Consider the following 49,121-nt stretch of genomic DNA (forward strand, 5'->3'; position numbering starts at 1 on the left):
GCTGGCCATGTGGAAGTGGCGGGATGGGAACCATGGCACGCTGCATCGGATACTCATGTTTTTATTCCCAATAGACACAAAAACGCGTGGATTCGCTTGATGGAATCCATGCGTTTTTCGACAGGCTGTAACTTAAAATTGTTCAAAACAATTTTAAGTTATTTTTTTATTTTTAACAGAAGTTTTTCTACCCAACCTTTTTTGTATTTCAAAGAAATATAACCGATTGCCGACATGACAAACGCGCCAATCATATCCACAATCAAATCTTTCATCGTGTCGGACAATGCCTCTCTGCCGACCAGAGGCTGACCGCTCTCCAGAGCAAATTTCTGCATGTTCGTTGCAAGCAAGCTGTCGGCTGTAAACTCATAGATTTCCCAGACAACACCCAGCATAACGGCAAAACAAAAAGCAAATGCGGCAACAAAAAGAGGGCTTAGATTCAACGGCACACGCTCTGTTTTATTCAGAAATGTCACAAAGGAGAATCCAAGAGCACCCAGCATAGCCCCGCTGAAGGTATGCAGAATGGTATCCCAGTGGGGAACCTGATAATAAAAACTTTTTACTTCTCCAAGATAAATTGCGCAGTAAAGAAAAATAGTGAAAAGAAGCATCATGTTGGAAGGGATCACTAAATTCATTCTTTTTTTCAATATACTAGGCAGCAGCATTGCGAAAATGCCAACAATACACTGAAGAAGCATCAATACATAATCACTTCTGAGTCTGGTATGAGGCTGAGCTGGATCCGGCTCACTGGGAGCAAAACTCATAATGATCACAGTGGACACGGCGGCGATAATCAGCGTGCACAGCACAAAAATGCTGATGCCTTTTTGCCAATTTATATTTCTTTTTTTCCTATTTTTCATAATGCCTCAATCTCCTATTTATCAGTGGATTTGTTTCTATCATCATTGTACTATACTTCTGCCGGATTCGTCAAGTTTTTCACAAAGCGGATCATTCGGCTGAGTTTCTGAAAGCCGGCGTGTATGCGGCAGGAGCGTTTTTTTATGCAAACTCCAGGATTGCCTGTCAATTTGAACGCTCCCTATCTTCAACGCTTTCTTTGCATTCTTTTTGGAATGCTTGGGGCGACAGGCCGCTTGCCTTCTTGAAGGCTTTGGAAAAACAAAACATATCGCCGTAGCCTGTCAGCAGGGCTGTTTCCGTGACAGAATGCCTGTTTTTTAAGAAGCGCTCCGCCTCGCTGAGTCTTTTTTCTGTCAAAACCTGTTTTATGGTCTTTCCGGTTCTTTCACGGAAAATACGGGAGAGATAATGGCGCTCCAGATTCACCATTTTTGCAATCTCTTCGACTTTTACCGGATTCATATAATTGTAGTCAATATAATTCAGAATTTGTTCGACAAAGTCATTCTTTTTTCCGGTTTCAAACAAAAGACTGAAATAGCACCATAGCTTTCCGGCAAGATACTCTTCACGGGTATTGCTGAAGTGTTCTGCTTCCATCATTTCTTCAAACAATCTTGTTTTCTTCTTTAGAATGCGATTTTCAATCGCCGAAAGCCGGTTTGCTGCCTCCCCTGTGAAACCGATCCAGATGTAATGCCATGGTTCCTTTTTGTCCGCTTCATAGCGGGTGACTTCTCCAGGCTTGATCAGAAAAGCCTGGTGTTGAGAAACCGGAAAGGTTTTCCCTCCGGCCTGCAGCGTTCCCTTTCCGGAAACAATATAATGGATTAGATAATATGTGCGGATATAGGGACCAAAAGCATGCCCCGGTTCACAGTGCTGATATCCAAAGGAAACCGGATTTAAATCTTTAAAATTTTTGTTGTTCAATGGCAGTTCAACCATCTGTATTCCCCCTGATCAAATCATGATAATATGGAATCCAATATCGGGTTATTTTTCAATGTTTAAGATAGTTACATTATGACATATTATTCTTCCATTTTGCAATAGCATAATTCAATATTTTATGCTATTTTTAAGGAGCGATGAATATTGTTTTCAGAAAGGAAGAGGTTTTATGCCTAAAATTACTTTTATAGGCGCAGGGAGTACTGTTTTCGCTAAAAATGTTCTTGGAGACTGCATGATGACCGAAGTGCTTTCCCGCAGTGAGATTGCACTTTATGACATTGATCCGAAGCGGTTGGAGGAATCGAAACTGCTTGTGGAAGCGATGAATAAAAACTGCAATGAGAACAAAGCGGTTATCAAGGCATATTGCGGCGTGGAACAGCGGGAAGAGGCGCTTCGGGGCGCGAATTTTGTGGTCAACGCGATTCAAGTGGGTGGCTATGAACCCTGTACCGTTATTGACTTTGAGATTCCGAAGAAATACGGTTTGCGGCAGACCATCGGAGATACGCTTGGCATTGGAGGAATTTTTCGGGGACTGCGCACCATTTACATACTCAAGGGAATTGCGGAGGATATCCAAGCGGTTTGTCCCAACGCATGGTTTCTGAACTATACGAATCCAATGGCCATTTTATCCGGTTTTATGCAGCGGTATACCGGTGTGAAAACCATTGGTCTTTGTCACAGTGTGCAGGTATGCACGCAGGATTTGCTGAAAAAATTGGAGATTGAAACGGCAGGACATTCGGAGCTGATTGCAGGAATAAACCATATGGCCTGGCTTTTAAAGATTAAGGATCAGGATGGAAAAGATCTGTACCCTTTGATCCGAGAGAAAGCATTGGCAAAAAATGCGGAAGGGAAGCACGATGATATGGTGCGTTTTGAATATATCCGCAGGCTGGGATACTACTGTACTGAGAGCAGCGAGCACAACGCGGAGTATAATCCTTTCTTTATCAAGGCAAAAGCTCCTGAACTGATTGAAAAATTCAATATTCCTCTGGATGAATATCCGAGGCGCTGTATCCGCCAGATTGAGAACTGGGAAAAACAACGCAATGAAATCTATCAGTCCGGAAAAATAGAACACACCAGGAGTAAGGAATATGCTTCACACATTATGGAAGCGATAGTGACTGACAAGCCGTATAAAATAGGAGGAAATGTGTTAAACCGTGGTTTGATTACCAATCTTCCGAAAGAGGCCTGTGTGGAGGTCCCGTGCCTGGTGGACGCGTCTGGCATCAATCCGGTTGTGATTGGCGATTTACCGGTTCAGCTTGCGGCGATGAATCAGACGAACATAAATCCTCAGCTTCTCACTATTGAGGCGGCTGTAACAGGCAGAAAGGAGCATGTCTATCAGGCGGCAATGCTGGAACCGCACACGGCGGCAGAACTTACTCTCGATGAAATCACCGCAATGTGCGACGAACTTCTGAAAGCGCATCAAGCAGCCGGACATCCGTGTTTGTAGTTTTTGTCATTTGTTTGGCTTCCTTTGCGTTTGCCTTGACAATTTGTTGATTTGGCCTAAAATAAAAGCAGATATGAAAAAAGGAAGGAGGCTGAACAATGATACGGGTTACCGTATGGAATGAGTTTATACATGAAAGAGAAAAGGAAGCGGTGAGGAAGGTCTATCCGGATGGGATTCATGCCTGCATAGCGTCCTTTTTGAATCAAGAGCAGGATATCAATGCGGCAACTGCTGTTTTGGAGCAGCCGGAGCATGGGCTCACAGAAGAGGTGCTTTCCAATACCGACGTGCTGATTTGGTGGGGACATTGCGCGCATGCTAAAGTCAGCGATGAGATTGTGAAAAGGGTACATGAGGCTGTTCTCAAGGGGATGGGATTGATTGTGCTTCACTCCGGTCATAAATCCAAGATCTTTCAGGCGGTTACCGGCACTTCTTGCTGTCTGAAATGGCGGGATGATGACTATGAAAGGGTTTGGACAGTAAATCCGTCCCATCCGATTGCGCAGGGAATTCCTGAAACGTTTGTGCTGGCTCAGGAGGAGATGTACGGGGAACCCTTTGATATCCCCACTCCGCAGGACGTTGTCTTTATGGGGTGGTTCAAAGGCGGAGAGGTATTCCGCAGCGGTGTAACCTATCAGAGAGGTTTGGGAAGAGTTTTCTATTTTCAGCCGGGACACGAGTCCTTTCCTACCTACCACAACGAAATCGTACAGACAATCATCATAAATGCCGTGCATTGGGCAAAACCGGCACAGAGAGCCAACGCTTTGAAATGCCCGAACGCAAAACCTTTGGAATCATAAGGCGGAAACCTTTTTTGAAAAGAATGGGACTGCATTGCAGCCGTAAGGCACGATGTGGTCCCATTTTTCATATGGGAAACTGTGCGCAAGCTGCTTGTCTCAAAAAACACGAATCTGTTTTTCAATTGGAGCCCTTTTTTTATTCGTACTTTAGAGTGCTTTTTCGGTAAGATGAAAACGTTCTTGTACGGAATAAAGTTTGTCTTACTGTAATTATGGCGGTATCCATTTTTTCATTCAATAAAAGCAAAATGAAATGCGCGGAAGTGTGGAGATACAAATCGGAAAATGATCCGCTGCAAAGGCGATGAAACCATTGGGGCAAGCAAATATGAATAAATTCTTAATTCGTAAAAAAAAGTAACATAATAGTTGAATTGAAGAGCGGATTATGGTATGATTGAAATAAGCAAAAGACTTCTTAAAATAATAATTTAATATCAAGGAGGTCCATCGTTATGATAAGGATTTTAATCGGCCCGAAAGGTACCGGCAAAACCAAAACTTTTATTAACATGGTCAATGAAGCGCTCTCTACGGAAAAAGGCAATGTGGTTTGTATAACAAAGGGCAGCAGACATACCTTCGATATATCCTCCGGCGTCAGGCTTGTGGATACCGACGAGTTTCATATAAAGAACATTGATGCGTTTTATGGTTTGATTAGCGGAATGATTTCTCAGGATTTTGACATCACTCATATTTTTATAGACAGTATTACAAAGCTTATCTCCTGTGACTTAAACGATATTAACAACATCATCAGCGATTTGGAAGTCTTGTCAGAAAAATTCAATGTGGACTTTACGCTTGCAATCAGTTCGGAAGCAACAGAGTTACCGACAAATATCAGCAAGTATAAATTTTAATCCAAGATATGAATTGAAGAAAATGATTGGGCAGGCCGTAACTTTTATGGTCTGCTCATTTTCGATATAAGGGAGGTTTACAATATGGAAAACCGGATGGTTATTGAGGTTGCCGGCAACGAGATAAATGTTGTCTCCGATCAGCCGCCGGAGGTGATATGCAAGACCGCAGACGCCGTTGCGGACAGGATGCTTCAAATGATGGGAGGTAACAAAATGACTTCCGTCGTTGCGGCCATTCTGACGGCGATGAATATGATGGAAGAACTGGAAAAGGAGGAAGCAGCATCCGATCAGCTGCGCCGGGAGCTTTCCTCCTATGCTCAGGAAAATGCAGAGTATAAAAAGAAGATGGAGAATCTGGAAGAAATCCAGAAACAGCTTAAAAAAGAACTTGAAAACCTGAAAGTTGACTATCAGATTCGGGAAACCGCTGTAAAAGCACTGGAAGAAAAGGATGAAGAATTATCTCGGACGTGCCGTGAACTGGAAAGCTTACGGGAAGGCCATCAGCGTTTCCGGCAGGAGACTCAGGGAAAACAGGAAAGTTTGAAAAAGGAGCTGGAGAATCTGCGTCTCCTTCTCACCGCGAAAGAACAGGAAAAACAGACTTTGATTCAGGAAAAAGAACAGCTGAAAAGCGATATTGCATTGAAACAGGCAGAAGCGGACGAAACGGCAGCTTTGAAAAGCCAGCTTCAGGAGTGGAAAAACAAATGGGAGTCAGCAGGCCGGGAACTGGCGGCATACCGTCAAAGGGAGGCAGCGGCCGGAGCGCTTGGAGAGGAGCTTAACGCGGTGCGGAAATCCTTTGAAGAGAACCGTTTAAAGTATGAGGAAACGGCCGCGGAATTGGAGTTGCTTCGCCAAAAAAATGAGGTGAGGGAAGAGGAATATCAAAGAGAGCGGGATGAATTGCAAAGCGAGCTCTCTCAGTATAAAATGATGTATGAAGAGTTGGCGGAGGAAGCGGAAGAATTCTATGAGGACGGCGAATCAAAAGCCGAACTGCTGGAGTACAAAGCGAAATATGAGGCTTTGACTGAAGAATTTGAGGCCTTTAAAATCAATTATGCGCTGAAATCGAATGAATTGGAACGGCTGAAAAAACAGATGAGAAGATAGAGAACAGATGGCGGAAAAGCTGTATCAGAATTTTGGAAAAGGATGAACAAGATGGAATTGCTGTCACCGGCAGGCTCTTTTGAAGCGCTGAAGGCCGCTGTAAAATGCGGGGCGGACGCGGTTTATATGGGACTAAAACAATTTAACGCCCGGGCTTCCGCTGTCAATTTTGATGAAAATGAGGTTTTCAAGGGGGTTACATACTGTAAGGAGCGGGGGAGAAAATGTTATATCACCCTCAATACCATACTAAAAGAAAAGGAAATTTCTGATTTGATTCTTGTTTTAAAGGAACTAAATGATTTGCAGGTGGACGGGGTCATTGTGCAGGATTTGGGAATTGTCCGCTTGCTTGGCAAGATGGCTCCCGAGCTTCGCGTCCATGGCTCTACCCAGATGAGTGTGCACAATTCAGCCGGTGTAAAGTTCCTTGAAAAAATGGGAATCCGGAGGGTGGTTCTTTCCAGAGAATTGCCTCTTTCGGAAATAGAAACAATCAAGCGGAAAACGGACGCCGAGCTGGAAGTATTCGGTCATGGAGCGCTTTGCGTTTGCTATTCCGGGCAATGTTATATGTCCAGTTTCATCGGGGAGAGGAGCGGTAATCGCGGAAGGTGCGCTCAACCCTGTCGTCTGAAATATCATTTTGACGGACAGAAAAAGGACAGACACCTGATGAGTCTAAGGGATCTGTCTCTTATCGAGCAGGTTGATGAACTGAAGCGTATCGGGGTGGATTCTTTAAAGATTGAAGGCCGTTTAAAGGGAGAATACTATGTTGCGGCAGTGACGGATATCTATCGCCGTGCGATTGACGGTGTTCCGATAACCCAAAAGGATTTGGAACTTCTGCACGGTGTATTTGATCGGGGAGGGTATACCAAGGGATATCTGATGGATGGTAAAGGGGCGGAAATGTTCTGCCATGAAAAAAAAGAAAATCCCTATTTGAATTTGGAAGCAAAGGCAGTGGAAACGTATCAGCCTGTTCTCCGGGAAGAAGACAGAACCTTGCTGACAAAGAAGAAAGTAGCGGCAAAAGTAAGCTTAAAGCTTGGACAGCCGCTGGAACTCACCTTTTTTCTGGGAGAACATACGATTTCCGTGAAAGGGGAAATGCCGGCTCAACAGGCGGGAAATGCTCCTCTGGACAAAGAAAAACTGAGAAACAGTATTGGAAAACTGGGGGATACGCCTTATGAACTCGACTCCTTTTCCGCGGATCTGGAAGAAAATCTTTTTCTTCCCGCAAAGGAGGTAAACCTTGTGCGGCGAAAGGCTGTGCTGGCATTAACAGAGCAGATAGCGCATAAGTATCAATGGAACCCTTATTTCCCACAACGCGGCGAGCGCCAAAAGGCAAACCCAGAATGGATTATCCAGGTGAGAAATGAAGAGCAGTATGCCTGGGCTTTGCGGCAGCAGGCGGCATATGTAATCGCCCCCTATCCGATTGTGCTTTCCTCCCAAAAACAGATTCCGGAACGTACTATCCTCTCGCTGCCGCGGATACTGTTTGACCGGGAAATGCCTGCTTTGAAGAAGGCGTTGCAAACGCTAAGGGAGAAGGGGTTCCGGAAAGCGATGGCTTCTAATCTTTCCCACATAGAACTGCTTCGGGAATTTCCTGAAATCTGCTGTGACATGTTTTTCAATTTGACAAACAGTGAAGCGGTGAAACAGCTGGAGTTCTATGCGGGAAATCTGCTGTTTGCGGGACTTTCCGCGGAACTGAATATCAGAGAACTCGCAGAGGTGGTTTCCACTGTGCCGGCGGCGGTTCCGGTTTATGGGTATCTGCCGGTCATGGTGACAGAAAACTGTCTGAAAAAAACAGCATTGGGACACTGTAAAAAGGTTCCTTTGCAGCTGATTGACCGCAAAGGGGAAGGCTTCTATGTGGATTGTCTGCCCGGATGCCGCAACGAGATTTTCAATTCTCACCCGCTGTTCATGGCGGGGCGGTTGAGGGAGATAAAAGGAATTGAATATTTTATTCTTTCTTTTACCTTTGAAACGGTGGAGCAATGTGAGAATATTATTTCCATGTATCGGCTGAACAAAGGAAACATGGAGACTTTTACAAGAGGGCATTTCTACAGAGGTGTATTATGAAGAAGGGGGATTGGATGATAGCATCTTGCATCCTTACGGTGATGCTTCTGTCTTTTGCGGCCTTCTGGGTTCCCGAGCGGGACGCACAAGAGCGTCAGGTTGTAATCATTGTGGATGGTACCGAGTATGCCAGATATAAACTTTCACCAAATTTTTCAGAAATCATTGAAATCAACACGCAGTTCGGGTATAATAAATTGGAAATTGACTGTGGAAAAATACGGATGCTTGACGCAAGCTGTGAAGATAAAATCGATGTGAAGATGGGCACTATCGAAAAGGTGAATGAAACCATCATCTGTCTGCCGAATCGGGTCCTGGTGACCATCAAAGGGCAGAGTGAAGTCGACATGGTATCCTATTGACAGAAAGCGGGGCGTTCCGATTGACGAAAGCCAAACAATTGACCATTCTGGCACTTTTCGCTGTAACGGCTACTGCGGTAAGCGGCTTGGAGCTTCTTATACCGATGGACTTTGTGATCCCCGGGATCAAACTGGGACTCTCCAACATTGTGATTCTTCTGGTGATTTACCGCTTCGGTGCGAAATGCGGTGTTGCGGTCACCTGCTTTAAGGCAATGCTTTCCTCTTTGCTGTTTGGAGGATTTACAACCTTTTTATACAGTTTCAGCGGAGCGGTTTTATCCGGGATTGCAATGGGGCTTGTCTACCGAAAAGAATCTGTCACACCTGTCGGGGCGAGTCTGCTGGGGGCTGCCGTACATATCACGGCGCAGGTACTGTGCGCATTGCTTCTGTTAAAATCGGTCTATGTACTTTGCTATTATCCCTTTGTGCTTTTTTCAGGAACACTGTGCGGTGCATTGAATGGGATTATTGTAAAGTTTATTCGTGATAAATATCGGCTAGGATAAAGGGGAGAACATTATTTTGAAAACAATGTCGAAAAACGGATGGATTCTTGTTTTGTTTTTACTGGGAGGAATTGTAATCGGCGGTCTTTTGGGAAATCTGGCACAGAATGTCCCATATTTGGACTGGCTGTCCTTTGGTTACTCTTTTGGAATGGAACAGCCTTTTGTGCTGAATCTGCAAATTTTGAAGCTTCAGCTGGGTGTAAGTGTCCATATTAATGTGGCAAGTATTCTCGGCGTAATTATCGCTATGCTGATATACAGGAAGGTATAGAGAATTGACTACAACACAAAAAAAGATTATTCTGGCCTCTAACTCAGCCAGAAGAAAAGAAATATTAACCAATTTGGGTATAAGTTTCATGGTTATGACCAATGCTAACTGTGAGGAAAAAACAGTACAGACAGAGCCTTTTGCCATTGTGAAGGCATTGGCTCAACGCAAAGCGGAAAGTGTTTTTGAAATGTTGAATGCACAGGACAAAGACAGTTTTATCATCAGTGCGGATACGTTGGTTTTCAAGGATGGAGCACCAATCGGGAAACCGCAGGACGAGGCGCATGCATTTGAAATTTTAAAAGCATTGTCCGGCACACATCATCACGTTTGTACCGGATACACGATTCTGGATGCCGCATCGGGAAAATTGGTGAATGGGTGTGAAGATACGTTGGTATATTTCAGGCATCTGTCAGATGATTTTATCCGGGCTTATATCGATACAGGCGAACCGATGGACAAAGCGGGTGCTTATGGGATTCAGGACAAAGGAAGCATGATGGTCAGCAGGATTGAAGGGGACTATTTCAATGTGGTGGGTCTTCCTGTCAGCCGGTTGTTATGGGATTTAAAAGAAAAATTTGGCTTTCATATATTTTAAGAAAAAGTGGAGAGGAGTTCCTATAAATGGCTTTTTTAGGTAAAGATATCGGGATTGATTTGGGGACGGCAAACACGCTGGTTTATGTCAAAGGAAAGGGTATTGTTTTGCGGGAGCCTTCCGTGGTGGCTGTTACGAAATACAACAAAGAGGTTCATGCCGTTGGATTTGAGGCCAAGGAAATGGTGGGTAGAACACCAGATAATATTGTGGCGGTTCGTCCGCTGCATGACGGCGTCATTTCAGACTTTAAAATGACCTATGAAATGATAAGAAGATTTTTGCAAAAGGTGATGAAAAGCAGTGCCTTTTCCAAGCCGCGGGTGGTTGCCTGTGTTCCTGCTGGTGTTACAGATGTGGAGAGACGCGCGGTAGAGGAAGCTGTTATTCAGTCAGGAGCAAAAGAAGTTTACATTGTGGAAGAATCCATGGCTGCTGCTGTGGGGGCGGGAATGGCGATTGCCGAGCCCATGGGAAATATGGTTTTGGATATCGGCGGAGGCACAAGCGAATGTGCAGTGATCTCCCTGGGAGCTATTGTTACAGCAAAAACCGTTCGTGTTGCGGGGAATGCCTTTGACGACGCCATTATCAATTTTATCAAAAAGCAGCATAACCTTTTGATTGGAGAACGTACCGCGGAGGAAGTAAAGATTGCGATAGGCTCCGCTTGTAAATTTGCAGATATGGAACCCACGATGGAAGTGAGGGGGAGAGATCTGCTCACAGGGCTTCCAAGAAATCTGGAAGTTTCTGCAGAGGAAATCAGAGAAGCGTTGACTGAACCGGTGCGTACGATTGTCGACGCAGTGAAAACAACTCTTGAGACAACTCCCCCGGAATTATCCGCGGACATTGTTGATAGAGGCATTACGCTGACCGGCGGCGGTGCGTTTTTGAAAGGGTTAAACACACTGTTAAGCAAGGAGACCTTGCTGCCGGTATATATTGCGGAGGATCCGCTGGACTGTGTTGCAAAAGGCGCAGGTATGCTTCTGGAAGAAATTGATACGTTAAAAGCTACCCAATCGGATAAGCGCGGCCGTTCTTCCAGGTGGTAAACCTTCTGCCTTTATCATTGAACGGGCGGAATAGAGAGTGGGTGAAGCTTTGTTTCGAAGAAATAAAAAATATATTATTGTCGTGCTGATTGTTCTCGTATTGCTTGTGGCGATTTATTTCAGTGCGGTAAACCGTGAAAACACTTTGTTTTACGATAATGCAGTCTCTTTTGTCTCCAGGCCGGTCAGCCAGTTTATGACCTTCGTGGGAAATAAATTCGGCGATTTCTTTGATTATTTTAAAGATAAGAAAAGACTGGTGGAGGAAAATGTGGCATTGACCGATCAGGTAACCGAGCTGGAACACAAAAATGCACAGTTGTCCTCCTATGAAGCGGAGAATGAAAGGCTGCGCAATATGCTGGATTTAAAAGGAAAAAATCCCCAATTTGATTTGATCGCGTCCTCTGTCATTTCAAAGGACAACAGCAATTATTACGGAACATTCCTGATCGATAAAGGCGCCAATCATGGAATTGCAACCAATATGGCGGTTATGGGTACAAAAGGATTGATTGGCTATGTCATTGAAACGGGAACAAACTGGGCAAAAATTCAGACAATTATCGATGGAGGCAGTTCCGCGGGCTGTATGGTAACAAGAACAAAAAGCGTGGCTGTCACAAATGGAACAACAGCGCTGCTGAATGAAGGCCTTCTCTCCATGCTTTACATCTCTAAGGATATGAGTATTGTAGAGGGAGATATCATTGAAACCTCCGGCTTGGGGCAGATTTATCCCTCCGGAATCATGATAGGCAGGGTGAAAGAGCTTCGGAAGGATGACAGTACGCAATCCCAGTATGCAATTATTCAGCCGGTTGAAGATTTTGAAAACATCAAAGAAGTGTTTGTTATCGCAAAAACATTGGAATAGAGCAGGTGAACGGAGATGAACAGTAATGTGCGGTACAATATCATAAAAAGTATTTCCTTCTTTTTGTTGTTTTTGCTTTCTCAGGCTATGGGACCGCATATAAAAATATTGGGTGTTACTCCAAATTTTATTTTTCTTCTTGTTTTGATTGCATCCTTAGTTGAGAACACTACATATGCCAACTTATTTTATGCTTTGGTGTTCGGCTCTTTTTTTGATGTGTATAACGGGAAAATTTTTGGGATCTACACCGTCCTTTTTGTAGTGATTTCTTTTCTTGCAAGTGAGATTTACCACAAATATTTTGAGGATATGACGGCTGTACAGGTTTTGTTTATCGTGCTGGCAACCTTCCTTTACAGTTTTGTTATCTGTATTTTCTTTGCATTTCGTGACAACAGCTTTATTCAGTTGTTTACGCAGATATCATTGCCAGAGTTTGTGTATAATGCACTGCTGGGAATCGTCCTCTTTTTCATTTATAAAACGGTTGTGAAAAGGCTTATGAGTCCAAGGCGTTCCCGATATTTTTAAATTTTAAAGCAAATTCGCAAATGAGGTCGGACAAATGGCTAATCCAAATCCATATTTCAAACGATTTATCGTTTTATATACCCTGTTAGGCGTGCTGAGTTTTTTTCTCATCGGACGTCTTTTTGTCATACAGGTGATTGACGGTGCAGAATACAGCGAAATTACAATGAAACGGCTCAGTAAAAGTATGCCGCAGAGAGCGCCGCGGGGGGAGATTCTGGATCGCTACGGCAGACCAATTGTTTCAAACCGGACAGGATATTCTATTCAGCTGACAAAGATGGCGGAATCCGATGAGGAACTGAATCAAACCGTTTTTTCTTTGATACAGATCTGCGAGGCGAATCAAACGGAATATTACGACTCTATGCCTATTACAAAGACGGCACCCTACACCTTTACGTATCAGGAAGATACGGAAGAAGAAGTACAGGCTAAAATTCAAAAATATAATAAATCGTTAAAGTTGGATGAAGGGCTGACTGCACCTGAGGTTCTTACCAAATTGAAGGAGAGGTATAAGATTTCTCCGGAGACAGATGAGGCGGCAGCTCGAAAAATTATTGGTGTTCGCGCGGAGATGGAGTTACGGCTGTTTTCCAAACAGACTGCATATACTTTTGCAAATGATGTGGATATGAACGTGGTGACTAGTGTAAAAGAGACCACCGAAAAGCTGACCGGAGTCAATATTGTAGTAGACTATATTCGGGAATACAACGAACCGGGCATTGCTTCCCATATTTTAGGGCGAATTGGGCCGATTTATAAAGAAGAGTATGATGTTTTGAAAGAAAAGGGATATGGAATCAATGATGTAGTTGGAAAAGATGGTATCGAAAAGGTCTGTGAAGATGTTTTGCGCGGTAAGGACGGCGTCAATAATATTGAGCAGGATGCGAACGGAAAAATTATTTCAACGGTATCCAGCTCCCCCGCGGTGCCGGGAAACGATGTGATTCTGACCATTGACTTGGAGCTTCAAAAAGTTGCGGAGCAATCTCTGGCAGAGGTAATCAAAACGATCAGCAGCGGCCGTGGAAAGGGATATGACGCAGACAGCGGAGCTGTTGTGGTGGAGGATATCCATACCGGGGAAATACTGGCGATGGCTTCTTATCCGACTTTTGATCTCTCCAAATTTAACGAAACCTATGAAGAAAATTATAAAAACAAGGCAAAACCTATGTGGAACCGGGCGATACAGGGAACGTATGAACCTGGCTCTACCTTTAAGATGATTACAGCGATCGCCGCCTTGGAGGAGGGCGTTGTCACACCCCAAACCAGATTTGACTGTAAAGGTGTGTATCGATACTATGCATCCAGCGGCTATACGCCGGCATGCTGGATTTATACGGATACCGGACATTCTCATACTGATCCGATGACGGTGTCCAACGCGATTAAAAACTCCTGTAACTATTATTTTTATGAAGCGGGGAGATTGCTGACCATTGAAAAATTGAATGAATATACCAAAAAGTTTGGGTTGGGAGAACTGACCGGGATTGAATTGCCCGGAGAAGCAAAGGGAATTATTGCGGGGCCGGAATACAGCAAGAAGATGAACACTACCTGGTGGCCTGGGAACACCCTTCAGGCGGCCATCGGTCAGTCGGACAACCTGTTTACACCTCTCCAGCTCGCCAATTATATCAGCACCTTGGCAAACGGTGGTACAAGATATCAGCCTCATCTGGTCAAAAAAGTCAAGGAATACGACTCGTCCCGGATCATCAGTGAGAGTATGCCTAAGGTGATCGAATCGATTCAGATGAAACCGCAGAATTATAAGGCAGTTATGGAAGGAATGCGGTCGGTTACCGAGGATGGGACAGCAAGCAATGTGTTCCGGAATTTTGAAATTCAAGTGGGAGGGAAAACAGGAAGCGCTGAGGTGCCGAAGGGCTCAGCAAACGGAATTTTTACTTGCTTTGCCCCTTATGAAAACCCGCAGATCGCAATCTCTGTTATCGTAGAGCACGGTGCCCACGGGAACAGTATTGCGCCGGTTGCGAGAGATATCATTGAAAAGAATTTCACCGGCGATATGCTGGAGTATATTGAAAAGAACGATCCCCTGACTTTGTTAAATTAAAACGTTTCTTGGCATTCGCGCATTGAAAAAAAGATAGACTTTACAGGTTACCTGTGCTATAATAATTCCAATAGAGATAAAGGAGTATCTATATGGGCAAGATAATTGTTGTTTCTTCCGGCAAGGGAGGAGTTGGTAAGACAGTTGCCGTTTCTAACATTGCGGTTGCCCTTGCAAAAATGGAAAAACGTGTTCTGATGGCAGATTTGGATATCGGACTTCGGAATCTGGACTTGGCTGTTGGGATCAATGACGTTATTGTCTATGATATCATGGATGTATTGGACGAAAAGTGCTCTGTAGAAAAAGCGGTTTTTACCTTAAAAGGCTATGGTGGAGTCGATATTCTGCCAGCTGCCCAGACGATAGGGAAAGATTCTTTGGAGCCGCAGAAGTTTAAAAAAATGTTTCGCCGTCTCAGAGATCGATATGATTATATTATTATTGACAGCCCTGCTGGTATGGAAAAGGGTTTTCAAAGTGCTATTGCATCAGCGGATTGCGCTTTTGTGGTGGTCAATCCTGAGATGACTTCTGTGCGCGACAGTGATAGGATCATCAGCCTTTTGGAGGCAGCTGAGATGCGGGAGATCCGATTGATTATCAACCGTGTCAGGCCGCAGATGATGCGCCGCGGCGATACACTCAATGTTGATGAGATATTAAATCTTCTTCAGATTCCTCTGATTGGTATTGTGGAGGAAGATGAGGTTGTGTTAAAAAGCTTAAAGCGTAATATTCTTCCGGTTAACGAATCCTCCTCCAAAGCAGGAAAAGAATTCTATAACATTGCAAAGAGAATTCTTGGAGAAAATGTTCCGATTACTAAATTAAGCGGTTCTTCCCGCTTCTTCTTTCGTAAACGATCCCGATAAATAATAAATGAGGTGAAGTACATATGAATATCGCATTGATTGCGCATGATATGAAAAAAGAGTTAATGGTTCAGTTTTGCATTGCATATAAACCGATTTTAAAGAATCACACGCTTTATGCAACTGGCACTACCGGAGGACTTGTAGCGGAAGCTACCGGACTTCCCGTTCATCGGTTTTTATCCGGTCCGCAGGGGGGCGACCAGCAAATAGGAGCCAGAATTGCTTACAATGAGATTGACTTGGTTCTGTTTTTCCGGGATCCTCTGACTGCTCAGCCACACGAACCGGATGTAAATGCGTTGTTCCGTTTGTGCGATGTGCATAATATCCCCTTGGCAACCAATGTTGCCTCTGCTGAGGTTTTGATTAAGGGCTTGGAGCGCGGGGATTTGGATTGGAGAAATATCGTCAATCCAAAAGAAAACGAATAGGAAATTTGGCTGTTTGATGCATTTGCATGGAACAGCTTTTTTGTGTCAGTAAAAAAGATTTAGGTAAAGTAGGATAGTTATGAATTACACAGAAACATTAAATTATATATGGAGTATAAAAAAATTTACGGATAAAACTGATTTGAAAACAATGAAAGTGATGATGCAGGAGTTGGGGAATCCCCAGCAGACTTTGAAGGTTATTCATGTGGCGGGCACGAATGGAAAGGGTTCCGTCTGCAATTATATTGCGTCATCACTTGTTGCTGCCGGCTACCGAACCGGTTTATATCTTTCTCCCTTTTTGGAAATCTTCAACGAGAGGATGCGTGTAAACGGAAACTTGATTTCAGATGACGACATTGTCCGTCTTTCTGCCAAAGTGAAGCCGGCGGCGGAAAGAGCGGAAAGGGAATGCGGAAGGTTTCCGAAACAATTTGAGTTTGTAACAGCCATTGCATTTTTATATTTTGCCGAACAAAACTGTGATTATGTGGTGTTGGAAACCGGAATGGGCGGTCTTCTGGACGCCACAAATATCATTGAAAAACCAGTAATGTCCATCATTACTTCCGTCGGTTTGGACCACACGCATATTCTTGGAAATACATTGGAAGAGATTGCGGAAAAGAAAAGCGGTATCATCAAACCAGGCTGTCCGGTACTTTGTGATCCATTCATGGATGAAAGAGCACTTCAAGTGATAAAGGAACAGGCAAAACAAAAAGGTGCGCCGTTTCAGCCCATTGATCCGAAAGAGCTTCGTATCTGTTCAGCGGATTTAGAGGGAATATCTTTTACATTTTTACATGAGAAGTACCGCATTCATATGTTAGGGGAACATCAGATACGTAACTGTGGCTTGGCAATTGCAAGTCTTTTGCTGCTTGGAATACCTCTAAAAGCAAGGCAGGAGGGCGTTTCAACTGTTTGTTTTCCGGGTAGAATGGAAAAAATATTACCGAATGTTTTAGTCGACGGAGCGCATAATGAAATGGGGATAAGAGCTTTAATGTCTGCTCTTGCCTTCCACAATATACAAAAGCCGGTTTTTATGATTTCCATCGGAAAAGAAAAAAAATATGAACAGATGCTCTCTGTTCTTTTTGATAAAGCAGGAAAAAATGCGGAATTTTATTTTACTGCATACGATAAAATGGCAGCAGTTGATCCAGAAGAACTTTGCCGTTTTGCGGCGAATCAAGGAATGAAATCGGGGATAATCCCCACGGTTCGACAGGCTGCAGAGACTCTGATGAAGCCGGAAAACGCCGGTACGTTTTACGTGCTGTGCGGTTCTCTCTATTTTGTGGGCAATGTGAAAAATGAGATAAAAGCACGACAACTTCATAAAAAAACGGAAAACTAGAGCCTTTTCAACAAAGGGTTTTTCAAAGTTTTGACGAAATTATTCTCTTTGGGAATAAAGTGTTATAGAGTTAAGACCTCTTGGTCTTAATCAGGAAGACTTCACCAAAGAGAATTTTTTTGTCCTTTTTAAAAGGAAATGATAAGGAGGTAAGCTTTTATGCAAATCGTATTTGAAACAAATGGTACAACCCTCGTTGCAAAGCTATACGGAGAGTTGGATCATCATTCCGCATCGGGAATCCGGGAGAAGGTAGATCTGAAACTGACAAGCGGTATTTACCACTGTTTGATTTTTGATTTTGAAAATCTGACCTTTATGGACAGTTCCGGGATCGGTGTTATCATGGGAAGAGTAAAAAATATGGCAGTGGTAGGCGGAAAGGTATCCGTAGCCAATCCGAATCCTAATGTAGAAAAAATGCTTCATATGGGCGGACTTGACAAGTATATTTCAATATTGAAGAAAGAGGACAGCTTCAAAGGAGGTATGAGATAAGATGAATATTTTAAACGAAATGAAAGTTGAATTTTTGAGCAAATCCAGTAACGAATCCTTTGCGCGGATTACTGCGTCCGCATTTATCGCACAGCTGGATCCCAATATCGAAGAGATGAGCGATGTCAAGACCGCGGTATCTGAGGCAGTGACCAATGCAATCATTCATGGATACAAAAATGCGGTTGGCGTGGTTACAATGATGATAAGGATATTTGAAGACCGCTGCGTTGAAATTACGATTTTAGATAAAGGTGCAGGTATTGCAGATGTAGATGAAGCCAGAACGCCGCTTTTTACCACCTGTGACGGCGAGGAGCGTTCAGGGATGGGATTTACCGTAATGGAAACCTTTATGGATCAAGTGGAGGTTTTTTCTGCATTATCCGAAGGGACAAAGGTTGTCATGAGAAAAACATTTGCAAAGGGCAATTGATATGGTACATACAATAGAATGTGGCAGCCCGGACATGACAGAGCTTTTAAGAAAAGCAAAAGATGGGAACGAGGCGGCGTTAGAATGTTTTTTAGACTGCAACACTGGTTTGGTGTGCAGTATCGCCAAAAAATTTTATAACCGCGGTGTTGATGCGGAGGATATCCATCAATTAGGCATGATGGGACTTTTAAAGGCGGTTCGGAAATTTGATTTCAGTTATGAGGTGAAATTTTCCACCTATGCAGTTCCTATGATTATGGGAGAAATTAAGCGCTTTCTGCGCGATGACGGGACGATCAAAGTTTCAAGAAGTTTAAAAGAACTGGCAGTCAGGGCGAAGTACGCCATTGAAAAAATGGAAAAAGAGACAGGAAGGCATCCTACTGTCTATCAGCTTGCAGAGGAAATGGGAGTAGATGCGGAAGAACTTATCTGTGCACTGAATGCGGTGGAAAAGCCGGATTCCATAGACGCTTCTGTGGGAGACGATGAAAGCCTGCGTTTGATTGATAAAATTGAGGATAAAAGCCTTGGAACAGAGGAAGAATTAATCGATAAAATCACATTGAAAGAGATGATAAGAGAACTGGAAAAAAGGGAACGTCAGATTATTATACTTCGCTACTTTCAAGGAAAAACGCAGCAGGTTATTGCTTCTATGCTGGGGATATCACAGGTTCAGGTTTCACGAATAGAGAAAAAGGTACTGTTGAAAATGCGCGAAAAATTGAATGGAGGCCGTTGAAAAGAAAGATTGGTTTCACATTCGGTTCGACTCTCCAATGCTTAAGACGAGTTTCTTTCACTTTCTTTTTTTGTTGACATATGATGTTATTGAGAAATTAGCTTTATTTGCAGTTAGAAGATTATAATGAAAGCTGTCCGCCGTCTCTCCAGGCGGCTAATAAGCACTTTCTTTTTTAGCGGGAGATTACACTCCCGCTGAATCGTTGGATAACGGAGAAAGTTTTTACTGAATAATCAATATTTTCTGAAACAGAAAAGAGAATTTCTCCAACAATCATAACTGAGGTGTGAAATGTGAAAAATTTTTTCGACTATAATTCGAATAGAGTAGGCGGGGATGATAACTGGTGGGATGCCTATTTTGCCCAGGAATCATTTGAAGAGCAAGATTGTTCCTGGTCGGATCATAGATGCCGTCCTTGTCCATCACCATGTCCGTCACATTGCAATGATGGATGTTGCTGTAGAGGTTGGCGGGGTGCAACCGGTCCGACTGGTCCTACTGGCGCAACGGGAGCAACAGGATCTACCGGTCCTACTGGGGCAACAGGAGCAACAGGCGCTACTGGAGCAACAGGCGCAACTGGAACTTGCACTTGTCCTTGTGACAATGGAGAACGTATTACAAATGGTGGTATGGAAGCAGTCAGTAATAATCGTCCAAGCGGCTGGCAATTTGTCAACCAAAACGGTATTTCTTCCGAATCTGCTCAAGGACGTGTCCATTCTGGAAATTATTCGGTTAACATGAAAGATAATACAGAGTTATCACAGAGAATAGAAGGGGTTCCTGGCGGCTGTTTCTATCAGCTTTCTTTCTTTGCCAGAGGGGAAGGCGCACAGGTTGGCTTAACTGCGCGGGTTACTTTTGTGACCCCAACCCAGCAGATTACAGGCGGTACTTTGACAATCCGTCAACAAGATATGCCTAACAGCAATCGTGATTTCGGTTTTTATAAGATCAACACTTCTGCTGCCCCTGCAAATACAACCGCTGTTATTATAACTTTTGTTGTAGATGCCAGTGGTCAGCAATCTATGGATTTGGATGATGTATCTTTCACAAATCTATAGTGAAAGATATATTTATTGCCTGGTTAATCTATCCCATGCATCTATTGTGTGATTAGGCGCCTAATTTTAGTATGCCCACACTGGGAGATTGGACCGCTTGAAGATTAGCTTTTGAAATGCAAAAGTGTTTTCATCTTATGATAATAATAGAAATGACACAGCCTTTGCGCTGTGTCATTGTTTTTCCATAGAAAATCGCGGTGTTAAATACTGAGTTTTCAGAATTTCAGCGCAATTTTTCAACATAGAATGGGAGGAAGAGGGAGCAATGAAAGGAAAATTTTGTTTTATAACCTTGCTCATATGTTCTCCTGCTTCTGTAAAAGCAAGCGGACTATGATTCAGGACAAGAAAAAAATTTCAATATTTTTCTGAATTATATTGCATTCATTTAAAATATGTGTTAAAATAATATCCGTAATGAAGCATGGCCCATTGGTCAAGTGGTTAAGACGTCACCCTCTCACGGTGAAATCAGGGGTTCGACTCCCCTATGGGTCACCATCTTTTCATAAGAGCTGGAATACCCGCTCTTATTTTTATGTGCCCGTAGCCCAGCTGGATAGAGCGCAAGACTCCGACTCTTGAGGCCGCAGGTTCGAATCCTGTCGGGCACGCCATCAAAAAGCACTTCTTTGGAAGTGCTTTTTTCAATGAAATTCGCCTGTGGAGAGGGAAATGTGTTTTCGCCATATGAATAATAGCTAAGAAATGAAATATTTGCTGAACATCTTCATCTCCCATTGACTGATATGATATATATGACAAATTCCCTGTCGGTCATTATAAAATTTTTTGCTGTTACACAAAGTAAAATAAAATTCACCTTTTTATATTTGTTTCATAAAAAGGCTCGTATCTATATTGTTTTCTCCTTTATTTAACGTTTTTTTAACTCTTCATCATTGATCAAAAAATCAATAGACACATTAAAATATTTAGAAAGCTTATTTAACATGTCAAGACTCGGTTCACGTCTGCCATTTTCATAATATGATAGGGCCTCTCTTGATATATTTAAGTCCAATGCTACTTTTAATTGTTTCAAATTTTTTTCTTTTCGTATTATTTTTAAACCTTTCATAAAAACACCTCTTGACACAATTGTAACAATATGTTACTAAATATATTTTGTGAGTAGATAAGGGGGGGGATTGTAAAATTTTGCCAACAATGCGGAGCAGAAATTCATGATCAGGCAATTCTATGTACGAAATGTGGATGTGCTGTTTCGCCAGAGAAAGTAGGCAAAGAAAACGGTGGAAAAGATGGACTTGCAGTAGCAAGTAAGATTTTTTTAATCTTAGGTTGTATATTACAGGGGTGGCTACTTATCCCTCTTGCTTGGTGCCTGCCAATCACAATTTCAATTTGTGGAAAAATGAAGAGAGATGAGCCAACTGGATCAGGCTTAAAAGTGTGTGCCTTATTATTTGTTAATCTTATCGGTGGAATCTTACTGCTTTGCCGTTCAGACAATTGTAAAGGGTAAAACTCAATTATGGGTCGACAAGACTTGTTTTATTATGACAAAAGTAGAGTTTTTACACCTTTGACATTATATGTAATTATATGTATAATAATTATACAACCATATACAACAAAATATCTTATGGGAGGTAAGCAGACGAAAAAATGTGGTAAGTTTTTCTTGGAAGAGCTAATATGTTTTGCACATTACAAAGAGTTCATACGAATTTTAAAAAGACGCTGTTTTAAGGCAGCGTCTTTTTTTATAACATGGGAAGCGGCATGGAATCATACGCAGTTTCGTGTTTCAAGAACAGAGTGCCAAGTACGTCTGCGTTTTTCGAAAAGAAAGATTTTTTTATCGTCTGGAATTCTAAGAAACTAATTTTCATCTGTCAGAATCACTTTATTTTCATTGCCGATCCATTCAACATTTTTATCAAGCAAAGCTGCAATTTGTCGTACCTTTACATAGGTGGTATCATTATAAAGATAACCGGTTATTTGCTTTCCTTGATATTCTACTGTGACGACTTCATTGTCTACGGTATCCTGCTTTTGAATACCTAAATAGCCTAATATTCCATCAGCAATTGCATTGGCGAATTCCTGCTGCTGGTTCATCAATTTCCATTCATCTGTTTCATTTGTGATAAATCCCATTTCGACAAGAACAGCAGGCATGTTGGTATTGCGCAATACATATAGGTTTTGTTCCTTCACTCCTCTGTCATACATTCCAAGCTGTTCAACAATATTGCGGTTGATGGAATAGGCTAATTGTTCCGCTTTGCCGCCTTTTGAGATGATGAGAGTTTCGGTTCCCTTAGCAGCCTCAGTTGTGTAACTGTTACAGTGCAGGGAAACAAAGTAATCTGCACCCCACTGGTTGGCGGAATCGACTCTGGCTTTTAAGCTGGAATTAACACTGCTTCCAAGATTATCTTCCAAATTGTTACGAGACATTTTTACCTCAATATAATTGGTTCTTAGAATATCACGAAGGCGGTATGCTACTTGAAAGGTGATGTCCTGTTCACGCGCATTTTTTCCATTTGCCCCTGTATCCCAACCGGAATAGTTGTGTCCCGGGTCAATAAAAATTTTGATCATGTTTTTTAATCTCCTTTTTTGACTGCATGTCCCTCTTAAGATGCTGTTCTCTGTTCTTATTCTATGCAGTGAATGGAAAATGTTGAACAAAGTGTATGAAAAAAATGTTTTTGCAGAAACTAGCTGCGAGGTGATATAAGATGTTTGAAAAATCAAATTCATTTGCGCGGGAAGGACTCCATGCTTTGCTTTCCCAAAACAGCGAAGCACAGAAATATTTTAATTCCTTGCCTGATTATATCAGAGATATGATTGGAGAGAGGGCGGATAGTGTACAGTCGTTGGATGAATTGCATCGTTATGCAGAAAATCTTCTCGCAGGGGATAAATAGCACCAAAAGATAAAAAGTCTGCTATCCATATGGATGGCAGACTTTTTGATTATTATCATTTGCTATGGATTTGGTTTCTGTCTATAATTTGAATGCTATTCAATCGTGTAAAAATAAGGCTGTTGCCCAGAAGTGAAACGACAGCAATCAAAATGTATTATACATAACGAGCTCTTCCAGCGGTCTGAACTCCGAATGTCCAGCGAATGGCTTTGCATCGGAGGCAGGATATCCCATCACAAGCAGGGCGACGGGTTCTATTTTATCCGGAATATGAAACTCCGTTTTTATAGCTGCAGGATCAAAATGCATTACCCAAGTTGTACCCACACCAAGTGCTGTGGCTTCTAGCATCATATGTGTGGTGACGATACTTGCGTCAATTTCACCGCAGGTTTTGCCATCATATTTCCTCACCCAGCATTCCGCTTTATTATAACATATGAGTATTGCAGTGGGAGCGTTAAAATGGCACTTCGTACATTTGCGCAGTTTTGCAACCGCTTCCTCATTATTAATGACAAGAAGCCGCTGGGGCTGAAGATTACAGCCTGTAGGAGCCAAATGCCCTGCCTTTAAAATGAGATCAATGGTTTCCTGTGCCAGGGGCTGTGTGGTAAAACTGCGCACGGAGTACCGCTCCGCTGCCAACTTTAAAAAGTCAATGTTCATATTCATGTGATAACCCTCAATTCCATATTATTTTTATAACTCTGCTGAACATGTCCCTCACTTGTATAAATGTTTTATGATAACATTTGCCCCGCAAAAGTTTATAATTTAAGTACTAGCTACAGAAAAGAACACAATACAACGGTAATTATTTAGATTCTCTTCAGAGATGTTTTGCTGTTTAAACGACTTTAAATGATATCATATTTTCCGCTAATTATGACAGAAAGTTAAAAGCCTATCTATTTTTAGTATATTTCATTTTTTCTTCCAATTCAAGTTGTCTTTTTTGAAAATTTATATTATAATTTAAAATATAATAAAAATTATTAGATAAAAGGGGAGAACAAGATGGAGAAAAATGTGGAACTATTTAAGAAGGAAGAAATGGCGGAGAACAGTATAAGCCATTGTGAGAGCGAGCTGAGAAGGATCCTCTTAAAGCAGGCAAAAGATATTCAATCAATCAAGTGGTATCTCCGTTTTTTTGTTATATTGACAATTCTCGCTTTGACTGGTGTGTTGACCGTCGCTTTAGCTGTTACCTATAAGTTTATGCAATGATAATAAAGCTGCCATGAGGGTGGCTTTATTTTTATAAAATAGGAAATTGTGCGTAATTGCATTTTTCAGAATTGAAAACTTTTTTCAATAAGGGGCAAAGCACCGGAATGCAACGTTTCTATGGTAGATAGAAAAATGAAGTGGAACCCGCCGCCTAAGAGGTAGAAGACATTATATTATTTAAAATTATTTTATCCCAGATTCGTTTGTATTTTTGCAAGCAGAGGACATACTATTCGCTGCAAGAAGGCATAGAAAAAGCACCATGCATTAACATGATGCTTTTGGTGCGAGGAATGGGACTTGAACCCACATGGTGTTAACCACACGCCCCTCAAACGTGCGCGTCTGCCTATTCCGCCACCCTCGCGTAACAAATATATTATACAGATAAAACATGAAAATGTCAATAATTATTTCACAAAAAGCGAAGAAATTTTTAACCTTAGAATATGGAGAGTGCGTTTTGCAGAGAAATAAAAGCAATGTTTGGAAAGAAGAGAAAAGATAATTCTAAAAATAAAAATAAAATTGTCGTATTTTGCTAATTTGCTTTACAATTTTAATGAAAAGTTGTATAATATCTATAAAGAAATAAGTTGTTTCTTCTGACTGATACAAATTACTGCTAGGAGGTATTCATATGAAAAAATTAATTTCTTCAAGCGCAACGGTCGATGTCTATTTGGAAGATGGAATGGTATCCAAGGTATTTCATGAGGATTCACCAAAAACAATGGCTTTGTTTGAAGCACTGACACATGCTAGAATTGAGGAGACAGGTCTTCCTGTGCCCAAAATATATGAAGTAGGTATTTTTGATGGAAAATGGACCATCAAAATGGAATATGTTGAGGGAAGGACACTTGCACAGCTGATGCAGGAAAATCCGGATAAAATTGACGAATACATCGAAAAGATGCTGGATTTGCAATTGGAAGTGCATACGAAGAGATCTCCTTTGCTTAATAAACTAAAGGATCAGCTACATACCAAAATTCAGAATTTGGATGAAATTGATGATGTCAAGAAATATGATTTGCTGACGCGTTTAGACAGTATAAAAAAACACAACAAAGTGTGCCACGGAAATTTCAGTCCGGAAAATATATTGATTACAAATGACGGAAAAACTTATATTGTGGACTGGGTTGCTGCGACACAAGGAAATGCTAGTGCGGATGTTGGAAAAACGTATCTGCTTTTGGCATTGGATTATCCTCAGAGTGCAGAGAAATATCTCAATCTTTTCTGTCAAAAAACAAATACTTCTAAGAAATATGTACAGGAATGGCTTCCGATTGTGGCTGCTGCACAGCTTGCAGAGAAAAAAGCGGAAGAAAAGGACCTCTGTATGAGATGGCTTGATGTTGTAGATTATGAATAAGGTTTGCACCGCTGTGATATTCACAGTGGTGCTTTTTTATGATATAGGAAATGGGGCGGGAGTATACGAAATTTCATGCTTCAAAAATAGTATGTAAAGTTTTGTTGAATCTTTATAACAGGGGAGCCTTATTTAAAATTGAAAGAAAGGCTTAACAATGCGTTAAAAATGCTTAAGTATATACTTTATATCCAAGAAGTGTCCGTTTTATAGGACAGTATAGATGTTATAATAAAGAAAAAAGAAGCAAAGAAAGGACGTTTGAACATGGATGTAATGATAAAGTATGTAAACGGGCATGTTGAAGTCTATGATCGTCTGGGAAATTTTTTGTTTTCCGCGGATACCACAGATGAGGCTTATGAAGAGTTGAATGCTGCTTGATGACAGGCGCTGACTTTTGTGGTATAATAACCTCACAAACCTCTAGAACATTGAAAATGTTAAGAGGCTTGGAGAACGATTGAATCACAATACTGCGGCGACATTCCGCCGCCTTCGTTGTTGTGGTATAATAACCTCACGAAACAAAACGAAATCGGAGATTTCTGTGTCTCGGAGAACATTGAAATGCAATATTCCCGATGACATTCTGCCATCTTCATTGTTGCATGATAGATAATCTCACGAACCTCTAAGACATTGAAAATGCCAAGAGTTTCTTAAGAACGATTGAATTACGATACTGCGGCGATATTCCACCACCTTCGTTATTGTGATATAACCTTGTTGAGTTGTCCCTCGCCTCTTTTAGGTGGAGGGTACTGCATTATCGAATCAAGCGGCGGACATATATCCTCCGTTTCGCGAGGTTGAAACGCCTGCAAGGTATCTTTTGCAACATTTTGTTGCAAAAGTGATTCCATCTTGTTATAATCAAATTCGATTTGAAAGATGATTCAAAATTTCTATGTTATGCGAAGAACAAATTATTTATTTTGAAATGGGGAGAAGGGCTTTTGGATAAAATAAAAGAACAACTGCTGCAAATGTCGGAAGAAGAGTATCGCAAGTTCTCTTCCGCACTGATACCGAATGGGGAAAAAATGATTGGTGTGCGGCTTCCCAACCTTCGTAAGCTAGCTAAGTCCATTGCAAAGGCTGACTGGCGAAGTTATTTGATGTCTGCCGAAGATACTTATTTTGAAGAGATTATGCTTCAAGGCATGGTGATTGGATATGTAGAGACAAATATTGAAGAACGTTTTCAGCTCATTGAAAATTTTATTCCCAAAATCCATAATTGGTCTATTTGTGACAGTTTTTGTATAGGCTTAAAATGTGCAAAACAATATCCAAAAGAGGTATGGGACTTTATTCATCCATATTTTTCCTCTCAAAAAGAATTTGAGATTCGCTTTGCCATTGTAATGGCGTTGGATTTCTTTGTGGATGAACAGCATATTGATGAGATATTTTTCTTGCTTTCCAAGGTAAAACTGGAGAAATATTATGCGCAGATGGCAGCGGCATGGGCGCTTTCTGTATGTTTTGTTCGATTTCCTGACGAAACAATGTTTTTTTTGAGAAAGGGCATTTTGGATGAATTTACTTATCAAAAAGCATTGTCTAAAATCATAGAATCCCGGCAGGTAACCCCTGCAATCAGGCAACTGGTAAGACAGATGCGAAGGAAGGAATAAAAGAATGAGATTATTTTTTGCTATCTTGCCGGATGAGTCTGCAAGACAAGCATTCGTACGAACAATAGAGAGAATGAAACAGTGTTCGAAATACGGCAACTTTACAAAGATGGAGAATTTGCATTTGACATTGCTGTTTTTGGGGCAAGTATCCGATCCAAAGACAGCCATACAAGCGATGAAGCAGATAAAAAATCCGGCTTTTTCTCTCGAATTCAATAGACTTGGAAAATTTAAAAGGGACAAGGGAGATATCTGGTGGGCGGGAGTGAGAGAGAATCCGACGCTTCATGCACTTCATCAAAACCTTGATAGGTCATTGCGGGAAAAAGGATTTTTATTGGAAAAGCGTCCCTACAAACCGCATTTGACGCTAGGGCGTGAGGTTCTTTTTGGGATGGATGAATGGCGGTTTCCGGCATTTCCAGCGGTTTGCATGAGAGTTCCCGAAATACATTTGATGAAATCAGAGCGGATAGCAGGAAATTTAGTGTATACCAGTATAGCAGTTCAAAAACTTGAGCAATCGGAAGCCTACTGACAACTGGCGCAGCGTCTTGAAAGGATTTTGTGGAAAGATTTCTGATTGCTCCTGCCACAGATCTCTTTTCCCAAAAAAGTCCTAGAGCGTCATTCATCTTTATGAAATTGTTAGAAAATAAGTAACGGCAATGGAGAGAAATCCATTGCCGTTCAGACTGTCAAAAAACTCGGTCTACCGCAAGGAATAACTGAGAAAAGATAGAAATAAAAGAAATGTATGGAATGAATTCCATTATAACTGCAGGCATATATCCTCCGCTTCGCGAGGTTGAAACGCCTGCAAGCCAGCTTTTGCAACATTTTGTTGCAAAAGTGATTCCATCTTGTTATAAAAAAGTTTTTCCTTCCGAAAAACGCAGCCGCGCTTTGCACGCTGTTTTTTGAAACATGCAATTGCGCACGATTCCGCGCAATTTCCTATGTTATGAAAAATGCCGATGGCTCCATCGAGGAACCATTGGCATTACTTGCTTTTCGTCGAAATCAATCCTACCGTACCCTCGTATGCCTACGGATTGATTCTGACGAAATATCCCTTCATTTTTTGCAGCCTGAGATATTTTAAGAAAAATATTTTTTTGTTTATTCTATATTCATATTTCGCCGAATGCTTTCATCTGCTTTACAGACGGTTTCAAAGCTCTTATAAACTTCTTCAATGCTGGGATTGGCGGGAAGATTCTCTTCAATCATGCGGATCAGATAATCCAGCTGAGCTCCGGTAGGCTTTAGATGATAGGGTACATTGATAAATTCCGTTCTATTTTCGGGATAGCGGAAAATCTCAATCAAGTTTCCATTTTCCTTGTGAGTGGTACGATCTTTTTGATATGTAATTTTTATTCTTCCTTTCGGACCGATAAATTCTTTGGTATTATCCGTAGCGATTGTATGGCTCCATCCAGCCTCATAAAAACCGGTGGAACCGTCCGACAGTGTAACCGTCATCAGCCCATAGTTATATTTATCATCCGGTACACTTTCTTCCGTCCGTGCGCCGACTCCGGAAACATTTATAACCTCCGCTCCTGTGAACCAACGCATCACATCGACATAATGGACACCGCAGTCTATGATGGGAGAGGTTTCCCGTATGAGGGACAGATATTTATCAAATTGCGGTGTGTTATGATTTTGAACCATGCGCATAATGATTGGTTTTCCAATTTCTCCGTCCCGGATCAGCTTTGCAACCTTCTCGTAAGTATCGTTATGCCGCAGAATATGGCCGACAAGAATTTTTAAATGAGGATTTGCCTGAACCAGCCTCAGAAATTCTTTTCCTTCTTCCAGCGTGTTAGTGATTGGTTTTTCACAAATGACATGTTTCCTGTACCTGATACACGTCTTTAAAAGAGACATATGGGAAGAGGGATAGGTAGCGATGATAACAATGTCCACCTCGTCCTTACGGATAAGTTCCTCCGCATTGGTATAAATATGCTTTGCCTGATAGCGTTTTCCAACAAGACCAGCACGCTCTTCGTTTAAATCACAGACACCATAGATACAGATATTATCCCTTAAATAAATATCTTCCAAATGTGTCTGCCCCATATAGCCGCACCCTATAACGGCAATATTATACATTAAAATCCACCCTTTGCAATTTCTTTATAAGCTAATTGAATTGATTTTACCCCTTCTTCCAACGAGGCAATTACGATTTCGTTTCCGTTTAACAGACATTCATAGAAATATTTTAACTCTTTGTAATATCCAGCAAGGTCGGCAACTTCTGTGCCAAAGCAGTTGCCGCAGTCAATGCCGGAATCGATATTCGCGCTGAATTGCCGGCCATCCTTTTCATAGACAAAAACAGTGCCTCCTTGAAAATCAATGGCAGCTTGTGTAAAGTTAGCGCGGTATTCCATCGAAACCGGGAAGGAAGGCGGAAAATCCCATCCGCCTTCTATCTGTACGGTCAAACCGTCCGGATAGAGAAAAAGGCCAAATGCGTGGTCTATGGTTCCCGCCGCATAAAAGTTTTCCGGCTCACCAAAGAGGTAGCGCATAAAATCCAGATCATGAATTTGCAGATCCAATACGGAACCGCCGGATTTATTTCTGTCTTGATACCAATTTTCAAATCCCCACGAGGGACGCGGAGAAACCCGTTTTAAAACCAAGCTTTTCAGGGGACCGTATTTTCCACTGTCTATTGTTTCTTTTAGATATACATAGGAAGGCCACAGCCGGATGCATTGGCCAACCATAACACGGCATCCATTTTTTTTCTGCAATGCCAGCAGTTTGATTCCCTCTTCCGCTGAGAGGACAACCGGTTTTTCAATGAAAACGTCTTTTCCGGCTTCCATTGCCAGCTTCGCATAAGAAAAATGGAGGTAAGTAGGCAAGCATATATCGATGACATCAATTTCCGGATCTTCAATCATTTCTTCTGCTGTTCTATAAAGTTTTGCACCATGAACACGGGAAGCATGCAAGGCATTCTCCTGTTTCTGATCACAGACGCCAAAAACACAAATATCCATTTGAGCACAGAGAATTTTGTAAACCTCACTGTGTGTAGAACCCATAAAACCAAGACCGAGCAATCCGATTTTTTTCAATTCAGAAAACCTCCAGTTCTTATTCATTTTGTTTCAGTTTACAACAAAATGAAGGGATGTTCAACCCTTCCGCAGAAAATGACAAAAAGAAAGATAAAATAGATAAATAAGTATGCTGGAATCGTTCAATCGTTTGAGAACCGAAATTATAACTATGGGCATGATGTCCCCCCGCCTCTTAAGGCGGCGGGTTCCATATCCGCGATCAGCGGGAGTGCAATATCCCGCTGATCGCGGCACTGCTAAGCAGTGTCCTTGTTCTCGTTGAATGACGGGGCAAGCCCTTATTGAATTTGGATTTTTTATTCGAATTTGTACAAAAAAATATTTTTGGACTATTCCATAAATATTCATTGATTTTGTTGCATTTTAACAATTTATCATTTAAAATACTTATAAAATCATTAAATTTCACAAAAAGGAAAAAGAATCAAAATGATGAAACGGATAAAAAGAAAGGATGGAAAACAAAATGTACAAAAAACATAGCAAACGGCTGATTTCCTGCACATTGGCGCTGACGCTGATGCTCAGTTGCTTTGTATTTTCTCTGCCGATTCAGGCGGAGGAGCTGACGAATTTGGCGCTGAATAAGACAGTGACGGCGGGTCAGGAGGCAGTCGCTAGCAGCAAAACCATGAGTAAGGAAAAGGCGGTGGATGGAACATGGAAAGTCACCAGTTATGCAGAAACCTGGGGGGTTGCAGATACAACCGACGCCTGGATTCAGATTGATCTCGGAGAAACAGCCGATTTTACGCAGATGGTTGTTTATGAATTTAAAAATCAAAACTTGGGCGGATACACCCTGGAGGTTTCCCAGGATGCGTTGGAATGGACTCAGGTGAGTGCGGGGACAGGAAAGCTGGCAGCCGAAACACTAGCAGCGAGCAGTACTATTAAAATTTATAAAGGCACTATCAGTCTTGAGAAGGCAGTCTCCGCAAGATATGTAAAATTAACCGCAACGAGTGTTACAAAATGGGTTCAAATCAGCGAGATCGAGATATATAATGCACCGATTTCCGATTCCGATATTCAGCCGGAAGGGAATCTTGCAGCAGGGAAAACCGCAACGGCAAATCAGTCCTACAGTTCAGGAACTAAAAGCACGGATCCGGCAAAGGCAACGGATGGTACAATAAAAGTCACTACATGGGCGGATACCTGGGGAGCTGTTGCGGCCGGCGATTATATCACGATCGATTTGGGGGCGTCCTACACCTTCCGACAGATGGTTGTTTATGAGTATTCGGCACAGAGGGCACAAGGGTATACTCTGCAAATTTCCGATGACAATGCGCAGTGGGAAACGGTCAGTGATTCAAACGAGTTGCTGTCACCGATAGAGACAGCAATTTCTACGAACGCACCTTTTTATGCCGGCGACATTCGGCTTTCTGAGGCGAAGAAAGCGCGCTATCTAAAACTGACCATTAAAAACAAAACAACGACCGGCGCATCTTACATCAGTGAAATTCAGGTGTATAATGATCCGATTACGATTGAGGAGGCAACGCCGACCGGGAATCTTGCCGCCGGCAAATCGGTGACAGCGAGTGCAACCTATACCAGTGGAACGAATACGGCAAATCCACAATATGTGACAGATGGAAATAAGACGCCTACTACTTGGAGACAGTGCTGGGTGGCATTTGATAACGGGCATTATATTACCATTGATTTGGAAAAATCTCTTGCTTTTAATCAGATGGTTGTTTACGGATACAACGATCAAAACGCAGCAGGATATCGGGTGGAGGTCTCTGACGATAATGCAGCATGGAAAACGGTCAGTGAATCGGCGGTTGGTCTGCTGACGCCGAAAAAGGAAACGACGCTTGACAACGATCCGCATTTCTATTATTCCGGCATGATTGACTTTGACGAGCAGACAGCACGATATGTGCGGCTGACCGTTATCAATAAGCTTAGTACTGGAGTTGCCAGAATCAGTGAAATTGAGATATGCAATTCAGACGGAACCTATATTCCTGCGCTTTCAGAACCACAGACGATAGAGCCGCTGAAATCCGGTTTTACGAGCTTGGATATTTACCTCTGCCTGGGACAATCCAATATGGGAGGAAGAGACGAAATACCTGCAGCTGATTTAGTTGTTCAGGAGGATGCGTTTCTTTTGAACCGTTCGGGAGAATGGGAGAAAGCGCAGGCATATTACGGTACCGATGGGAAAACAATAACAGGATATAACCGGTATACCACCACGCGGTCGACGAACACCTCCGAGAAGATGAATCCGGCGCTTTCCTTCTCCAGAGCAGTTGCCAAATATGCGCCGGAAGATACTGCCGTTGGCATCATTTGTAATGCACATGGCGGGACAACGATTGAGCAGTGGTCAAAAGGTTACGTGGCCACCGAGACACGGCCGGATTATGGACTGTACGCAAAGGCAGTGGAACGCACACAGGCGGCGATTGCTGCGGGCGGAACCCTGAAAGGAATTTTATGGCTGCAGGGTGAATCCTGTGCAGCAAAAGAGGGCTATCTGACGAAGTTAAAAGCTGTAGCGGATAACCTTCGGACAGATTTAGGAGTCACTGCCGACCAAGTTCCCTTCATCGTCAGTCAGGTAATACCGGGCAGAGATGTGCAGAATGCGGTTTTTGCTTCGGTTGCCGGCACAATCGACAATTCGGATTATATCAGCAGTGAAGGCACCACCTCTATTGGGGATAATCTTCATTTTGACGCGCAATCGGCAAGACTTCTTGGTCTTCGTTATGCCGAAAAGATTTTGGCCAAGAATTATAGTGTGACGAAGACGGAAGGGGAACTGATGGAGGCAATATACACGGGTACACAGGTAAACGGAACGCCTCCGAGCCTTTCGGTTGTCGAGAACCCCTTCGGGTCGGTCGCTTTGGGAAGCTGCGTCACCTTTGGCGCGGTGCAGGACGTCGATCTGACGGATGATGTTGTCATTGTGGGCTACGGTATCATCTATCACGAGGATCTCGCATTTTTGACCGATACACCCGGCGAGTGCCCCAAGCTGGCCGCGAAAAAACCGGCAAACGGGAAAGGGCAATTCGGGATTGAGCTGACAGGAAGTCTCCCGCAGGGCAAGTTCTACACAAAGACTTATGTGGAATACAAAACCGTGGACGGAGTAATATATACCAGCTACAGTGTAGATACCGTAGCACACGAATAAAAATATGTTTTTTGTTTTTCAATGAATGAAAGGCATCGGAAACAGCGGCGGTTTTTTGAACCGCCGCTGTTTTCCTTAAGCATTAGAGAGTCGAACACAATATGGTTTACACAGGCAAATTTTCCGCAATCCTGCGTCAAAATGCTCGTCAATCCGTCAGGATTATCTGCGCTTTTTCCTTGTCTTACGAAAAAATTTGCTCTGTGGAAACTCCGCGACCCTGCACATAGGAAAATTTTCGTTTTTTTGGTGCGTAAGGGTGCAGCAAGGCTGACGCCTTGCAAGACCGACAATCCGAAAAGGCGGAAATTTAACATATGCAGGGCATATGGGGTTCGACTTTCTAATGCTTATACAAAAAATCATCATGGAATCATTAAAAATTCCATGACGATTTTGTTTTGCGGAGAATTGTATTTTTGATAACAGAGATATATAGAAACCCTGCTATCATTCGTTCCTTAAAGCAGTTTTCCGATTTCGGTCAGAATAGACGCATCCTTTTCGCCGTCAATTAGAGTATCATTGGAAATGACAATCAACTGGTTAGAATCATCAAAATAGACGGTTCTTCCCATAACGTTTTCCACGAATGCCCGCAGCGGCAGCATGGTTCTGTCCTGAATGGTCTGCGCCGGGACATCAATGGCGATTTCTTCGTCCATCACTTTGATTTTTTGTTCGCCTAACGTGATAGAGACAATTTTTTCTCCGATTGTCAAAGTGACGGTCTGCGTTTCCTCATTCCAATCTACCAGAGCTCCGTAATTCTCTGCCAGGAACCGGACGGGAACCAGAGTTCTTCCGTCAATTTCCAGTGCTTTGACCTCTTCGTTGGCAGGATCGATTTGTTTTTCCACACCAAAATACAGAGCCTTGGAACTTCCTAATTTCAGCATCAATGCGTTATTGCGTATGACGTCTATCCGATCCGGAGACAAACCCCCTAGTGTGATGCGGCTGACGGAAGCTGTGCCATTGGAGAGGATATAAAGATTGTTGTCCATCCCCAGAGAGATGGCATTGGAACGGTTGCCGTCCAGCACTTTAAAATCCATAGTATCAATGTCCACTGCAGACACTTTTCCGCCGATATTGGTGAACAGTAATCCGTTGGGCGCCCATTCAAAGAAGAATCCCTGCCATCTGGTATCTGCGACGGTCATATCCGGCTGGGAACCGATAACCACTTCATTTTTCACGCTTAAATCGACAGGATCCAGCTCAACTAGCACGTTGTTTGTACCGACAAACAGTCTGCCGTCGGGGGAGAAGGATATGTTACCCGCAAACAGCTGATTGGAGAGATCTTTTTTGAGTTTTAAGGTTTTTTCAACTTCCACCTTTCCTGTTTGCGGATCAAAAATAAACACTCTGGCGGTACCCTCCTGAGGAGTAATTCCCAAGCCGCCGAAAATAGTGGTAGAACCATAAAGTTTACCATCTTTGTAGGTAAGACCGACAATCGAGTGATCTTTCACGATATTCTCAAAGATTTTCGTTTCTTTTGTTGCCTTGTCATAAGCAGCGATGCATCCGCCGAAATAGCCGTAATAGGGAACCGAGCCGTAATAGATTTTATCTCCGCCGTCAACACTGGCAAAGATTCTGTCCTGTTTTACCTTTGCCGCTTTCAGGGTGGAAACCAAGGCAGGATTTACACCTTTTTCAGCCGGTTTGGCTGGATCAAATTCATAGATTCCGCCGCCGGAACCATAGGAACCAAGATAGTATTTGCCGTCTGTCCGCAAAATGCTTTCCATCTGAGCGGCAGGCGCTTTTCTTGTGGTATTGTCAAACATATTGTAGACATAAATTGCGGATCCCTGCATAGCAGAACAGACGATGTCGCCGTTATAGCCTGCCTGAATCGTTCTCATTCCGGCTGCCTGTACAGGAAAACCGTCGGAAAAATATTCGCAGCTTCCTTTTTCAAAATTGACCACTACAACACCTTCCGACTGGGAGTTGGCGATCAGAGATTTGCCGGGATATTTTTCCTGATCCTTCAGCGTAACGATTTTGGGGGTGAGCATGGTGGTGCTTCCGCTCAGCTCAATGTTATCATAGGTTTTTGTTTCTTTTGTCAGAATATTTCTGGAACAGATATTTTTCTGAGACGCATAGTAGAAAACATCGCCGTCCAACTCCGAAAGATGGGTGTGATTTGCCCCGGTGAAGGAGTCGATCCAGGTTTCGGTTTCCATGTCCATCACACACTGAACATAGGTTCCGGCACTTGGATACATCAGTTTGGCAGCCATGTATTTCCCGCCCAGATGCGAGATGGTATAGACGGTTGTGCACTCTGTCCCGGGATATCCATTGTATTCAGGAAGAGGGATGTCCTTGGTTTCCTTGGTGTTCACATCATAGCGGACAATCTGCGCCTGATCCGGTGTTCCCATAGAACCCATAAAAATTTTATCTCCGTAAGACGCAACGGCGCGGACATACTGCCCTCTAACCATATTGTCACCCAGGTTCACCAGCGCGTTTTTTTCTAAGTTAAACTGAACCAGCGAGGCCTTGGGATAGGTGCCGAAATAGTAATTTCCTTCCTGGTCAAACGTACCGCGGTTCATTACGGAACCCTCACTAAATGGTGAGGGATAAGAAGTAACTTTTTTTGTTGCAGGATCATAAATGAAGAAAAATTGATGCGCAGCAATGTACACTCTGCCGTCAGGTCCAACATCTGCCGCATAGGCTGCTTTTCCAACCGTATCTGGCCCCTGAAGCGGTTTGATATCTTCTACTGTAGCCGTATCTACATTGTAGGCAATCACCTGTGCCGGATTTCCTTGGCAGACACCGTAAAAAATTTGTTCTCCCTTTTCATTGACTCCAAAGCTGCCTCCCAGTGTTTGGGTATAGCCGCAGGGCGATGCCAGCTGCTCCGGTGAGCTGAAGGTTAAGTCTTTTAGTTTCTGTGAACCTGCCGCGTGGCCTGTCGTGAGAGTACCCAACAGCAAGCCGGCTGACAAAAGGCAGGAGAGCCATTTGTGTTTTCTTCCCATCATAATTCCTCCTTATTCTTAGTATGCCGTCCGTAGGAATAAAGCATATTGTTTTACTGGGCGGCAGTCCTATACCTGTTTTACAGCTTAAGTATATTGAATTTCAGAAAAAAAGTACATGACCTATCTTGCTATTTTTTTAACATATATTGCTTAGTTATATTCTTCATATATTGACAATATGAAATGTTTATTATAGTATAATAAGTGATCAATAAAGAAATAATAAGGATTTTATTGCTTGCAAGAATGGTTGGATTATAATAGCAACAATTGTTAGAAAAAGGAGGGGGGAAATGGACATTAATCAGATATCGCCCTATGTACGTATTGCTCTTAGCTGTCTAAAAACAGAACCCTGGAAAGTGGAAGAGAGGGTTATTTTTGACTATGAACTTTTGTATGTTCGTTCCGGTATCGTAAAAGTCACGATAGAAGGGAAAGAATACAGGGGAGAAAAGGGAGACATTTTTCTTTTCAAGCCAAAGCAGAGACATTCGATTGAGATGATACCCGGACATTATTTTGAACAAGCGCATATTCATTTTGATCTGCGCTATGATGACAACAGCAGAAATATTCCGCTCTCCTTTGAAACGCTTGATTCAATCCCGCAGGAGAAAAGAAAATTGTTCCGTGAAGATTTGACTACAGCGGAAAATCTCAATATTCCAAGCTATTTTCGAATCAATAACTACAAATATTTTGAAGACTTGGTATTTTCCATTATCAAGGAACAAAAGGAAAGAATGCCTTATTTTGAACTGACTGTGAAAGGCCAGTTTACGAGACTGCTTGCTTTTCTAATGAAGGAAATTTATTACAGCAACCAGGCCATCTTTCAGGAAAAAGATAGGGAAGTGCGGCGTATTCAGGAATATATTATGCGCAATGTCAACAAGGAAATCACTTTGGACGAGCTTTCCGAGTATTTCAATATCAGCAAATATTATATGGTACGTCTTTTTAAACAATATATTGGTATGACGCCTATCCGGTATCATCAATCCCTGCGGCTGGAGATGGTCAAGGACAGAATTATGGAGACCAGTCAAAGTCTGACTTCTATTGCGGAAGAATTTGGATTTTCCAGCATTAATTCCATGAGCCGTGCCTTTAAAAAGATAGAAAAGGTTGCTCCGTCTCATTACCGCTATACAAAATAAAAACATTTTAGCAATCCCGGCGAATGAAATGATTTCGGATTGTCACACAATGCGGGATTGCGGAAAATTAACTTGTGTAAATCAAATTGGGTTCATGAAATATTTATTTGCTACTTATAATCTCGTGGATATGTCCGGGTGAAAGGTTGGATACATGTCTGCGGGATTATAACTAAAAGCAAGATGTCACCCGCCTCGTGAGAAGGCGGGCTCCACTTACTTTTTTCAGCGGGAGATTCAATCTCCTGCTGAAACGTTGAATGACGGGCTTTCAGCCCTTATTGAACGCTTTTATGGTGACTTTTGTAATGCAAAAGCATTCGTCTGGTTATAGTAATAGAATGAAATGCAGGAAAAAAGAAAATTTTTTCTTGAAAAAGATAGGAAATTCTTGTATGATAAAGAAAGGGCAAGAAGATTATCCAAACCTCTCTTAAAAAGTTATGTTCGGATAATGTTTTTGAGCAAATAAACAGATAAAGGACTTGAAGCAATGCTTGAAAAACTGGAGAGTCATTTAGGTTATGTGTTTCACGACAAAAAATTATTAAAAAATGCATTGACACACCGCTCTTTGAGTAATATTTCCAAAGGAATTTATTCCAATGAAAGGCTGGAATTTTTGGGAGATGCAGTTCTGGGGCTTTCGGTTGCATCTTATCTATATGCAAATTGTCCTCATTTGCCAGAGGGAGAGCTTACCAAAATACGGGCTTTGGTCGTGTGCGAAGACACTTTGTTTTTGTGCGCAAAGGATATCGGGCTGGGCTCGTTTCTCCTGCTGGGAAAGGGGGAGGAGATGACGCATGGAAGACAGCGGCCTTCGATTCTTTCAGACGCTCTGGAGGCGGTTTTTGCTGCGGTTTACTTGGATGGCGGCTTAGAAAATGCGCAGAAAATCATTTTGAAAATGTTGGTTCCTCATATTAAAAAAGCGATCAAGGAGCGGGATAAAAAAGATCATAAAACCGTATTGCAGGAAATGATTCAGAGCAAATTTGACAGACCGCCAATCTATGTTCTGGTGAATGAAAAGGGGCCGGATCATGAAAAGGTGTTTACAGTGGAAGTCTGCAATCATGATAAAGTATTGGGCATTGGAGAAGGAAAAAGCAAAAAGGAAGCGGAAAAGAAAGCTGCCCAAAAAGCGATTGAACTTCTTCAGAAATAGGAATAATCTAGGCGGATTGATGAAAAATGGAATAAAAATCGTAGGATTGCCATATAATGATAAAGTATACTGATCGTTATATGGCATTTTTGTACAAAAAAATCCGGGAAATTTGACAAAACGGAAGAAATAGTATATAATGCACAGCGACAGTAAAACCAGAGATTGCGAATAAGGAGGTTTTGGATGAATAATTTTAAGAATTATTTAAAATCCTGTTTTACTGTAAAATCCGCATTGATTTGTACTTCATGCCTTGTGGCTGCCATTTTGACTATGAGTTTGGTGCTTACGGCAATCGCAAAAGACGTGCAAATAAATGACGACGGTGCGGTTTTAAATACTAAGATTTATTCAAGAACAGTCCAGGGAGCATTGAAAGAAGCAGGGATAGCCTTGAGGACGGGGGATGAGATGTCCTGTAGTCCCGAGGACTTGGTAAAAGAAAATCCTGTTATTTCAATCCAGCGTGCAGCGGCGGTGAACCTTTCCTATCACGGGAAGGAAGAGGTTGTCTATACGACAAAGGACACTGTGAAAGAATTCATTGAAGAAAAGCAAATCCCGATTGGGGATGAAAACCTTCTGATTGGATCCTTGGAAGAGCCGATTACGGAGAATATGACCGTGACCGTGATTCCAAAGATATACAAGGAGGTTGTCGAGACAGAAGACATCGAGTTTGGTATCATAAAAAAAGCCAGTTATAATTTAGAACAAGGTGCTACCAGAGTGGTATCGGAAGGCGAAACTGGCGTCAAGGAAAATGTATACAAAGTATTGGAACATGACGGACAGATACTGGAAAAAGTAAAAGTCGCTGAAAATGTAGTAAAAGAACCGGTCAGCAAAATTGTAGAATATGGAACAATAGCAGTCATGAAAACATCAAGGGGTGACACTTTCCGTTATAAGAAAGTCATCGATGTGAGGGCAACCGCATACGATAACAGCTTTGCAAGTAACGGCAAGAATCCTGGAGACCCCTATTACGGAATCACTGCTTCAGGCATGAAGGCCCGCAGGGGCGTCATAGCAGTCGATCCTAGAGTCATACCTTTGGGCACAAGATTATATGTTGCGGCAGCCGACGGCTCCTGGACATATGGTTACTGTATTGCCGGCGATACCGGCGGTGCTATCAAAGGAAACAAAATCGACTTATTTTTTGACACAGCAGCAGAAGTAAGAAAATTTGGTGTAAGGAACGCTAGAGTTTATATTCTTGAATAAATTAGTAAACAGGTACGCCCTCCATTTATGATAAATGGAGGGCGTTTTTCTGCAAAAGACAGCGTGCGAAGCGCGATTACCTTTTCAGTTTAACGGTATTTTTCAGAGAGGTTATCCGAAGTTAATTACCTTCCGCTTCCGGCATACATTTAAAACAAGACCGATTGCAATGAAATTGGTGACAATAGAAGAACCTCCATAGCTCAGAAACGGGAGGGTGATACCTGTCACCGGAGTCAGTCCGATCGTCATACCAATATTTTCGAAGGACTGGGCCAGCAACATTACGCCGACGCCGACAGCCATAAAGCCCCCCAATGAATTTTTCGCATTCTGTCCGATATAAAAGCACCGCGCTATGATAAAAATAATAAGCCCGATGATCACGAGACAGCCGATAAAGCCTAACTCCTCACCGGCAACGGCAAAAATAAAGTCGGTGTGCCTTGCGGGAAGAAAACCCAATTGGGTTTGAATTCCCGAATACAAGCCCTCGCCGGTAATTTGACCGGAACCGATTGCGATTTTGGATTGAATGACCTGATAGCCGGCTTTTTGCGGATCCAACTCCGGATTTAAGAACACAAGGATACGGTTTTTTTGGTAATCCTCTAAAATAAACATCCAGATAAGGGGAGCACTGGCGATAAAAGCCGCGATTGCAGTGATAATATATTTATAACTTAATTTTGCCACAAAAAGCATTCCCGCATAAATGACCGCAAAAACCATAGCGGTTCCCATGTCCGGCTGCAGAAGGATAAGTCCCAAAAGGGTTCCTGCATGCAACAGTGTCCAAAGAAGTTTCTGCGGATGGTTTAATTCCTCTTTGAAATGTGCAAGCTGTGAGGCAAGACATATAATGAATCCAATCTTTACCAGCTCAGAAGGCTGAATGCCGATGGGACCAAATCGAATCCAGCTTTTTCCGCCCCATTCCTCTGCGCCGGTTCCCAGAATCAGCACGGTTACCAATAGAAGAATATTGATTCCGAATATATAGTAAGATTTCGTTGCAAGGTACTCATAATCCCAAAATGCAACCACAAGGCAAGCAGCAATACCCAAAATCAATGCAGCGATCTGAATGATTACATTTCTGGAACCTCCGGACATGGATTTGGTAGCGCTGGAGATTAAAATAATTCCAATAATTGTTAAAACTACTGTTGCAATAAAAAGGGGAAAATCAAAATTTTTAAACTGTTCTTTTATTTTATCAATCATAGTACTCCATCCCAAATTTATGAAAACGTTTTATTGATTTATTCGTTTTCTATTATAACATTATTTACACCTTTGGCAATATCTATTTGGAAAAGTTTTTGTTTTTTTGAATCATAGGAAAGACTTTCCACAATAAATATAAACGATTTGTTAAAAGTCAAGAAAAAAGGTTTTTTCTGAAAACAAAATGTGGTATGCTTAATAAATGTGCAAAAGGGAGATTGGAGTGCTATACAAGGAAGGAGCTTGACTTATGAAAAAAGCATTTTTGCCGGTTTTGATTTCTGTGATGATGTTTTTCGGCAATATGGTTTCGGCTTTCGCCTCAGAAGGGGAAACTACCAGAGTTTCACTGGATGAAGCGATAACCCACGCTCTTGCAAACAGTCCATCCGTTTCGATAGCGGAGAGAAAAATAGAGCGGGATGAGGTGGCGTTGGAGGAAGCGGAATATAATATGCGTCAGGAAATCAAAAATCAAAAGAAACCCTATTATTACAGTACAATACAGAACGTGCCGATAAGAAAGGGGTATTACACGGAGACTGCGAAAAGAAATCTGGAGATGTCCAAAATCAATCTGGAACAGACCAGAAAAAAGATAGAGTATGACGTTACCAGCGCTTACTATACTTTGAAAAATGCGCAGCAGTCTCATCAAATTGCCAAAGATGCTTATCAGCTTGCATCTGAAAATTACAGGAAGGCACAAGTGCGGCTGGAAGTAGGCATGGCGACGCAGACAGATGTGCTGACCGCAAAAAATTATATGGACAGTTCCCAATACAGCGTGGACAAGGCGGAACGTGCCGCTAATCTTGCTTTTTTACAGTTCTGCAATGCAACTTATTATGATGCGGAGGGTTCCTATCAGCTGACGGATAAACTGGATGAGTCCGGGTTCACGACACCGGATTTGGAGGAGGGAATCAAGGCAGGTCTGGAAAACAGAACAGAGATCACAACGGTCAAAAATAAAAGGGATTTGGATGCGCTTTACTTGGAATGTGTAAGCGCCCTGTATCTACCCAATACGTTTATGTATCGGAAAGCGGATTTGCAGGCGAAAGAGAGCGCCCTTTCCGTCACAGATACAGAGAACAGTATCCGGCTGGGAATTACAAAGGATTACTATGACTTGCTGTCATCCTATGATAATATTGCAGTTCAGAAAGGACAGCAGGAGCTGACAGAAAAACAATACAGTGATATTTTGGCAAAGGAAGAAGTCGGAATGGCCACTTCCGCTGAAGTGACTGACAGTCTGAACAAGAGCGCACAGGCGGAGCTGAGTTATACCCAGGCAATTCTCACGTTCCGTATGGCGGAATTAAAGTATAACAGTGATATAGGCTATGGATTAAATAGTGCTAGTCTGATGGGAGTTTATTGAGATGAAGAGTAAGAAAACAGTGAGTATATGCCTTGCGCTGATAGTTTGTGCTGGAATCGCGGGATGCGGAGCAAAGGAAACAGCCACTCAGCCGGATAACCGTACACCGGTGGAAGTGACTTCAATGACCAAACAGAACATGGTGGAATATTATACAGCAAGCGGTGTTGCGGCGCCCATTCAGGAGATTGATATTCTGCCTAAAACGCCTTCCAAGATATTGAATACATATGCGGAAGTAGGAGATACCGTGAACGCGGGAGCTGTTTTGTGTGCATTGGATGCGTCGGATATTTCCAGCCAGCTGAATCAGGTGGATGCGCAAATTAACCAATCCAGAGCCGGAGTTACCGTTTCCCAAGTGAATAAGGAGAAAGCCGGCGCGACGGGAAAAGAACAGGCGTTAAGCCAGGCACAGTCTGCTGTAGACCAGGCACAGAACGGTGTAGACCAGGCGCAGACCGCTTTGAAGAATGCGGGAACATCCGTGGCGCAGGCGCAGGCGGCAGTGGATAATGCCAGACAGACAATGGAAAGTGCGCAAAAGGATTATGAAAATAATAAGACTTTGTTGGAGTCCGGTGTGATTTCCCAAAGTGTACTGGACGGTGTCAAATCAAAATATGACAGCGCTGTTTTTGCCTATGACAATGCGGTAAGAAGTCTGGGAAATGCGCAAACAGCTCTTGAAGCGGCACGGAAGACAGAATCCAACGCAAAAAAATCCTATGATACAGCAGTGAATAATTACCATTTGACAGAGAAAGCGCAGCAGGATAATATCGCTGCCGCCAATGCGCAGTATGATCAGGCTGTTGCAGGAGTCGGGGCTTTGCAGGCCCAGAGGGACAATCTTCAGACAAAACTGGGAGAAATGCAGATTACCTCTCCGATCCAGGGAATTGTTGTGACAAGAAATGCCAAGACAGGAGAGTTTGCATCTCAGCAAGCGCCTCTGTATACCGTCGTGGATTTGTCAAAGGTTTTGATCAACGTGACCGTTGGGGAGCAGATGATCAACAAATTGGCTCCGGGACAAAACATAAAGGTTCAATTTCGCTCATTGGAAGACCGTCTGTTTGAGGGAACGGTTGACACCATTTCCTATCAGATTGATTTCAAAAAGGCAGGCTACTGCGTCAATGTATTGGTGGATAACCCTGAAAATCTGATCAAATCTGGAATGTTTGCAGAAGTAAAAATAGCGGTTAGCGAAAAGCCCGATGTGTTTGCTATAGACAGTAAATTGTTGTTTAATGACAACGAAAAGTATTATGTCTATACGGTTGACACAGAAAATAAAGCAGTGAAAAAAGAAGTTCAAATTGGTATCAAAAATGATGAATTTGCCGAAGTGATCGGCGGCTTAGAAACATCCGACCGCATTGTTTCGAAAGGACAGGCAAATTTGATCCCCGGCATGGAAGTGAAAATTGTAGGCGGTGAAACGCCGGCGCCGGATAGTATGCCGGTCAATGGGGATGGAACATCAGAAAGCGAAGGGGTATCACTATGAATTTCTTTCGCGTTCTGGTCAGAAAACCGGTTACGGTTTTAATGATAATTATTATTGTACTGCTGTTCGGTACGGTCTCCATCCTTAATATTAATCAGGAATTTCTTCCGGATATCTCAATGCCGTATTTGATGATCTCCACATCCTATCCGGGCGCGAGCCCGGAGCAGGTGGAAAGTATTGTTACCAAGCCTCTGGAAGATATGGTCAGTACGGTTCCCAACTTCAAGAAGGTCACCTCCACCTCATCGAATGGAATTTCAATGATTCAAGTGGAATTTGCGGGGGGAACCAACATGGATTCCACCATCCTAAAGGCGAGGGAAAAGATAGATATGGTGACAAAAACCTTTCCCGACGCGGTGCAGGATCCTTCCATGATAGAAATGTCTGTGGACGCCATTCCCGTTATGCAGCTGGTTCTTTCCGGCGGGCAGAATGAGGAGGAACTGGGGCGTATTGCGGAGAATGTCTATCAGAAGCAGCTGGAACGGATTGGCGGGGTTGCCCGGCTTGATATGATGGGAAATGAGAAATACGAGATCAGTGTTGAACTGATCAAGGAGCGGACAGAGGGATTAGGAATTTCCGTTTCACAGATCGCCTCCGTTTTGCGCACGGAGGATGTTTCACAGCCTGCGGGGGATGTGCTGGAAGGGATGAATGAGCTTTCGGTCACAACAACCTCTGAGCTTGGTAGTATTGAGGATATCAAAAATACAGTCATACAGACGGCAAATGGTCCGGTCAAGCTGTCGGATATCGCGGTGGTTTCCAATAAGCCGAAGGCAAGTGATTTCCGTGTGACAATCGGGGATACCAATGCGGTTTACATTAATCTGTATAAACAGCCGGATTCCAGTATTACAGATCTTTCGGCAGAAGTGCGCGGGAAACTGGCGGAGATCAAATCACAATATGCCGGGGTGGACTATGTTGTTGTATTTGATCAGGCGGAATATATCCAGCAGTCGCTGGATTCCATTTTGGAAAGCGGCATTCTGGGCTTAGTACTCGCTTTGATTATTCTTTTCCTATTTCTGCGCAATGTGAGACTGACTATGATTATCGGGGTGGCAATGCCAATTTCTATTATTGCCTCCTTCATTATGATGTACTTTTCTGATATTTCCATCAACACGATGTCCCTGTTTGGTTTGGTACTGGGGATTGGAATGCTGGTGGATAATTCGGTCGTTGTGCTGGAAAATATACAGCGTTATCTGGAAATGGGCTGCGATTCCAGAGAGGCTGCAATAAAAGGTGTAAGCGAGGTGGCGATGGCGATCACGGCTTCCACCCTCACAACGATTGCTGTTTTCTCACCGCTTTTATTCCTAAAGGATAATATTTATATCTCGATGTTTAAAGAGGTTGGCTTGACCATTACTTATTCCTTGCTGGCTTCGCTGGTGGTTGCGCTGACATTGGTTCCGGTAGCGGCAGCCAGCTGGCTGAAGGTGGATACCATTGTCCGGAAGCAAACAACGACAAAAGAAAGTTTCCTTGCAAAATTTTATGCCGGTGCACTCTCAAAATGTCTGGGACACAAGAAATTGGTGATATTTGGTTCCTTGGCGGCGTTTCTTCTGAGTTTGGGTTCCTTTGCAGTTGTCGGCTCAGAATTGTTTCCTGCAATGGACAGCGCTACTTTTAATGTGACCTATACCATGCCGGATGGAACCAGTGTAGACGAGACGAAACGGGAAGGCGAAAGGATTGCCGCTATAGCGGGGCAGGCGCTTTCCGGAATGATGGAGCCGGATCATGTTGTCAATCTTGTGGGAAACGGTGGAGATAACATCGGTCAGTTAACCTATCTGTTCCCTCCTCGGGATCAGCGAGACTATACAATAGACGAATTGTCGGCTGCAGTGAAGAAAAGCTTTGCGGACTATGCCGGTCCGAAAATCGAGGTTTCAGCTGCGGACGTGGGCAGTATGATGTATGGAGGGGGCAGCGCTCAAATTACCATTAAGCTGTATGGGGATGAGCAGAATGTGCTGACCGATCTGTCGGATACAGTAGAGGCAAAGCTCCAGCAGGTTGAAGGAATCACCTCCACCGCCTCCAGTCTGGATAAAAAGACGCCGGAGGTCAAGATTATGATTGACCGTCAGAGAGCGGCCAACTATGGATTATCCCCCCACACCATTGCGGATACCTTAAAGACCATGCTTCAGGGAAGCACGGCGGCCTCTATCACGGTGGACAACAAGGACACTGATTTAACGGTACGGCTGTCTGAGGCTTACACGAAGCAGATGAATGACATCAAGTTTTTAAGCATTACCAATTCCCAAGGACTTACCATTCCTTTGAGTGAACTGGCGGATATTAAAGTGGTAAATTCTCCGGTTTCGATTGCCAGAGAAGACTCCATGCGTCAGATCACGGTGACAGGTACGGTAGAAGGGAAAACCATTGGCCAGGTGACGGAAGACGTAAAGTTGATGATGAAAGATATTCCGGTGGAAGCTGGATACAAAATGGAATTGGCAGGAACTTCAAAGGATATGGAGGATTCCATGAACGATCTGCTGCTCATGGTGGTAGTGGCTATTTTGCTGGTTTATATGATTATCGCATGCCAATTCGAGTCGCTGCTTCATCCCTTTATCATTATTTTCAGCATCCCCCTTTCTATTATTGGGGTTGCGCTTTCCTTGCTGCTGACAGGAACACCTATATCACTTCCGGGAATGGTGGGAATTGTCACGTTAGTGGGTGTTGTTGTAAATAATGCAATCGTGTTGATTGATTTTGTAAACCGTCAGCGTGCAGATGGGATGGAGCTCAATGAAGCGGTAGTAAGCGCGGCAAGAATCCGTACACGGCCTATCTTCATCACGACTCTTACCACAGTACTCGGATTGCTTCCCATTGCGCTTTCTCAGGGAGTCGGTGCGGAGAGAATGCAGCCTTATGCCATTGTGGTAATCGGCGGACTTCTTTTCTCAACATTGCTGACTCTGATTGTGATTCCAATTCTGTATGTTGTTCTGGAGGACAGGAAAGCAAAACGGAAAAGAAAAAAACAGCTTAAAATAGAGAAAAAACTTCAAAAAAATCATGAGTAAAAATATATTTATGAACAAATACTGTTCTTATCGGGAAAAATATATTATAATAGATTATTGAGGTGAAAAAGGTATGAAATCAAAACTGAAGAAGGGGATCCTTTTTTTGATGACAGCTTCTGTTTTACTGACTTTCTGTTCCTGTTCCAGGAAGGACGGGGAGGGTGTTTCAGAAGAGGGGACAAAACAGCCGGACGCCACAGCGCAGGCAACCGAAGCTCCTACAGCGGAGCCGACGGAAAAACCGGAGGATTTTTCTCTGACAACCACCCTGCCGGATGGCAGAAACCGGATTGAAGCGAGAGTCCTGAGCGTTATTAACGATAAAACGTATAAGGTGAAAACGCAAAACGGAGAAGAGGAGATCAAGCTTTCCGACAAGGTGAGCAGCAATGCAAAAATTCTGGGCGTAAAGGAGCAGTCTAAAATCATTGTCACCATCAAAGACGGTGTGGCGGACAGCATTGAACTGGTAACGAGCGAGTAAAAGTAACGCAATCACGCTCCGCACGCTGTTTTTTGAAACATGCAATTGTACACGATTCTGCGCAATTTTCTATGTTTCATAAGGGGCACAGCCCCGTAGTGCAACATTTCTGTATTTCTGTGGAGGATTGTACCACCCAGAAAAATGAAGTGGAACTCGCCGCTTATGAAGCGGGGTCATCTTCATTTCGTTATAACCTCGCTGTATGTCTCCCGTTTCTAAAGCGGCGGGCTCCTTATTGAAAGAGCAAGCGACGGACATCATCTTGCGCTTCGCTCGGTTGAAACGCCATTAAGGTAACTTTTGCTGCGCAAACGTTTTCAATGAAATCTTGTTATAAAAAACAACCAAGAGAAGGCAAGGATCATGGCTCCTTGCCTTTTTGCTTGTTCTCCGACAGAGAGGAAGAGCCGCTGTGCGAACCCATATATTTTTCAGTCAGATCCCGGTCAATCCGGCAGATCTGCTCAGTGGATAAATCCTCCAGAATAGAATGGATGCTCTTTAAGGCCAGCTTTCTTCTGGAAAAACGTTCACCTCGGCTCAGATAAGCGGTCATGGTGGTTGTAACCACACCAATGAACAGTACGCCGAAAAACATTAGAACCATCAATATAATTTTCCCCATTGCTGTCTGCGGAGAAATATCTCCATATCCCACGGTAGTTACCGTCACGACACATAACCAGAATGCATCGAAGAAATGATTGACGGATTTGCCGTATTCCACACGGTATAGGCAAAGGGAACTCAGCATAATAATGAATCCCAAAAGCAGAAAAAAGGAGAGCAGTTTCTGGGATTTAAAATAGTTTTTCAGTTTCCGGTACACCATTATGGAAGCTCCGGCAATACTCAGGGGCAGAAAGAGCAGGCAGAACGGATATACGGCTGTCAGTTCCACGATGTGTTTTTTTAGATATCCCTTCCTGTCCGGCGCGTGCAGAAGCTCTATCCAATAATCAATTGTAAAGAGAAGCAAGAAAAAGTGCTGGACTGGGAAAAAATAGGATTCGATACCGTAATGCATCAGCTGGGAGAGAGAAATTAAAACAGAACAGGCTGCGCAGAGTGTAAAGAGGAGCAGATAGATTCCTTTCCTGTTTCTCTTTTTTGCTTTTCTCATAAAATATCACCGCTTCCTTTTTTCTGTTAGTTTTTCCAAAACATCGCAAATATACAATCATAACAGCTCTGCCTGTGACATAAACTAGGATGAGGTGACTAACTATTAAAAGTCAAGACATTTTTAAAAAAATTAAGTAATTGAAAAATAGGCGCACTTAAACAAGCCCTATGTTTCAAGGACTAAAAAAATATTAGATAAAGATTATCTCAAA

General features: G+C 42.7%; 43 protein-coding genes and 3 tRNA genes. 35 read left to right on the top strand and 11 right to left on the bottom strand.

Features of this window, described 5'->3' with window-relative positions:
• Positions 1 to 158 precede the first annotated feature (158 nt).
• A complete protein-coding gene (locus KQI32_RS07305) occupies positions 159 to 878 on the bottom strand; it encodes a hypothetical protein (RefSeq protein ID WP_216424517.1) in 720 nt (239 codons plus the stop codon).
• 166 nt (positions 879 to 1,044) lie between these two features.
• The gene (locus KQI32_RS07310; RefSeq protein WP_216424519.1) at positions 1,045 to 1,830 is read right to left on the bottom strand and encodes an AraC family transcriptional regulator; all 786 of its coding nucleotides are present in this window, start codon (positions 1,828 to 1,830) and stop codon (positions 1,045 to 1,047) included.
• A gap of 175 nt (positions 1,831 to 2,005) precedes the next feature.
• On the opposite strand from KQI32_RS07310, the gene KQI32_RS07315 reads away from it, so the two are divergent.
• The 22 genes from KQI32_RS07315 (at position 2,006) to KQI32_RS07420 (ending at position 20,630) form a co-directional block, all read left to right on the top strand.
• Positions 2,006 to 3,322 (top strand): alpha-glucosidase/alpha-galactosidase, encoded by a 1,317-nt coding sequence (locus KQI32_RS07315; RefSeq protein WP_216424521.1) that lies wholly within the window; start codon positions 2,006 to 2,008, stop codon positions 3,320 to 3,322.
• A gap of 98 nt (positions 3,323 to 3,420) precedes the next feature.
• Complete coding sequence (locus KQI32_RS07320) at positions 3,421 to 4,134, top strand: ThuA domain-containing protein (RefSeq protein WP_177691616.1); 714 nt, start codon at positions 3,421 to 3,423, stop codon at positions 4,132 to 4,134.
• Positions 4,135 to 4,592: 458 nt separating this feature from the next.
• A complete protein-coding gene (locus tag KQI32_RS07325; RefSeq protein WP_216424523.1) occupies positions 4,593 to 5,003 on the top strand; it encodes an ATP-binding protein in 411 nt (136 codons plus the stop codon).
• Positions 5,004 to 5,087: 84 nt separating this feature from the next.
• A complete protein-coding gene (locus KQI32_RS07330) occupies positions 5,088 to 6,128 on the top strand; it encodes a hypothetical protein (protein WP_177691614.1) in 1,041 nt (346 codons plus the stop codon).
• A 51-nt stretch (positions 6,129 to 6,179) separates the two neighbouring features.
• Positions 6,180 to 8,243 carry a U32 family peptidase gene (locus tag KQI32_RS07335; RefSeq protein WP_216424524.1) on the top strand — a complete coding sequence of 688 codons (2,064 nt, stop codon included), beginning with the start codon at positions 6,180 to 6,182 and terminating at the stop codon, positions 8,241 to 8,243.
• A 14-nt stretch (positions 8,244 to 8,257) separates the two neighbouring features.
• Positions 8,258 to 8,608 (top strand): NusG domain II-containing protein, encoded by a 351-nt coding sequence (locus tag KQI32_RS07340; protein WP_216424526.1) that lies wholly within the window; start codon positions 8,258 to 8,260, stop codon positions 8,606 to 8,608.
• 20 nt (positions 8,609 to 8,628) lie between these two features.
• Positions 8,629 to 9,120 (top strand): Gx transporter family protein, encoded by a 492-nt coding sequence (locus KQI32_RS07345; protein ID WP_216424527.1) that lies wholly within the window; start codon positions 8,629 to 8,631, stop codon positions 9,118 to 9,120.
• A 25-nt stretch (positions 9,121 to 9,145) separates the two neighbouring features.
• On the top strand, positions 9,146 to 9,394 hold the full coding sequence (locus tag KQI32_RS07350) for a DUF4321 domain-containing protein (protein ID WP_216424555.1): 249 nt from the start codon (positions 9,146 to 9,148) through the stop codon (positions 9,392 to 9,394).
• Between the two features lie 4 nt (positions 9,395 to 9,398).
• Positions 9,399 to 10,001 (top strand): nucleoside triphosphate pyrophosphatase, encoded by a 603-nt coding sequence (locus tag KQI32_RS07355; protein WP_216424528.1) that lies wholly within the window; start codon positions 9,399 to 9,401, stop codon positions 9,999 to 10,001.
• 26 nt (positions 10,002 to 10,027) lie between these two features.
• Positions 10,028 to 11,062: a rod shape-determining protein gene (locus KQI32_RS07360; RefSeq protein WP_216424529.1), complete on the top strand. Its 1,035-nt coding sequence runs from the start codon at positions 10,028 to 10,030 to the stop codon at positions 11,060 to 11,062.
• 37 nt (positions 11,063 to 11,099) lie between these two features.
• Positions 11,100 to 11,939 carry a rod shape-determining protein MreC gene (mreC, locus tag KQI32_RS07365; RefSeq protein WP_216424530.1) on the top strand — a complete coding sequence of 280 codons (840 nt, stop codon included), beginning with the start codon at positions 11,100 to 11,102 and terminating at the stop codon, positions 11,937 to 11,939.
• Between the two features lie 15 nt (positions 11,940 to 11,954).
• On the top strand, positions 11,955 to 12,473 hold the full coding sequence (gene mreD / locus KQI32_RS07370) for a rod shape-determining protein MreD (RefSeq protein ID WP_216424531.1): 519 nt from the start codon (positions 11,955 to 11,957) through the stop codon (positions 12,471 to 12,473).
• 34 nt (positions 12,474 to 12,507) lie between these two features.
• Positions 12,508 to 14,574, top strand: a complete 2,067-nt coding sequence (mrdA, locus tag KQI32_RS07375; RefSeq protein WP_216424532.1) for a penicillin-binding protein 2 — start codon at positions 12,508 to 12,510, stop codon at positions 14,572 to 14,574.
• A 92-nt stretch (positions 14,575 to 14,666) separates the two neighbouring features.
• Positions 14,667 to 15,449, top strand: a complete 783-nt coding sequence (gene minD / locus KQI32_RS07380; RefSeq protein WP_216424533.1) for a septum site-determining protein MinD — start codon at positions 14,667 to 14,669, stop codon at positions 15,447 to 15,449.
• A 23-nt stretch (positions 15,450 to 15,472) separates the two neighbouring features.
• Complete coding sequence (mgsA, locus tag KQI32_RS07385; protein ID WP_216424534.1) at positions 15,473 to 15,883, top strand: methylglyoxal synthase; 411 nt, start codon at positions 15,473 to 15,475, stop codon at positions 15,881 to 15,883.
• A 79-nt stretch (positions 15,884 to 15,962) separates the two neighbouring features.
• Positions 15,963 to 17,252, top strand: coding sequence for a folylpolyglutamate synthase/dihydrofolate synthase family protein (locus KQI32_RS07390; protein ID WP_216424535.1), 1,290 nt, complete (start codon positions 15,963 to 15,965; stop codon positions 17,250 to 17,252).
• Positions 17,253 to 17,411: 159 nt separating this feature from the next.
• Complete coding sequence (locus KQI32_RS07395; protein ID WP_216424536.1) at positions 17,412 to 17,750, top strand: anti-sigma factor antagonist; 339 nt, start codon at positions 17,412 to 17,414, stop codon at positions 17,748 to 17,750.
• Position 17,751: 1 nt separating this feature from the next.
• Complete coding sequence (spoIIAB, locus tag KQI32_RS07400; protein ID WP_253291107.1) at positions 17,752 to 18,186, top strand: anti-sigma F factor; 435 nt, start codon at positions 17,752 to 17,754, stop codon at positions 18,184 to 18,186.
• A gap of 1 nt (position 18,187) precedes the next feature.
• Positions 18,188 to 18,934 carry a SigB/SigF/SigG family RNA polymerase sigma factor gene (locus tag KQI32_RS07405; protein WP_216424537.1) on the top strand — a complete coding sequence of 249 codons (747 nt, stop codon included), beginning with the start codon at positions 18,188 to 18,190 and terminating at the stop codon, positions 18,932 to 18,934.
• 638 nt (positions 18,935 to 19,572) lie between these two features.
• Complete coding sequence (locus tag KQI32_RS07410) at positions 19,573 to 20,010, top strand: hypothetical protein (RefSeq protein ID WP_216424538.1); 438 nt, start codon at positions 19,573 to 19,575, stop codon at positions 20,008 to 20,010.
• Between the two features lie 429 nt (positions 20,011 to 20,439).
• Positions 20,440 to 20,514: transfer RNA gene (locus KQI32_RS07415), tRNA-Glu, on the top strand.
• A gap of 39 nt (positions 20,515 to 20,553) precedes the next feature.
• Positions 20,554 to 20,630: transfer RNA gene (locus KQI32_RS07420), tRNA-Arg, on the top strand.
• A gap of 260 nt (positions 20,631 to 20,890) precedes the next feature.
• Here KQI32_RS07420 and KQI32_RS07425 read toward each other — a convergent pair.
• Together KQI32_RS07425 and KQI32_RS07430 are read right to left on the bottom strand one after the other, a co-directional pair.
• Positions 20,891 to 21,094 (bottom strand): helix-turn-helix domain-containing protein, encoded by a 204-nt coding sequence (locus KQI32_RS07425; protein ID WP_216424539.1) that lies wholly within the window; start codon positions 21,092 to 21,094, stop codon positions 20,891 to 20,893.
• Between the two features lie 767 nt (positions 21,095 to 21,861).
• On the bottom strand, positions 21,862 to 22,593 hold the full coding sequence (locus KQI32_RS07430) for an N-acetylmuramoyl-L-alanine amidase (RefSeq protein ID WP_216424540.1): 732 nt from the start codon (positions 22,591 to 22,593) through the stop codon (positions 21,862 to 21,864).
• Between the two features lie 140 nt (positions 22,594 to 22,733).
• On the opposite strand from KQI32_RS07430, the gene KQI32_RS07435 reads away from it, so the two are divergent.
• Positions 22,734 to 22,925, top strand: a complete 192-nt coding sequence (locus KQI32_RS07435) for a hypothetical protein (RefSeq protein WP_216424541.1) — start codon at positions 22,734 to 22,736, stop codon at positions 22,923 to 22,925.
• 147 nt (positions 22,926 to 23,072) lie between these two features.
• On the opposite strand, the gene KQI32_RS07440 is transcribed toward KQI32_RS07435, so the two are convergent.
• Positions 23,073 to 23,603, bottom strand: coding sequence for a nitroreductase family protein (locus KQI32_RS07440; protein WP_253291108.1), 531 nt, complete (start codon positions 23,601 to 23,603; stop codon positions 23,073 to 23,075).
• A gap of 345 nt (positions 23,604 to 23,948) precedes the next feature.
• On the opposite strand from KQI32_RS07440, the gene KQI32_RS07445 reads away from it, so the two are divergent.
• A complete protein-coding gene (locus tag KQI32_RS07445; protein WP_216424542.1) occupies positions 23,949 to 24,161 on the top strand; it encodes a hypothetical protein in 213 nt (70 codons plus the stop codon).
• A 285-nt stretch (positions 24,162 to 24,446) separates the two neighbouring features.
• On the opposite strand, the gene KQI32_RS07450 is transcribed toward KQI32_RS07445, so the two are convergent.
• Positions 24,447 to 24,531: transfer RNA gene (locus KQI32_RS07450), tRNA-Leu, on the bottom strand.
• A gap of 273 nt (positions 24,532 to 24,804) precedes the next feature.
• Between KQI32_RS07450 and KQI32_RS07455 the strand changes: the two genes are divergently transcribed.
• From KQI32_RS07455 to thpR, 3 genes are all read left to right on the top strand, one after another.
• A complete protein-coding gene (locus KQI32_RS07455; RefSeq protein WP_216424543.1) occupies positions 24,805 to 25,548 on the top strand; it encodes a phosphotransferase family protein in 744 nt (247 codons plus the stop codon).
• A gap of 959 nt (positions 25,549 to 26,507) precedes the next feature.
• Positions 26,508 to 27,191 (top strand): DNA alkylation repair protein, encoded by a 684-nt coding sequence (locus KQI32_RS07460; RefSeq protein ID WP_253291109.1) that lies wholly within the window; start codon positions 26,508 to 26,510, stop codon positions 27,189 to 27,191.
• 4 nt (positions 27,192 to 27,195) lie between these two features.
• Positions 27,196 to 27,732 carry an RNA 2',3'-cyclic phosphodiesterase gene (thpR, locus tag KQI32_RS07465; RefSeq protein ID WP_216424544.1) on the top strand — a complete coding sequence of 179 codons (537 nt, stop codon included), beginning with the start codon at positions 27,196 to 27,198 and terminating at the stop codon, positions 27,730 to 27,732.
• Positions 27,733 to 28,316: 584 nt separating this feature from the next.
• On the opposite strand, the gene KQI32_RS07470 is transcribed toward thpR, so the two are convergent.
• Positions 28,317 to 29,324, bottom strand: a complete 1,008-nt coding sequence (locus tag KQI32_RS07470; RefSeq protein ID WP_216424545.1) for a Gfo/Idh/MocA family protein — start codon at positions 29,322 to 29,324, stop codon at positions 28,317 to 28,319.
• Positions 29,324 to 30,307 carry a Gfo/Idh/MocA family protein gene (locus KQI32_RS07475; protein ID WP_216424546.1) on the bottom strand — a complete coding sequence of 328 codons (984 nt, stop codon included), beginning with the start codon at positions 30,305 to 30,307 and terminating at the stop codon, positions 29,324 to 29,326. The genes KQI32_RS07470 and KQI32_RS07475 overlap by 1 nt, the downstream gene beginning before the upstream one ends.
• 472 nt (positions 30,308 to 30,779) lie before the next feature.
• Between KQI32_RS07475 and KQI32_RS07480 the strand changes: the two genes are divergently transcribed.
• Positions 30,780 to 33,488 carry a discoidin domain-containing protein gene (locus KQI32_RS07480; protein WP_216424547.1) on the top strand — a complete coding sequence of 903 codons (2,709 nt, stop codon included), beginning with the start codon at positions 30,780 to 30,782 and terminating at the stop codon, positions 33,486 to 33,488.
• A gap of 461 nt (positions 33,489 to 33,949) precedes the next feature.
• Here KQI32_RS07480 and KQI32_RS07485 read toward each other — a convergent pair whose 3' ends face one another.
• Positions 33,950 to 36,511: a stalk domain-containing protein gene (locus KQI32_RS07485; protein WP_216424548.1), complete on the bottom strand. Its 2,562-nt coding sequence runs from the start codon at positions 36,509 to 36,511 to the stop codon at positions 33,950 to 33,952.
• A gap of 293 nt (positions 36,512 to 36,804) precedes the next feature.
• Here KQI32_RS07485 and KQI32_RS07490 point away from each other — a divergent pair, with 293 nt between their 5' ends.
• The 3 genes from KQI32_RS07490 (at position 36,805) to KQI32_RS07500 (ending at position 40,078) form a co-directional block, all read left to right on the top strand.
• The gene (locus tag KQI32_RS07490) at positions 36,805 to 37,674 is read left to right on the top strand and encodes an AraC family transcriptional regulator (RefSeq protein ID WP_177691188.1); all 870 of its coding nucleotides are present in this window, start codon (positions 36,805 to 36,807) and stop codon (positions 37,672 to 37,674) included.
• Between the two features lie 493 nt (positions 37,675 to 38,167).
• Entirely contained in the window at positions 38,168 to 38,845 is a 678-nt protein-coding gene (gene rnc, locus KQI32_RS07495) for a ribonuclease III (protein ID WP_216424549.1), read from the top strand.
• 186 nt (positions 38,846 to 39,031) lie between these two features.
• Positions 39,032 to 40,078, top strand: coding sequence for a 3D domain-containing protein (locus KQI32_RS07500; protein WP_177691190.1), 1,047 nt, complete (start codon positions 39,032 to 39,034; stop codon positions 40,076 to 40,078).
• A gap of 111 nt (positions 40,079 to 40,189) precedes the next feature.
• Here KQI32_RS07500 and rodA read toward each other — a convergent pair whose 3' ends face one another.
• A complete protein-coding gene (rodA, locus tag KQI32_RS07505; protein WP_216424550.1) occupies positions 40,190 to 41,305 on the bottom strand; it encodes a rod shape-determining protein RodA in 1,116 nt (371 codons plus the stop codon).
• 253 nt (positions 41,306 to 41,558) lie between these two features.
• Here rodA and KQI32_RS07510 point away from each other — a divergent pair, with 253 nt between their 5' ends.
• The 4 genes from KQI32_RS07510 to KQI32_RS07525 all read left to right on the top strand — a co-directional run bounded on the left by KQI32_RS07510 (position 41,559) and on the right by KQI32_RS07525 (position 47,781).
• Positions 41,559 to 42,698: a TolC family protein gene (locus tag KQI32_RS07510; RefSeq protein WP_216424551.1), complete on the top strand. Its 1,140-nt coding sequence runs from the start codon at positions 41,559 to 41,561 to the stop codon at positions 42,696 to 42,698.
• Between the two features lies 1 nt (position 42,699).
• Positions 42,700 to 44,214, top strand: a complete 1,515-nt coding sequence (locus KQI32_RS07515) for an efflux RND transporter periplasmic adaptor subunit (RefSeq protein WP_216424552.1) — start codon at positions 42,700 to 42,702, stop codon at positions 44,212 to 44,214.
• On the top strand, positions 44,211 to 47,294 hold the full coding sequence (locus tag KQI32_RS07520; RefSeq protein WP_216424553.1) for an efflux RND transporter permease subunit: 3,084 nt from the start codon (positions 44,211 to 44,213) through the stop codon (positions 47,292 to 47,294). Before KQI32_RS07515 ends, KQI32_RS07520 begins: the two co-directional genes overlap by 4 nt.
• A 73-nt stretch (positions 47,295 to 47,367) precedes the next feature.
• A complete protein-coding gene (locus tag KQI32_RS07525) occupies positions 47,368 to 47,781 on the top strand; it encodes a hypothetical protein (RefSeq protein WP_177691195.1) in 414 nt (137 codons plus the stop codon).
• Positions 47,782 to 48,145: 364 nt separating this feature from the next.
• On the opposite strand, the gene KQI32_RS07530 is transcribed toward KQI32_RS07525, so the two are convergent.
• The gene (locus KQI32_RS07530; protein WP_216424554.1) at positions 48,146 to 48,907 is read right to left on the bottom strand and encodes a potassium channel family protein; all 762 of its coding nucleotides are present in this window, start codon (positions 48,905 to 48,907) and stop codon (positions 48,146 to 48,148) included.
• Positions 48,908 to 49,121: the final 214 nt, after the last annotated feature.

Origin of the sequence: Acetivibrio sp. MSJd-27, from assembly GCF_018918095.1 — a bacterium.
Taxonomy (GTDB): Bacteria; Bacillota; Clostridia; order UMGS1840; family HGM11507; genus HGM11507.

What these genes read in the sequence shown, in the direction of transcription:
- KQI32_RS07520 (WP_216424553.1), top strand. Translation starts at nt 44,211, where the DNA reads ATGAATTTCTTTCGCGTTCTGGTCAGAAAACCGGTTACGGTTTTAATG.
- KQI32_RS07315 (WP_216424521.1), top strand. Translation starts at nt 2,006, where the DNA reads ATGCCTAAAATTACTTTTATAGGCGCAGGGAGTACTGTTTTCGCTAAA.
- KQI32_RS07410 (WP_216424538.1), top strand. Translation starts at nt 19,573, where the DNA reads ATGGAAGCAGTCAGTAATAATCGTCCAAGCGGCTGGCAATTTGTCAAC.
- KQI32_RS07305 (WP_216424517.1), bottom strand. Translation starts at nt 878, where the DNA reads ATGAAAAATAGGAAAAAAAGAAATATAAATTGGCAAAAAGGCATCAGC.
- rnc (WP_216424549.1), top strand. Translation starts at nt 38,168, where the DNA reads ATGCTTGAAAAACTGGAGAGTCATTTAGGTTATGTGTTTCACGACAAA.
- KQI32_RS07320 (WP_177691616.1), top strand. Translation starts at nt 3,421, where the DNA reads ATGATACGGGTTACCGTATGGAATGAGTTTATACATGAAAGAGAAAAG.
- thpR (WP_216424544.1), top strand. Translation starts at nt 27,196, where the DNA reads ATGAGATTATTTTTTGCTATCTTGCCGGATGAGTCTGCAAGACAAGCA.
- KQI32_RS07430 (WP_216424540.1), bottom strand. Translation starts at nt 22,593, where the DNA reads ATGATCAAAATTTTTATTGACCCGGGACACAACTATTCCGGTTGGGAT.
- KQI32_RS07335 (WP_216424524.1), top strand. Translation starts at nt 6,180, where the DNA reads ATGGAATTGCTGTCACCGGCAGGCTCTTTTGAAGCGCTGAAGGCCGCT.
- KQI32_RS07445 (WP_216424542.1), top strand. Translation starts at nt 23,949, where the DNA reads ATGGAGAAAAATGTGGAACTATTTAAGAAGGAAGAAATGGCGGAGAAC.
- mrdA (WP_216424532.1), top strand. Translation starts at nt 12,508, where the DNA reads ATGGCTAATCCAAATCCATATTTCAAACGATTTATCGTTTTATATACC.
- KQI32_RS07350 (WP_216424555.1), top strand. Translation starts at nt 9,146, where the DNA reads ATGTCGAAAAACGGATGGATTCTTGTTTTGTTTTTACTGGGAGGAATT.
- KQI32_RS07440 (WP_253291108.1), bottom strand. Translation starts at nt 23,603, where the DNA reads ATGAATATGAACATTGACTTTTTAAAGTTGGCAGCGGAGCGGTACTCC.
- KQI32_RS07310 (WP_216424519.1), bottom strand. Translation starts at nt 1,830, where the DNA reads ATGGTTGAACTGCCATTGAACAACAAAAATTTTAAAGATTTAAATCCG.
- minD (WP_216424533.1), top strand. Translation starts at nt 14,667, where the DNA reads ATGGGCAAGATAATTGTTGTTTCTTCCGGCAAGGGAGGAGTTGGTAAG.
- KQI32_RS07360 (WP_216424529.1), top strand. Translation starts at nt 10,028, where the DNA reads ATGGCTTTTTTAGGTAAAGATATCGGGATTGATTTGGGGACGGCAAAC.
- KQI32_RS07500 (WP_177691190.1), top strand. Translation starts at nt 39,032, where the DNA reads ATGAATAATTTTAAGAATTATTTAAAATCCTGTTTTACTGTAAAATCC.
- KQI32_RS07525 (WP_177691195.1), top strand. Translation starts at nt 47,368, where the DNA reads ATGAAATCAAAACTGAAGAAGGGGATCCTTTTTTTGATGACAGCTTCT.
- KQI32_RS07405 (WP_216424537.1), top strand. Translation starts at nt 18,188, where the DNA reads ATGGTACATACAATAGAATGTGGCAGCCCGGACATGACAGAGCTTTTA.
- KQI32_RS07470 (WP_216424545.1), bottom strand. Translation starts at nt 29,324, where the DNA reads ATGTATAATATTGCCGTTATAGGGTGCGGCTATATGGGGCAGACACAT.
- rodA (WP_216424550.1), bottom strand. Translation starts at nt 41,305, where the DNA reads ATGATTGATAAAATAAAAGAACAGTTTAAAAATTTTGATTTTCCCCTT.
- KQI32_RS07425 (WP_216424539.1), bottom strand. Translation starts at nt 21,094, where the DNA reads ATGAAAGGTTTAAAAATAATACGAAAAGAAAAAAATTTGAAACAATTA.
- KQI32_RS07330 (WP_177691614.1), top strand. Translation starts at nt 5,088, where the DNA reads ATGGAAAACCGGATGGTTATTGAGGTTGCCGGCAACGAGATAAATGTT.
- mreD (WP_216424531.1), top strand. Translation starts at nt 11,955, where the DNA reads ATGAACAGTAATGTGCGGTACAATATCATAAAAAGTATTTCCTTCTTT.
- KQI32_RS07455 (WP_216424543.1), top strand. Translation starts at nt 24,805, where the DNA reads ATGAAAAAATTAATTTCTTCAAGCGCAACGGTCGATGTCTATTTGGAA.
- KQI32_RS07480 (WP_216424547.1), top strand. Translation starts at nt 30,780, where the DNA reads ATGTACAAAAAACATAGCAAACGGCTGATTTCCTGCACATTGGCGCTG.
- KQI32_RS07485 (WP_216424548.1), bottom strand. Translation starts at nt 36,511, where the DNA reads ATGATGGGAAGAAAACACAAATGGCTCTCCTGCCTTTTGTCAGCCGGC.
- KQI32_RS07435 (WP_216424541.1), top strand. Translation starts at nt 22,734, where the DNA reads ATGTTTGAAAAATCAAATTCATTTGCGCGGGAAGGACTCCATGCTTTG.
- KQI32_RS07390 (WP_216424535.1), top strand. Translation starts at nt 15,963, where the DNA reads ATGAATTACACAGAAACATTAAATTATATATGGAGTATAAAAAAATTT.
- KQI32_RS07510 (WP_216424551.1), top strand. Translation starts at nt 41,559, where the DNA reads ATGAAAAAAGCATTTTTGCCGGTTTTGATTTCTGTGATGATGTTTTTC.
- KQI32_RS07490 (WP_177691188.1), top strand. Translation starts at nt 36,805, where the DNA reads ATGGACATTAATCAGATATCGCCCTATGTACGTATTGCTCTTAGCTGT.
- spoIIAB (WP_253291107.1), top strand. Translation starts at nt 17,752, where the DNA reads ATGAATATTTTAAACGAAATGAAAGTTGAATTTTTGAGCAAATCCAGT.
- mgsA (WP_216424534.1), top strand. Translation starts at nt 15,473, where the DNA reads ATGAATATCGCATTGATTGCGCATGATATGAAAAAAGAGTTAATGGTT.
- KQI32_RS07515 (WP_216424552.1), top strand. Translation starts at nt 42,700, where the DNA reads ATGAAGAGTAAGAAAACAGTGAGTATATGCCTTGCGCTGATAGTTTGT.
- KQI32_RS07340 (WP_216424526.1), top strand. Translation starts at nt 8,258, where the DNA reads ATGATAGCATCTTGCATCCTTACGGTGATGCTTCTGTCTTTTGCGGCC.
- KQI32_RS07325 (WP_216424523.1), top strand. Translation starts at nt 4,593, where the DNA reads ATGATAAGGATTTTAATCGGCCCGAAAGGTACCGGCAAAACCAAAACT.
- KQI32_RS07395 (WP_216424536.1), top strand. Translation starts at nt 17,412, where the DNA reads ATGCAAATCGTATTTGAAACAAATGGTACAACCCTCGTTGCAAAGCTA.
- KQI32_RS07530 (WP_216424554.1), bottom strand. Translation starts at nt 48,907, where the DNA reads ATGAGAAAAGCAAAAAAGAGAAACAGGAAAGGAATCTATCTGCTCCTC.